The organism is Gordonia sp. X0973 (assembly GCF_013348785.1).
Taxonomy (GTDB): Bacteria; Actinomycetota; Actinomycetes; order Mycobacteriales; family Mycobacteriaceae; genus Gordonia.
On record NZ_CP054691.1, the window covers coordinates 3468345 to 3526015 of the forward strand.

General features: G+C 66.4%; 52 protein-coding genes, 3 pseudogenes and 2 other annotated features (2 of these 57 cut by a window edge). Of the genes and pseudogenes, 29 read left to right on the top strand and 26 right to left on the bottom strand.

What is annotated here, in order from left to right:
• Positions 1-1771, top strand: partial view of an RND family transporter gene (locus HUN08_RS17025; RefSeq protein WP_006896682.1) — the 3' portion only. 1271 nt of this gene lie to the left of the window's left edge; the window shows 1771 of its 3042 coding nt (coding positions 1272-3042); its start codon lies beyond the left edge, outside the window; the stop codon is at positions 1769-1771.
• A 40-nt stretch (positions 1772-1811) separates the two neighbouring features.
• Here the strand turns inward: HUN08_RS17025 and HUN08_RS17030 are convergent.
• Both HUN08_RS17030 and HUN08_RS18460 read right to left on the bottom strand, forming a co-directional pair.
• A protein-coding gene (locus HUN08_RS17030) for an IS3 family transposase (protein WP_165353480.1) occupies positions 1812-2977 on the bottom strand; the annotation gives its coding sequence in 2 pieces (ribosomal slippage) (positions 1812-2702 and positions 2705-2977; 1164 coding nt in all).
• 69 nt (positions 2978-3046) lie between these two features.
• Positions 3047-3313 (bottom strand): annotated as a pseudogene (locus HUN08_RS18460) (transposase); the annotation flags it as partial.
• On the opposite strand from HUN08_RS18460, the pseudogene HUN08_RS17040 reads away from it, so the two are divergent.
• A pseudogene (locus tag HUN08_RS17040) lies at positions 3312-3803 on the top strand (transposase); the annotation flags it as partial. The pseudogenes HUN08_RS18460 and HUN08_RS17040 sit on opposite strands and share 2 nt — an antisense overlap.
• A 63-nt stretch (positions 3804-3866) precedes the next feature.
• Here the strand turns inward: HUN08_RS17040 and istB are convergent.
• Both istB and istA read right to left on the bottom strand, forming a co-directional pair.
• The gene (gene istB, locus HUN08_RS17045) at positions 3867-4661 is read right to left on the bottom strand and encodes an IS21-like element helper ATPase IstB (protein ID WP_298446595.1); all 795 of its coding nucleotides are present in this window, start codon (positions 4659-4661) and stop codon (positions 3867-3869) included.
• 2 nt (positions 4662-4663) lie between these two features.
• Entirely contained in the window at positions 4664-5941 is a 1278-nt protein-coding gene (istA, locus tag HUN08_RS17050) for an IS21 family transposase (RefSeq protein WP_124249144.1), read from the bottom strand.
• Between istA and HUN08_RS17055 the strand changes: the two genes are divergently transcribed.
• The 5 genes and pseudogenes from HUN08_RS17055 to HUN08_RS17075 all read left to right on the top strand — a co-directional run bounded on the left by HUN08_RS17055 (position 5932) and on the right by HUN08_RS17075 (position 9445).
• Positions 5932-6681 (top strand): IS256 family transposase, encoded by a 750-nt coding sequence (locus HUN08_RS17055; RefSeq protein ID WP_301547013.1) that lies wholly within the window; start codon positions 5932-5934, stop codon positions 6679-6681. The genes istA and HUN08_RS17055 overlap by 10 nt on opposite strands.
• A protein-coding gene (locus HUN08_RS17060; RefSeq protein ID WP_301546785.1) for an IS3 family transposase occupies positions 6650-7872 on the top strand; the annotation gives its coding sequence in 2 pieces (ribosomal slippage) (positions 6650-6929 and positions 6929-7872; 1224 coding nt in all). Before HUN08_RS17055 ends, HUN08_RS17060 begins: the two co-directional genes overlap by 32 nt.
• Positions 6919-7052 (top strand) — a sequence feature (AL1L pseudoknot). It overlaps the preceding gene by 134 nt.
• 38 nt (positions 7873-7910) lie before the next feature.
• Positions 7911-8294 (top strand): annotated as a pseudogene (locus HUN08_RS17065) (ATP-binding protein); the annotation flags it as partial.
• A 60-nt stretch (positions 8295-8354) separates the two neighbouring features.
• Positions 8355-8693: a hypothetical protein gene (locus HUN08_RS17070; RefSeq protein WP_008382042.1), complete on the top strand. Its 339-nt coding sequence runs from the start codon at positions 8355-8357 to the stop codon at positions 8691-8693.
• On the top strand, positions 8690-9445 hold the full coding sequence (locus tag HUN08_RS17075) for an ATP-binding protein (protein ID WP_124249135.1): 756 nt from the start codon (positions 8690-8692) through the stop codon (positions 9443-9445). The genes HUN08_RS17070 and HUN08_RS17075 overlap by 4 nt, the downstream gene beginning before the upstream one ends.
• Positions 9446-9571: 126 nt before the next feature.
• On the opposite strand, the gene HUN08_RS17080 is transcribed toward HUN08_RS17075, so the two are convergent.
• Positions 9572-10573: an AraC family transcriptional regulator gene (locus HUN08_RS17080; RefSeq protein ID WP_008382041.1), complete on the bottom strand. Its 1002-nt coding sequence runs from the start codon at positions 10571-10573 to the stop codon at positions 9572-9574.
• Positions 10574-10693: 120 nt separating this feature from the next.
• On the opposite strand from HUN08_RS17080, the gene HUN08_RS17085 reads away from it, so the two are divergent.
• The 10 genes from HUN08_RS17085 (at position 10694) to HUN08_RS17130 (ending at position 22153) form a co-directional block, all read left to right on the top strand.
• A complete protein-coding gene (locus tag HUN08_RS17085; RefSeq protein ID WP_003937313.1) occupies positions 10694-11014 on the top strand; it encodes a 2Fe-2S iron-sulfur cluster-binding protein in 321 nt (106 codons plus the stop codon).
• A gap of 23 nt (positions 11015-11037) precedes the next feature.
• Entirely contained in the window at positions 11038-12426 is a 1389-nt protein-coding gene (locus HUN08_RS17090) for a cytochrome P450 (RefSeq protein ID WP_003937314.1), read from the top strand.
• Positions 12423-13625 (top strand): NAD(P)/FAD-dependent oxidoreductase, encoded by a 1203-nt coding sequence (locus HUN08_RS17095; RefSeq protein WP_003937315.1) that lies wholly within the window; start codon positions 12423-12425, stop codon positions 13623-13625. Before HUN08_RS17090 ends, HUN08_RS17095 begins: the two co-directional genes overlap by 4 nt.
• 71 nt (positions 13626-13696) lie before the next feature.
• A complete protein-coding gene (locus HUN08_RS17100) occupies positions 13697-15157 on the top strand; it encodes a cytochrome P450 (protein WP_003937316.1) in 1461 nt (486 codons plus the stop codon).
• Complete coding sequence (locus tag HUN08_RS17105; RefSeq protein ID WP_003937317.1) at positions 15154-15879, top strand: transglutaminase family protein; 726 nt, start codon at positions 15154-15156, stop codon at positions 15877-15879. The genes HUN08_RS17100 and HUN08_RS17105 overlap by 4 nt, the downstream gene beginning before the upstream one ends.
• Entirely contained in the window at positions 15876-17405 is a 1530-nt protein-coding gene (locus HUN08_RS17110; protein ID WP_003937318.1) for an aldehyde dehydrogenase family protein, read from the top strand. Before HUN08_RS17105 ends, HUN08_RS17110 begins: the two co-directional genes overlap by 4 nt.
• Positions 17402-18238: an SDR family oxidoreductase gene (locus tag HUN08_RS17115; RefSeq protein WP_003937319.1), complete on the top strand. Its 837-nt coding sequence runs from the start codon at positions 17402-17404 to the stop codon at positions 18236-18238. Before HUN08_RS17110 ends, HUN08_RS17115 begins: the two co-directional genes overlap by 4 nt.
• 49 nt (positions 18239-18287) lie before the next feature.
• Positions 18288-19355: a BtrH N-terminal domain-containing protein gene (locus HUN08_RS17120; RefSeq protein WP_003937320.1), complete on the top strand. Its 1068-nt coding sequence runs from the start codon at positions 18288-18290 to the stop codon at positions 19353-19355.
• A gap of 74 nt (positions 19356-19429) precedes the next feature.
• Positions 19430-21061 (top strand): long-chain fatty acid--CoA ligase, encoded by a 1632-nt coding sequence (locus HUN08_RS17125; RefSeq protein WP_003937321.1) that lies wholly within the window; start codon positions 19430-19432, stop codon positions 21059-21061.
• A gap of 585 nt (positions 21062-21646) precedes the next feature.
• Positions 21647-22153 carry an integrase core domain-containing protein gene (locus HUN08_RS17130; protein WP_228791322.1) on the top strand — a complete coding sequence of 169 codons (507 nt, stop codon included), beginning with the start codon at positions 21647-21649 and terminating at the stop codon, positions 22151-22153.
• A 47-nt stretch (positions 22154-22200) separates the two neighbouring features.
• On the opposite strand, the gene HUN08_RS17135 is transcribed toward HUN08_RS17130, so the two are convergent.
• On the bottom strand, positions 22201-22887 hold the full coding sequence (locus tag HUN08_RS17135; RefSeq protein WP_008382024.1) for a TetR/AcrR family transcriptional regulator: 687 nt from the start codon (positions 22885-22887) through the stop codon (positions 22201-22203).
• A gap of 187 nt (positions 22888-23074) precedes the next feature.
• Between HUN08_RS17135 and HUN08_RS17140 the strand changes: the two genes are divergently transcribed.
• The gene (locus HUN08_RS17140; RefSeq protein ID WP_050792883.1) at positions 23075-24556 is read left to right on the top strand and encodes an MFS transporter; all 1482 of its coding nucleotides are present in this window, start codon (positions 23075-23077) and stop codon (positions 24554-24556) included.
• A 24-nt stretch (positions 24557-24580) separates the two neighbouring features.
• Here HUN08_RS17140 and HUN08_RS17145 read toward each other — a convergent pair.
• Positions 24581-25803, bottom strand: a protein-coding gene (locus tag HUN08_RS17145; RefSeq protein WP_301546786.1) for an IS3 family transposase whose coding sequence is annotated in 2 segments (ribosomal slippage) — positions 24581-25524 and positions 25524-25803 — 1224 coding nt in all. Because the reading frame shifts where the segments join, the coding sequence is not laid out codon by codon here.
• Positions 25401-25534, bottom strand: a sequence feature (AL1L pseudoknot). (Overlaps the previous gene by 134 nt.)
• A gap of 264 nt (positions 25804-26067) precedes the next feature.
• On the opposite strand from HUN08_RS17145, the gene HUN08_RS18465 reads away from it, so the two are divergent.
• Entirely contained in the window at positions 26068-26409 is a 342-nt protein-coding gene (locus HUN08_RS18465) for a Pycsar system effector family protein (protein WP_223291356.1), read from the top strand.
• 1760 nt (positions 26410-28169) lie between these two features.
• Here the strand turns inward: HUN08_RS18465 and HUN08_RS18475 are convergent.
• Positions 28170-28484 carry a Uma2 family endonuclease gene (locus HUN08_RS18475; protein ID WP_367649924.1) on the bottom strand — a complete coding sequence of 105 codons (315 nt, stop codon included), beginning with the start codon at positions 28482-28484 and terminating at the stop codon, positions 28170-28172.
• Positions 28485-28755: 271 nt separating this feature from the next.
• On the opposite strand from HUN08_RS18475, the gene HUN08_RS17155 reads away from it, so the two are divergent.
• Both HUN08_RS17155 and HUN08_RS17160 read left to right on the top strand, forming a co-directional pair.
• Complete coding sequence (locus tag HUN08_RS17155; protein ID WP_124247659.1) at positions 28756-31326, top strand: hypothetical protein; 2571 nt, start codon at positions 28756-28758, stop codon at positions 31324-31326.
• A 3-nt stretch (positions 31327-31329) separates the two neighbouring features.
• Positions 31330-32202 (top strand): hypothetical protein, encoded by an 873-nt coding sequence (locus HUN08_RS17160; RefSeq protein WP_124247658.1) that lies wholly within the window; start codon positions 31330-31332, stop codon positions 32200-32202.
• Here the strand turns inward: HUN08_RS17160 and HUN08_RS17165 are convergent.
• Positions 32199-32795 (bottom strand): dihydrofolate reductase family protein, encoded by a 597-nt coding sequence (locus HUN08_RS17165; RefSeq protein WP_124247657.1) that lies wholly within the window; start codon positions 32793-32795, stop codon positions 32199-32201. The genes HUN08_RS17160 and HUN08_RS17165 overlap by 4 nt on opposite strands.
• Positions 32792-33013 (bottom strand): hypothetical protein, encoded by a 222-nt coding sequence (locus HUN08_RS17170; RefSeq protein ID WP_124247656.1) that lies wholly within the window; start codon positions 33011-33013, stop codon positions 32792-32794. The genes HUN08_RS17165 and HUN08_RS17170 overlap by 4 nt, the downstream gene beginning before the upstream one ends.
• A gap of 75 nt (positions 33014-33088) precedes the next feature.
• Between HUN08_RS17170 and HUN08_RS17175 the strand changes: the two genes are divergently transcribed.
• Complete coding sequence (locus tag HUN08_RS17175; protein WP_124247655.1) at positions 33089-33703, top strand: TetR/AcrR family transcriptional regulator C-terminal domain-containing protein; 615 nt, start codon at positions 33089-33091, stop codon at positions 33701-33703.
• 127 nt (positions 33704-33830) lie between these two features.
• On the opposite strand, the gene HUN08_RS17180 is transcribed toward HUN08_RS17175, so the two are convergent.
• Entirely contained in the window at positions 33831-34196 is a 366-nt protein-coding gene (locus HUN08_RS17180; protein WP_124247654.1) for a helix-turn-helix domain-containing protein, read from the bottom strand.
• Between the two features lie 173 nt (positions 34197-34369).
• On the opposite strand from HUN08_RS17180, the gene HUN08_RS17185 reads away from it, so the two are divergent.
• On the top strand, positions 34370-35014 hold the full coding sequence (locus HUN08_RS17185) for an NAD(P)-dependent oxidoreductase (RefSeq protein WP_124247653.1): 645 nt from the start codon (positions 34370-34372) through the stop codon (positions 35012-35014).
• A 204-nt stretch (positions 35015-35218) separates the two neighbouring features.
• Complete coding sequence (locus HUN08_RS17190; RefSeq protein ID WP_124247652.1) at positions 35219-36427, top strand: hypothetical protein; 1209 nt, start codon at positions 35219-35221, stop codon at positions 36425-36427.
• Between the two features lie 195 nt (positions 36428-36622).
• On the opposite strand, the gene HUN08_RS17195 is transcribed toward HUN08_RS17190, so the two are convergent.
• Both HUN08_RS17195 and HUN08_RS17200 read right to left on the bottom strand, forming a co-directional pair.
• Positions 36623-37015, bottom strand: coding sequence for a PPOX class F420-dependent oxidoreductase (locus tag HUN08_RS17195; protein ID WP_124247651.1), 393 nt, complete (start codon positions 37013-37015; stop codon positions 36623-36625).
• A gap of 21 nt (positions 37016-37036) precedes the next feature.
• Positions 37037-37978, bottom strand: a complete 942-nt coding sequence (locus HUN08_RS17200) for a LysR family transcriptional regulator (RefSeq protein WP_124247650.1) — start codon at positions 37976-37978, stop codon at positions 37037-37039.
• A 118-nt stretch (positions 37979-38096) separates the two neighbouring features.
• On the opposite strand from HUN08_RS17200, the gene HUN08_RS17205 reads away from it, so the two are divergent.
• On the top strand, positions 38097-39638 hold the full coding sequence (locus HUN08_RS17205; RefSeq protein ID WP_124247649.1) for a CoA-acylating methylmalonate-semialdehyde dehydrogenase: 1542 nt from the start codon (positions 38097-38099) through the stop codon (positions 39636-39638).
• A 22-nt stretch (positions 39639-39660) separates the two neighbouring features.
• The gene (gene mmsB, locus HUN08_RS17210) at positions 39661-40530 is read left to right on the top strand and encodes a 3-hydroxyisobutyrate dehydrogenase (RefSeq protein WP_124247648.1); all 870 of its coding nucleotides are present in this window, start codon (positions 39661-39663) and stop codon (positions 40528-40530) included.
• A 36-nt stretch (positions 40531-40566) separates the two neighbouring features.
• Here the strand turns inward: mmsB and HUN08_RS17215 are convergent, their stop codons facing one another.
• Both HUN08_RS17215 and HUN08_RS17220 read right to left on the bottom strand, forming a co-directional pair.
• Complete coding sequence (locus tag HUN08_RS17215) at positions 40567-40782, bottom strand: hypothetical protein (RefSeq protein ID WP_124247647.1); 216 nt, start codon at positions 40780-40782, stop codon at positions 40567-40569.
• A 62-nt stretch (positions 40783-40844) separates the two neighbouring features.
• On the bottom strand, positions 40845-41285 hold the full coding sequence (locus HUN08_RS17220; RefSeq protein ID WP_124247646.1) for a nuclear transport factor 2 family protein: 441 nt from the start codon (positions 41283-41285) through the stop codon (positions 40845-40847).
• Between the two features lie 82 nt (positions 41286-41367).
• Here HUN08_RS17220 and HUN08_RS17225 point away from each other — a divergent pair, with 82 nt between their 5' ends.
• Positions 41368-42243: a hypothetical protein gene (locus HUN08_RS17225; protein ID WP_124247645.1), complete on the top strand. Its 876-nt coding sequence runs from the start codon at positions 41368-41370 to the stop codon at positions 42241-42243.
• A 6-nt stretch (positions 42244-42249) separates the two neighbouring features.
• On the opposite strand, the gene HUN08_RS17230 is transcribed toward HUN08_RS17225, so the two are convergent.
• The 6 genes from HUN08_RS17230 to HUN08_RS17255 all read right to left on the bottom strand — a co-directional run bounded on the left by HUN08_RS17230 (position 42250) and on the right by HUN08_RS17255 (position 50856).
• On the bottom strand, positions 42250-42810 hold the full coding sequence (locus tag HUN08_RS17230) for a Uma2 family endonuclease (RefSeq protein ID WP_129624315.1): 561 nt from the start codon (positions 42808-42810) through the stop codon (positions 42250-42252).
• 119 nt (positions 42811-42929) lie between these two features.
• The gene (locus tag HUN08_RS17235; RefSeq protein WP_124247643.1) at positions 42930-43490 is read right to left on the bottom strand and encodes a Uma2 family endonuclease; all 561 of its coding nucleotides are present in this window, start codon (positions 43488-43490) and stop codon (positions 42930-42932) included.
• A gap of 146 nt (positions 43491-43636) precedes the next feature.
• On the bottom strand, positions 43637-47143 hold the full coding sequence (locus tag HUN08_RS17240) for a DEAD/DEAH box helicase (RefSeq protein ID WP_124247642.1): 3507 nt from the start codon (positions 47141-47143) through the stop codon (positions 43637-43639).
• 517 nt (positions 47144-47660) lie between these two features.
• Positions 47661-49298 (bottom strand): acyl-CoA synthetase, encoded by a 1638-nt coding sequence (locus tag HUN08_RS17245; protein WP_124247641.1) that lies wholly within the window; start codon positions 49296-49298, stop codon positions 47661-47663.
• Between the two features lie 89 nt (positions 49299-49387).
• Positions 49388-50116: a class I SAM-dependent methyltransferase gene (locus tag HUN08_RS17250; protein ID WP_124247666.1), complete on the bottom strand. Its 729-nt coding sequence runs from the start codon at positions 50114-50116 to the stop codon at positions 49388-49390.
• 5 nt (positions 50117-50121) lie between these two features.
• Positions 50122-50856 carry a TetR/AcrR family transcriptional regulator gene (locus HUN08_RS17255; RefSeq protein WP_124247640.1) on the bottom strand — a complete coding sequence of 245 codons (735 nt, stop codon included), beginning with the start codon at positions 50854-50856 and terminating at the stop codon, positions 50122-50124.
• A gap of 44 nt (positions 50857-50900) precedes the next feature.
• On the opposite strand from HUN08_RS17255, the gene HUN08_RS17260 reads away from it, so the two are divergent.
• Positions 50901-52064: a glycosyltransferase family 4 protein gene (locus tag HUN08_RS17260; protein WP_124247639.1), complete on the top strand. Its 1164-nt coding sequence runs from the start codon at positions 50901-50903 to the stop codon at positions 52062-52064.
• Here HUN08_RS17260 and HUN08_RS17265 read toward each other — a convergent pair.
• Together HUN08_RS17265 and HUN08_RS17270 are read right to left on the bottom strand one after the other, a co-directional pair.
• Positions 52042-53889: a hypothetical protein gene (locus HUN08_RS17265; RefSeq protein WP_124247638.1), complete on the bottom strand. Its 1848-nt coding sequence runs from the start codon at positions 53887-53889 to the stop codon at positions 52042-52044. The two genes, HUN08_RS17260 and HUN08_RS17265, sit on opposite strands and share 23 nt — an antisense overlap.
• A gap of 9 nt (positions 53890-53898) precedes the next feature.
• Positions 53899-54819: a CoA ester lyase gene (locus tag HUN08_RS17270; protein WP_124247637.1), complete on the bottom strand. Its 921-nt coding sequence runs from the start codon at positions 54817-54819 to the stop codon at positions 53899-53901.
• 68 nt (positions 54820-54887) lie between these two features.
• Here HUN08_RS17270 and HUN08_RS17275 point away from each other — a divergent pair, with 68 nt between their 5' ends.
• The gene (locus HUN08_RS17275; RefSeq protein ID WP_124247636.1) at positions 54888-56174 is read left to right on the top strand and encodes a polysaccharide biosynthesis protein; all 1287 of its coding nucleotides are present in this window, start codon (positions 54888-54890) and stop codon (positions 56172-56174) included.
• On the opposite strand, the gene HUN08_RS17280 is transcribed toward HUN08_RS17275, so the two are convergent.
• From HUN08_RS17280 to HUN08_RS17290, 3 genes are all read right to left on the bottom strand, one after another.
• Positions 56059-56859 (bottom strand): polysaccharide deacetylase family protein, encoded by an 801-nt coding sequence (locus tag HUN08_RS17280; protein WP_124247635.1) that lies wholly within the window; start codon positions 56857-56859, stop codon positions 56059-56061. The two genes, HUN08_RS17275 and HUN08_RS17280, sit on opposite strands and share 116 nt — an antisense overlap.
• A gap of 98 nt (positions 56860-56957) precedes the next feature.
• Positions 56958-57137 carry a hypothetical protein gene (locus tag HUN08_RS17285; RefSeq protein WP_124247634.1) on the bottom strand — a complete coding sequence of 60 codons (180 nt, stop codon included), beginning with the start codon at positions 57135-57137 and terminating at the stop codon, positions 56958-56960.
• A 191-nt stretch (positions 57138-57328) separates the two neighbouring features.
• Positions 57329-57671 carry the 3' portion of a slipin family protein gene (locus tag HUN08_RS17290; protein ID WP_124247633.1) on the bottom strand. The gene runs 332 nt beyond the window's last position, so 343 of the gene's 675 nt are visible here — the last part of the coding sequence; the start codon falls outside the window, past its right edge — the gene reads right to left on this strand; its stop codon occupies positions 57329-57331.

A 57671-nucleotide genomic window follows, 5' to 3' on the forward strand; every position in this document is an offset into this window, starting at 1 on the left:
TTACGCACTGCTCAACCGGCACTTCCCGCAAGACATCACCATCGCGGAATTTGTCGTCGTGGATTCGCCCACCGATCTGAGAACAACCAACGGACTTGCCGACCTTGATCAGATGGCAGCTCGGATTGCGCAGATCCCCGGCGTCACCCGTGTGGTCGGTGTCACTCGCCCGACCGGAGCCAAACTCGAACAAGCCCAACTCTCCTGGCAGAACGGGCAGATCGGCGATCGGGTGGCCGGCTCAGTGGGTGAGGGCCAAGCCCGCAAAGGTGACCTCGAACAATTGCGTTCTGGTGCAGACCAACTCGCCGACGGCCTCGAACAACTCGACATACAGATCCGCACCAATCTCACCCCACTGGCTGGCATTCTTAACCAAGTCACCACCATCGGGGCCGAAATAGGTCAATACCAACCACTTCTACAAACACTGACCGCCGCCGCACCCCAACTCGACCAAGCCGCGCAGAACGCCCCTCAGCTAGCAGCCCTGGCCGAACAGTCATCAGCCGCCATAGCCACAATCACCTCAGTGCTCCCGTTACTGGATAACTCAGCGCTGTGCACTCAACTACCCCAATGCAGCACCCTGCGCCAACAAGCCCGCGATCTCGCCGCACTCCGCGACAGCGGGTTCTTCACCCAGATCACGACACTGTCCACCCAGCTCGCGCAGATGGACACCCCCCTCACCGCGGTCACCAACCAACTCAACGCCACCGTCGCCACCCTCGAGACCACGCTGGGAACCATCGGGGCCCAAGACCTGCCAACCAAACTCGCCCAACTGCAGACCGGGGTCTCCCAACTCGCCGCCGGCTCGCGAACACTCGCCGAAGGCGTATCTGCACTCGTCGACAGCAACCTTCAACAACTCGCCGGCATGGCCACGCTCGCCGCCCAACTACAGACCACCGCGCGCGAAACCCGCGGCTCGGACTCGGCCACCGGCTTCTACTTACCCAAAGATGCTTTCGCTGACCAGCAATTCGCCGACGTTGCGCGCCAATTCATCTCCCCGGACGGACACACCGTGCGCTACGCCGTCCAGACAAGCTTCGACCCCTACAGCGCGGACGCCATGCGCCTGGCCAGCACCATCGCCACCGTCGCCAACGACGCAAAACCCAACACCACCCTGACCGACTCCACCGTCTCCGTCGCCGGCTTCCCCGCTATCAACGCCGACCTGCAACGACTGCTCACCAACGACTTCCGCCTCCTGGCCCTGGCCACCCTGGCCATCGTCGGCATCATCCTGATCATCCTGCTGCGCTCACTGGTCGCACCCATCTACCTACTCGGCACCGTCGTACTCAACTACACCGCAGCATTGGGCATAGGCGTCCTGATCTTTCAGCACATACTCCACACCGACATCGCTTGGCCTGTGCCCCTATTAGCGTTCATCGTCCTGGTAGCCGTCGGCGCCGACTACAACATGCTGCTGGTCTCACGATTGCGCGAAGAATCACATCACAACGTCCGAGTCGGAGTGCTCCGCACCGTCACCAACACCGGCTCAGTTATCACCTCAGCAGGCCTCATCTTCGCCGCCAGCATGTTCGGCCTCATCGCCGGTTCCATCGGCATCATGACCCAAGTCGGACTCATCATCGGCGTAGGCCTTCTCATCGACACCTTCATCGTCCGCACCATCGTGGTACCAGCCATCGCCACACTCCTCGGCAACGCAAGCTGGTGGCCCCAAAAGCCAACGACCCCTCCCACCCAACGCCGCCACCGACCCCACCCCGCAAAGCAAACATAAAGCCGGGGGACTGCTGCACGACCAGGTGACAGTTTCGGTGTCATGCCGCTGAGGCGGCTGTGTTGATGATCGTCTCGTATTCGATCGGGGTCAACCGGCCGAGGCGGGCCTGACGACGGCGTCGGTGGTAGGTCCGTTCGATCCAGGTGACGATCGCGATCCGCAACTGCTCGCGGGTGCTCCAGCGGTGCCGGTCCAGGACGTCCTTCTGGAGGAGCGCGAAGAACGATTCCATCGCTGCGTTGTCGCCGGCGGCACCGACTCTGCCCATGGACCCAACCAGGCCGTGTCGGTTGAGCGCGGACACGAACTTCCGCGACCGGAATTGAGAGCCCCTGTCCGAATGGACAATACAACCCGAAACATCGTCCTCTCGGCGGGCAACAGCGTTGTCCAGAGCGGTCACGGCGAGACGGGACTTCATCCTGGAGTCGATGCTGTAGCCGACGATCCGCCCCGAGCAGGCGTCTTTGATCGCGCAGAGGTAGAGCTTGCCCTCGTCGGTCCAATGCTCGGTGATATCAGTGAGCCACACTTGGTCCGGTGTGTCGGCGGTGAAGTCGCGTTCGACCAGGTCGTCGTGCACAGGCGGGCCCGGCTTCTTACCGTTCTTCCCACGTTTCTTGCCGAAGCTCGACCACCACTGGTTGGCCGAGCAGATCCGCCATGCCGTCCGCCCGCTCATCGGCTGACCAGCAGCTTCGGCTTCATCGGCGAGGAAGCGGTACCCGAATTCCGGGTCATCACGATGCGCGTCGAACAGGGCGTTCGCCCGCTCCGCTTCGACCCAGTCTGCCGCGGTGACCGCGTCCCTGAGCCACCGGTAGTAGGGCTGTCTGGAGAGCTTGAGTACCCGGCACGTCACCGTGACGGGGATTCCGTCGGCGGCGAGCTCTTTCACGAGCGGGTAGAGCCTTTTCCCGGAAGGTTCGCCTGCGACAGATATGCCGCAGCCCGTCGCAGGACCTCGTTCTCCTGCTCCAACAACCGATTCCGCTTCCGAAGCTCTCTCAGTTCGGCAGATTCGGTCGACGTTGTTCCAGGCTTGTGTCCGTCGTCGATGGCGACGCGGCGCATCCACTTGGCCAGGGTCATCTCATGGATCCCGAAGTCTTTCGCGACCTGCGCGAGTGTCACGCCAGGTTCACGGTCTCGGGCTACCCGGACCACATCGTCGCGGAACTCCTGCGGATAAGGCTTAGGCACGATAGTCATCCTTCCAGGCCCACCCTCGGGCAAGCCAGATCAGATGTCACCTATACGTGCAGCAGTCCCGTTAGCCCGCTTCAATTCAGTGTTCTCGCGTCTGAGTCGCTTGAGTTCGGCCGATTCCTCAGTCGTTGTTCCCGGCCGCTGGCCAGCATCGACCTCGGCCCGACGACACCACTTGCGGACCGTTTCTGGCGTACCTATCCCGAGTAGCTCAGCGACCTTGCCCATCGCTGCCCACTCCGAGTCATCCTCAGCCCGAATCTCAGCGACCATCCGGATCGCCCGCTCACGCATCTCGGCCGGGTACCTCTTCGTCCCACTTCCTGACATGACTCCATCCTTCCCAACGAACAGAGTCTCCGGACACGCCGGGGCGATTCACGATGAGGATGGGCGCCGGCTGGTGGTGCGTAACGGCTACCACAACCCGCGGGAGGTGATGACCGCCGCCGGTGCGGTTCCGGTGCGGGCACCAAGGGTCAACGACAAACGGGTCGACCCTGAAACTGGTGAACGCCAACGGTTCTCGTCGGGGATCATCCCGGCCTGGGCACGTAAAAGCCCCGAGGTCAGCGCGGTGTTGCCGCTGCTGTACCTGCACGGGTTGTCGTCGGGAGATTTTGGGCCGGCGCTGGAGCAGTTTCTTGGCTCGGGTGCGGGGTTATCGGCGGCCACGATCACTCGACTGGCCAGCCAGTGGCAGAAGGAAGCGGCCGCCTTCGACGACCGCGACATCACCAGCGATTATGTCTACCTCTGGGTCGACGGCATCCACCTCAAAGTCCGGCTCGAGCAGGAGAAGCTGTGTCTGCTGGTGATGTCAACGGCGGGTGAAATCTGACCCCCTATCGACGTCTGAAACCTGACCCCCTTTGATGGTTGGTTACTGCTGTTCGCCCGGTTCGGGCGAAGTTGTGAGGAGCTCCCGTCGGGAGCGGGTCCGGTACGAGTCACCGCTGAGGGTGAGGACTTCGGCGTGGTGCACGAGCCGGTCGATCATCGCTGCGGCGACGATGTCGTCGCCGAACACTTCGCCCCACCGGCCGAACGGCATGTTCGAGGTCACCAGGATCGAGCCCTGCTCGTAACGGTGCGCGATCAACTGAAAGAACAGGTTCGCCTGATCGGCGTCGAACGGTAGGTAGCCGACCTCGTCGATGATCAACAACTTGTAGCGGCGCAGCCGCTTCAACTCGTGCTCGAGGCGGCCGTCGGTGTGCGCGGCCTGCAGGCGAGCGGCCCACCCGGTCGCGGTGTCGAACGCGACCGGATATCCGGCATGGCACGCCTTGATGCCCAGCCCGATCCCCAGATGCGTCTTGCCGACTCCGGGCGGCCCGAGGAGCACGACGTTCTCGGCCTTGGCCACGAACGACATCGTCGTCAGATGCGCCAACACGTCTCGTCGCAGCGATGGCTGGTGATCGAGGTTGAAGTCCTCCAACGACTTGACCGCCGGGAAATGGGCGCCGGCGATCCGCAACCTGGTGCCGGAGGCTTCACGGTCTGCGACCTGCCGTTGCAGGACCGCGGCCAGGTACTCCTCGTGCGACCAGCCCTCCTCGCGGGCTGTGTCGGCCAGTTGTTCCCACACCCGGCCGATCGTCGGGGTCTTGAGGACCCGAGCCAGATACGCCAACGTCGAGGCCGTCGACGAACCGGCCGCAGATGCCGTCATGGTCATGATGCGATCACCTCGCGATGACCGGTCGTCGGGTTCGGGTCGAAGTCCACCCCGAACAGTTCGTCGTAGGAGGCGGTATCGCGCACCAGCGCGGGCTCGACCGGCACCAGCTTTCCCCGACGAGCCGCCTGGTACCTGGCCTTCTGGGCTTGCGCATAGTCATGACGCAGGACCTTCGCCGCGGCCACGTGCTCGTCGTCGGTGATCGTGCGCGCAGTGTCCCAACACCGCGAATGAGCACCGATGACCTGCCCCTGGCAGGAGATCACGACCTCGTCCATGCTCGCCGCGACGTCGACGAACCGGCCGATCGCTGACGGATGCGCCGAGTAATCGTTACCGTCGACCCGCACGTAGTAGTCACGACTCAAACGGACTCGCGAGGACAAGCCGACGTGCGGCGCCACCGGCGGCAACCCGGTCATCGCGGCCAGGTCCTCGTCGAGGAAGTCGATCGGTCGACCATGCAACGACCGCACCGTCCGCGCGTTCGCCTTCGGCAACCACAACCCAAGTTGGGAGTTGAAGTCCGCGGGTGAGGCGAATTCCCGACCCGGCAGGAACGAGGTCTCGAAATAGCCGTTGTTGCGTTCGGTCATCCCCTTGAACTCCGGGTCTCGGGGCGGCGCGAGCACGATCCTGGTGCCCAGAGTTCCGGCGAACATCTGCGCCGGCTCGGTGACTTTCCCGGTGCCGCCGATCGCTGATTCGCGGTCCCACACCAGCGTTTTCGAGACCTTCCCGATCGCCGATATCAACGCCCACATCCCGGCCAGGATGTCTCCGGCCTGCCGTGACGGGATCATCATCGCCGACAGAACCTTCGAAAACGTCAACGTCATCACCAGCACCGGGAGGATCTCGGCGTTGCCGAACCCGGTCGGGATCCGCGTCTCGGGGAACCACAAGTCCATCTGCGCCGACTCGCCGGGCTTGTGGACGATCCGATCGGCCGGGTCGATCCCGACGTACTCCGGGCGGATCTGCCGGATCCGGTCCTTCAAGATCGTCAACGAGTTCGTCCACTCGATCCGTTCGGCGATCACCGTTGCCGGCATCTTCGGATCCAATGTGAGTTGCTGACGGATCTGTGGCTCGACGGCGTCGACCAACGAGCCCTTCGACGGCCGCGTGTACTTCGGCGCCGCGTCCGACCGCAGCGCCGCGCGCACCGTGTTCCGCGAGTGCCCGGTCACCCGGACGATGGCCTTGATCGACAACCCCTCCGCCTTGTGCAGCCGACGGATCTCGGCCCAGTCTTCCACTGAAATCATCCCTCCAGAATGACGAGGGGGGTCAACTTTCACCCGTCGTCTGGGGGTCAGTATTCACGCGTCGTCGACAGGTGATGATCGGCGTGCGTGCCGACGGCCGTAAAGAGCTCGTCGCCCTGGCCGATGGGTACCGCGAATCCACCGAATCATGGGCCGATCTATTGCGGTCGTGCCGACGCCGCGGCATGGCGGCCCCGAACCTGGCCGTCGGGGACGGGGCGCTGGGGTTCTGGGCTGCGCTGCGCGAGGTGTTCCCGGACACCCGAGAGCAGCGGTGCTGGTTTCATAAACAGGGCAATGTGCTTGCCGCACTGCCCAAGTCGGCCCATCCGAATGCGATCAAAGCGATGCAGGAGATCTACAACGCCGAGGACATCGGCTACGCCCGTAAGGCCATCGCCGCCTTCGAGAAGACCTACGGGGCGAAGTATCCCAAAGCGGTCGCCAAGATCGTCGACGACGCTGATGTGCTGCTGGAGTTCTACCACTACCCGGCCGAGCACTGGACCCACCTGCGCACGACCAACCCGATCGAGTTGACCTTCGCCACCGTGCGGTTACGGACCAAGGTGACCAAGGGACCCGGCTCCCGAGCCGCGGGACTGGCGATGGCCTACAAGCTCATCGAAGCCGCACAAGTGAAATGGCGAGCCGTCAACGTGAAGCGCCCTGGGTTCCGTTCCGAGTCTCAGCAAGGAGAATCGGAGTATGCCCAAGAAGTTCAGTCCAGAGCTGCGTGAGCGTGCCGTGCGCATGGTCTACGACCGCCAAGCCCGCGAGGGCGGCCCTCGCGCAGCATCGATCCGTGCCGTCGCGCCGCAGCTCGGTGTCGGCACAGAGACGCTGCGGATCTGGTGCAATCGCTACGGCGCCACCGAGCCGGTCGGACCGGGAGAGCCGCTCGAGGAGGAGAATCGCCGTCTCCGGCGGGAGCTCGCCGAGGCGCGACGTGCGAACGAGATCCTGAAGGCCGCCTCAGCGTTTTTCGCAGCGGAACTCGACCGCCCCACGACGAAATGATCGCGTTCGTCGACATGCATCGCGAGAAGTTCGGGGTCGAGGCCATCTGCCGCATCCTCAGTGCGACAGAATGTGGGTTCATCACCTCCCGCGGATACCGCGCTGCCAAGAACAGGCCGGCCTCCGCTCGCAGCGTTCGGGACGAGATGCTGGCGGAGGAGGTGCAGCGGATTCATCAGGCGAACTACAGCGTCTATGGGGTCCGGAAGATGTGGCACGCAATGCGCCACGCAGGATGGAACGTCGGTCGCGACCAGATCGCGAGGCTGATGAAGATCGCCGGCCTGCAGGGCGTTCGCCGAGGTCGAAAGCCCGTCACCACCTGCTCCGCAGACGGAGATGACCAGCGCCCGGACCTCGTTGAACGGCGGTTCGTCGCGGATCGACCGCAGCAGCTTTGGGTCGCCGACATCACCTACGTCCGGATGCTCTCCGGGTTCTGCTACGTCGCATTCGTTACCGATGTCTTCAGTCGCAGAATTGTCGGCTGGGCGGTCGCGCCCACGCTCCACACGGAGTCTCTGCCATTGCTCGCACTGGAGCATGCACTGCAGTCCACCGGGGTGAGCAGGAACGAAAGCGGATTGATCCACCATTCCGACAGGGGTAGTCAATACGTTTCGCTCGCCTATTCGGACGCTCTGCTCGCCGCGGGAGTTACGGCTTCAGTAGGTACCGTCGGCGATAGCTACGATAACGCGCTGGCCGAGACAGTGAACGGCCTATACAAGGCGGAGTTGATCTACTCCAAGCGGATCTGGGAGTCAGTCAGCGAGGTTGAGCTCGCCACGATGGGCTGGGTCCACTGGTGGAACACCTCCCGGCTCCACGAAGCTCTCGGCTACCGCACCCCGGCGAACGTCGAAGCGACCTACACTCACACCACGACGACCGCGCCCGCGACCGTGTAACCACGGAACGAAACCCAGGGCGCTTCAGGCTGGGGATCGCCGCAGTGCACGCCGGGCACAAAGTGCGGTACTTCACCGCCGCCGACCTCGTGGAGACCCTGTATCGCGGACTGGCTGACAACACCGTCGGCAAAACCATCGACACCCTGCTACGCCAAGACCTGCTCATCCTCGACGAGATCGGATTCGCCCCGCTCGACGACACCGGCACCCAACTGCTGTTCCGGCTCGTCGCCGGCGCCTACGAACGCCGCTCCCTCGCGATCGCCAGTCACTGGCCCTTCGAACAATGGGGACGATTCCTGCCCGAACACACCACCGCCGCCAGCATCCTCGACCGGCTCCTACACCACGCCACCATCGTCATCACCGACGGCGATTCCTACCGCATGACACACCGAACGGAGGTACCACCCACCTAGAACATCCCGCACAGGGTGGGGACTTTTACCTGGCCACCAGCGGGGACATCAAACTGGCCGTTGACAGAGGCCCAGGGCTACCGCTCGTGCCAGAACATCCTCGCCCTGGGGAAGAGCGACAAACAACTCCTCGAGCGGGCTTGCGGGCAACTTGTCTCCGAACAGACCCGACGGGCGATCTCCTACACCGCGGTCAAGCAACGCCTGGCGGCGCTGCGGGCCCAGGCCGCCGCACGACCGACCACCGCGGCGGAACCAGCGACTGCTGCGTCGGTAGCGCCACCGGCGGGACAGCGCGACACCACCGGGGCGCATCTGGCCGGGCCCGAGCAGTTCAGCCTTTCTGCCTTGACCGGAGCCACCGGAGCCGACTTGACGGATGAGGGAGGGGCCAAGTGATCGATCGTCACCTCACCGACGCGGACATGCCGTTGTTCACGCAGCTGCGTATGACCGCGTTCGGGCAGACCGTCATCGAGCTGGCCAACGATCCCGCCTGCGACGAGTGGACCTTCTCCCAGAAGATCTCCCACGCGCTGGATAAGGAGATCACGGCCAGACAGGAACGTCGGACCCAGAAACTACTCAAGGCCTCCAGAACGCCAAACCCTGATGCCTGCGTAGAAGAGATCCGTTATCTGGCTGACCGCAACCTCAATCGGGAGCTAATCGCACGGCTTTCCAGCTGTCAATGGATCGAGTCGACCCGCAATCTTGTCGTGCTCGGTCAGTCCAGCGTGGGCAAGACCTATGTGGCTCTGGCACTGCTCAATGCCGCGTGCCGAAAGTACTACAGCGCGAGGTTCTTCCGGCTCGACGATCTGGCCAACCGGCTCGCCGTGTTGGAACCGACCTCGCAGCGGCGGTTGGATTTCCTGACGGATCTGCACAACTGTGACCTGCTGGTCCTGGATGACTTCCTGACGACGCCGGTGGCTGCGCACACCGCGGCCGAGTTGCTCAACATCCTGGCCGCTCGTGAAGGTCGAGGTTCGACTCTGGTGACCTCGCAGTTCGATCCGCCGGACTGGTACAAGTCGCTCCAGGACGCGGTCATCGCCGAATCGATCCTCAACCGGATCGTCGCCGGCGCCGAGATCATCGCCCTGGACGGGCCGAACATGCGCCGACATCTGGCGGACAGCCGATAGTTGGGCGCCGCGGTCGGGCAAGCTAGTATTCTCAATATGACTCGCTGATCACTGTGCATGTTCGAGGCTGATCCGAAGTCCACCACTTCGCGCAGCCTTTTTTATACCAGCGGCGGGACGGGTAGGTTATTCGTGCCGAAATTCGCGTGGAGAGCGACCAGTCCACCGCTTGAAGGCGTGAGAGAAGTTGGCGAGGTCGCTGTATCCGAGATCCGCAGCGATCTCACTCACCGACATCGATCGGTCGAGCAGCCGCAGCATCGCACGATCACGCAGGAATGATTCGCGCAACTCGCGAAAGGTGGTCCCCTCCTCGGACAGGCGCCGCTTGAGTGTGCTACGGGATATCGAGAGCTCGTGTGCGACCCAGTCGTTACTTCGTTTGCCGGGATCCTCCTCCAGGAGCCGTCGCACCTTCTCCGAGAAAGACGTGGTTCTGCTTCGCTGTTCGAGGGTTTGCTGCAGATCAACGATGGCGAGGCGATAGGCGACGGGATCGGAGAACCTACATACCTCGTTGAGGGTATCCGCGGGGACACGAAGGAATGACGTCGGAGCGTCGAAGTACAGGCGCCCAGCTAGGGCGTCCTCATGATTGGCCAGAAAGTTCGGCGCCGACCAGCTCAGATGGAGGGTGACGGTCGGCACATCGCCAGCGAGCATGTCAAGCAGGCGCAGGAGCGCCGACCCGCTGTACGCGACGACCAGGCAGTTCAGGGCCGGATCGCCTGTATGTGCGCTGAGCCCCACAGTAAGCCCCTCGTCTCTTGGGTGGAACTGTGGGCTGAGGGCCGTCGAGATCAAAGGCAGATAGGTGAGCAGCTCGACGATCTCGGCTACCGAACCTGCACTGACCAGAGGAAAGCTCAACGGGCCAAAGGACGTCAACTGAGCCTGCTCGGCGAACGCGAAGCCGAGCGTAGTTGCCTGGTCGACATCGAGTGCGGGGTACACCTCGCGAAACCACCGTATCGGGGCCTGGATGTTCCGCTGGATCAACGTCGTCTCGTCGATTCCTTCGCGAGCCATGATGTTGCGAAGCCGCGCGACAGCGTCTGAGTCGAGTGCTTGGCTCTCGAGCAATTGCGCGAACATGAGTGGAGGCACACCCTCCTCGTTGAGGTTCACCCTGGTCCCCTTTGAGCCGAATTCACAAGTTTCTGACTCTGCCGAACATAGCCGCCGCGCTCGTCTTCGACAACACTTTGACCAAGTTCACATTGAAGACGACGTATCCAGGAGTTGGCTATGGCAGTTGTCACCTTTGTCTCCCACGATGGCCAGAAGCACGAGGCGCCCATCGAGGAAGGGCAGTCGCTGATGCAGGTCGCGACCAACAACGCGGTGCCCGGCATCGACGGCGACTGCGGAGGCGAAGCCGCGTGCGGTACCTGTCATGTGATCGTCGATCCGCAATGGTCCGAGCAGGTCGGCCTCTCGGGTCCCGAGGAGGAGGAGATGCTCGCGATGAACCCCGAGCGCCAGCCGACCTCCCGGCTGTCCTGCCAGATGGCGGCGTCGGCGGCGTGGGACGGCTTGATCGTCGAACTACCCGAATTCCAGATGTGACGGCGAGAAACGGTTAAGACCTGATGAAGATTCCTGAAGCAATCACCGCCAAGGTTCAGTCGACCATCCCGATGGATCTGCAGATCCAGGGCGCGCATCTGTATGACAAGACCCGGCGATGGGTGACCGGGACGAACGGAGAGAAGCTCTTCGTCGAGAGTCCTATCCCGCCGGTCGAGGACGTCGAGCTCGCCGACATCGACCTCAGCAACCCTTTTCTCTATCGCCAGGGGCGCTGGCAGTCCTACTTCGAGCGCTTGCGCAACGAGGCGCCGGTCCACTACCAGCCCAACAGTGCGTTCGGTCCGTTCTGGTCTGTCACGCGGCATGCCGACATCGTGGCCGTGGACAAGAACCACGAGCTCTTCTCCGCCGAGCCGTTCATTGTCATCGGGGCCCCGCCTCGTTTCCTTGATATCGCGATGTTCATCGCGATGGATCCGCCACGCCACGACGCGCAGCGGGCCGCTGTCCAAGGCGTTGTTGCGCCGAAGAACCTGCGTGAGATGGAGGGGCTGATTCGATCGCGTGTGCAGGAGGTGCTGGACGACCTGCCCGTGGATCAGCCGTTCGACTGGGTGCAGAACGTCTCGATCGAGTTGACCGCTCGGATGCTTGCCACCCTTCTGGACTTCCCGTACGAGCAGCGTCGCAAGCTCGTCTACTGGTCAGATCTCGCGACGTCGCTGGAGCAAGCCAACGGCGGGCCCTCGGACAACGACGAGGTGTTCCCCGGCATGCGCGACATGGCGCGAGGTCTCAGCGCTCTCTGGCACGACAAGGCAGCGCGGATGGCTGCCGGGGAGGAACCCGGCTTCGATCTGATCACCATGTTGCAGAGCAACGAGAACACCAAGGACCTGATCGACCGCCCGATGGAATTCTTGGGCAACCTCGTGCTGCTGATCGTCGGAGGCAACGACACGACCCGCAACTCGATGAGCGGCGGTGTTCTTGCGCTGAACCGCTTCCCCGATCAGTTCGAGAAGCTGAAGGCAAACCCCGACCTGATCCCCAACATGGGCTCGGAGATCATCCGGTGGCAAACCCCGCTGGCTTATATGCGCCGGGTCGCCAAGGCCGACACCATTCTGAACGGGCAGTTCATCCGCAAGGGCGACAAAGTAGTGATGTGGTACGCCTCGGGCAACCGCGACGAGCGCGTGTTCGAACGGCCCGATGAGTTCATCATCGACCGGGCCAACGCCCGCAACCACATCTCCTTCGGCTTCGGCGTCCATCGTTGTATGGGCAACCGGCTGGCCGAGCTCCAGCTGCGGATCCTGTGGGAGGAGTTGCTTCCCCGTTTCGACAATATCGAGGTCGTCGGCGAGCCAGAGTACGTGCAGTCCAATTTCGTGAGGGGCATCAGCAAGATGATGGTCCGCCTCACCCCGAAATCCAGCGCATGACCTCGCAGCGGGCCCTCATCGTCGGGGCCGGCCATGCCGGGGCCCAACTCGCGGCCAGTCTGCGCCAGGAAGGGTGGACCGGTGAGATCGTCCTCATCGGCGAGGAGTCGGCGCTGCCCTATCAACGCCCGCCGCTGTCGAAGGGTTACCTGGCGGGGAAGAGCACGCTCGACGAACTCGCGATCCGCAGCGCCAAATTCTACACCGAGCAGGGGATCCAACTCCTGAATGCGAAGGTGGAGGCGATCGACCGCTCGGCTGGTCATCTCGTGTTGAGCACCGGCGACGCGCTGCCCTACGACAAGCTCGCGCTGTGCACTGGGGCCCGCCCTCGACGGCTTTCCATCCCGGGGGCCGACCTGGTCGGCGTCTACTACCTACGCACCGCTGCGGACGTCGAGATGATCCGAGAGGCCACCAGCCCCGGGTGTCGGGCTGTGATCATCGGCGGCGGCTACATCGGACTGGAGACGGCCGCCTCATTGCGTGCGCTCGGTCTGGAGGTCACTGTACTCGAGGCGACCGAGCGCGTCCTCGAACGGGTCACCGCCCCCGCTGTATCGGCGTTCTTCGACCGGATCCACCGGGAGGAGGGCGTGAACATCCGGACGGGCGCGCTGGTCGAAGCTCTATCAGGTGACGGCAGGGTCCGCGAGGTGTTCCTGTCCAGTGGCGAATCAATTCCCACCGACCTCGTCATTGTCGGTATCGGCGTTGAGCCGAACACCGAGCTCGCCGCCGCCGCGGGTCTGGTCGTCGACAACGGCGTCGTGATCGACGACCAGACCCGGACCAGCGACCCCGACATCGTGGCGGCTGGGGACTGCGCCAGCCATGACATGGCCCGTTACGGCCGTCGCATACGCCTGGAGTCCGTGCCGAGTGCGGGTGAGCAGGCCAAGGTGGCGGCCGCGACCGTCTGCGGCAAGTCCAAGATGATCGCGGCGCTTCCATGGTTCTGGTCGGATCAATACGATCTCAAGCTCCAGATCGCCGGTCTCAACACCGGGTACGACGAAGTCGTCCTCAGCGGCGACCCGACCCGGGACCGCGACTTCACCTGCTTCTACCTGCGTGCGGGCGAGCTCATCGCCGCCGACTGCATCAACCGGCCCCGTCACTTCATGTTCAGCAAGCGGGTCATCACGCAGCGACTCCCCATTGGCCGGACCGAACTGGTGCTCGCAGGCTCTGTCTGAGGTGATCGGTCCCTTGGCGGCGATGGTACGACAACAGCGAGTACGGGCCCACATTTCGGAAAGGAACGTCAGTGACGAACATCATCCAGCTCCCGCTGGCGAAGGGTCGTGAGCGGCTCTCGTCGGTATTCCTGGCACCATTGCCGAGTCGGGCCGACGCGACCCTGCTAGGGGTCAGCGACCAGTGGCCTGTTCGTGAGCTCGCCCCGCCCCCGGCGGGGTCGGGGCTCGAGCCCGTCCGAGGGACCGCGGGCATGCCTCTGCTCGGTCACACCCTGGACTACATCAGGTTCGGCTCCAACTTCACCCGGGCCAGGTACCAACGCTTCGGACCGGTCTGGTGGATGGGCGCCTTCGGCACGAGAATCGTGATGGTGGCGGGCGCGGATGCCACACAGGAGGCGCTGACGACCAAGGCGAAGTCGTTCTCCCAGGACGGGTGGACCTATCTCATCGATGCTTTCTTTCACCGGGGCCTGATGCTGATGAGCTTCGACGAGCACAGGATGCATCGGCGGATCATGCAGGAGGCGTTCACCCGCGACCGGCTCGCCGGCTACGTCGACCAGCTCGGCCCGACGCTGGAGACCAGCATCCGCAGGTGGACAGCGGGCCGGTCCACGCGCATCTACCCACTGTTGAAGGCCCTGACTCTCGACGTCGCAACGGAGGTCTTCATGGCAGGTCGGGGAGGGAGCGAGGACACTGACGCCATCAACGACGCCTTCGTGGCCACCGTGCGCGCAGCCAGCTCGATCATCCGTTTCCCGCTGCCGGGGACTCGGTGGCGCGCCGGAGTCCATGGGCGCACGCTCCTGGAGGACTACTTCACCCGGCATCTGCCGACGGCTCGAAGTGCCCAGGGAGACGACCTCTTTGCGGGGCTGTGCCATGCGCGCACGGCCGACGGTGAGGCGTTCACTGATGAGGACGTCGTCAACCACATGATCTTCTTGATGATGGCGGCCCACGATACCTCGACCATCACCACCACCGCTGCCGCCTACTTCCTCGCCAAGCACCCAGCCTGGCAGGAACGGGCTCGGGCCGAGTCCGACCGACTCGGTGAACGCCGCCCCGACATCGACGACCTGGACTCGATGGCGACTCTCGACCTGGTGATCAAGGAGACGCTGCGCCTCGTGGCGCCCGTGCCGATCGTGATGCGCAAGACGATCGAGAACGTGGAGATTGCCGGACGCCACATCCCGGCGGACACCCTGGTGGCCGTGGCTCCTGCGGTGAACCACTTCGACGAGTCGTGCTGGACCGAGCCCGACACCTTCGACCCCGACCGTTTCAGCGAGCCGCGCCATGAGGACCAGAATCACCGTTTCGGGTGGATCCCCTTCGGCGGAGGAGTGCACAAGTGCATTGGTCTGCACTTCGGCACCCTCGAGGTCAAGGCGATCCTGCACCACATGCTGCGCACTTACACCTGGTCGGTCCCCGACCAGTATGAAGTGAGATGGGACAACACCTCGCTCCCCATTCCTGTCGACGGGTTGCCGATCACCCTGGAGCGCAGATGAATCCGGCACCGGTGGCGTTCTTGGGGGCGACCGACTTCCTCGACATCGAGCACGAGTCCGTCCGGGCATTCACCGCCGCCGCGGTTGGGGATGCGAGCACCGACCGGGACAAGGCCAATCGCCTCTTCACCGCCGTCCGTGACCAGATCTGGTACGACCCCTACACGGTGTCGGACAATCCCGCCCACTATCGAGCCAGCTTCGTCCTCGAGTCCGGGCGCGCCTATTGCGTCCCGAAGGCGGTGCTCTTGACCGCGGTGTGCCGAGCGGCAGGGATTCCGGCGCTGCTGGGTTTCGCTGACGTCCGCAATCACCTGCAGACCGAAGCGCTGCGAGCGCTCATGGGCGGCACAGACCTGTTCGTCTATCACGGCTACAGCCGTCTCTACATCGACGGCCGGTGGTTGAAGGCGACGCCTGCGTTCAACACCGAGTTGTGTGCGCGTTTCGGTGTGCCGCCGGTGGATTTCGACGGTGATCGCGACGCACTCCTGCACGCCTTCACCGCCGACGGAGCCCAGCATATGGAGTACGTCCGCGAGCGCGGCATCTTCGACGATCTGCCTTTGAACGCGATCCTGACCGAGCTTCGGCATACCTATGGACCGTTGATGTTCAAGCGCGCTGACGTGATCGCTGACGCTTTCACCGACACACCCACCAGCCGCACCCAGCCCGACGGGATCTCCGGTGGGTTCCACTCACCCCTGGAGGACCGATGAGCACGGCGACCGCAGCGGACGCCTTGGACGTGTGCAACCCAGCCGATGGCCGGCTGATCGCAACCGTCCCTGTGGATGATCGCGAGACCGTGAACGGTGTCGCGGCTGACCTCCGCTGCGCCCAGGTCGGGTGGGTCGAGGCTGGCCCGCGGCAACGCGCCAGATGGTTGCATCGCTGGCGGGACTGGATCCTGGCTCACACCGACGAGCTCACCGATCTGCTGCAAGCCGAAACGGGCAAGGTGCGCCCAGATGCCCTCGTGGAGACGACCGCGTCGTGCGAATTCATCACCTACTACGCTGACAACGCCGAGAGGTTTCTCGCTGGCGAGCAGGTCAGGTCCTCGAGTCTGTTGAGTCTGCCGAAGCGGCTGTCCAAGACCTACCACCCATATCCGGTTGTCGGGCTCATCACGCCCTGGAACTTCCCGATCACCCTCTTCCTCATGGATGCAGCGCCCGCGTTGGCTGCCGGATGCGCGGTCCTGGCGAAGTCCTCGGAGGAGACGCCACTGACGTGTGCGCGGGTCGTCGAGGGCTGGCACGAGATCGGCGCCCCTCCGGTCTTGGCCCATGTTGTGGGTGCCGGCGAAGCGGGTGCGTCGGTGGTGGACGCCGCTGACTTCGTGCAGTTCACCGGCTCGACAGCCACCGGGCGTGCGGTCGCGATCCGCTGCGCCGAGCACCTGAAGCCGGTGAGCCTGGAGCTGGGCGGTAAGGATCCGGCGATAGTGCTGGAGGACGCCGACCTTGCTCGTGCGGTGGAGGGGATCGCGTGGGGCGGTCTGTTCAACGCAGGGCAGGTCTGCATCTCCGTCGAGCGGGTATACGTGGTAGCTGAGATCTACGACGAGTTCGTGGCCCGGCTGACGCAGAGGGTGCGCTCCCTGGCCCAGGGTGCGGCGACAGGTGACGACGTGGGTGCGATGGTCACTGCGAGGCAGGTCGAGATCGCCGATCGCCACGTCAGCCAGGCGGTGGCGGCGGGTGCGCGGGTCCTGGCCGGCGGAACCCGGAGTGCGGTCGGGAACTACTACGCTCCGACCGTCCTGGTCGGTGTCGACCACACGATGGCTTGCATGACCGAGGAGACCTTCGGCCCCACGATCCCGGTGATGCTGGTCGCGGATGAAGACGAGGCCATCCGTCTGGCCAACGACTCGGCGTACGGCCTGTCTGCGACGGTGTGGACCCGCGACCACGCTCGGGCACAGCGCATTGCGAAACGCCTGGACGCGGGTGCGGTCAACATCAACGACGTCTTCAGCAACCTCTTCGCCACCACACTGCCGCACAGTGGATGGAAGGCATCGGGTATCGGTGCGCGGCTCGGCGGTGCCTACGGGCTGCACAAGTACTGCCGGGTCCAGGCGGTGACCGAGCCGCGGATTCCTGTCCCGGCACGAGAACTCACGTGGTACCCGTACACCTCCCGGCGTGCGGCCATCGCCGAAAGAGTATTGCGCGCGGCAGCCGGCCGCGGCCTGTGGCAACGCCTCGGCCTGAACAAGGAGAACAGCAAGTGACGACGCACATCCCCCACACTGCCGCCAAGACTGTGGCGATCACCGGCGGAGCCCGCGGCATCGGCTACCAGACCGCGAAGGAGCTGATCCGACGAGGCCACCGCGTCGCCATCGGCGACGTCGACGAGGCACGTGCCAAAGAGGCCGCCGTCGAGCTCGGGGTGAAGGTCGTCACCCGCCTCGATGTCACCGATCCCGACTCGTTCCGCGAATTTCTCGACCTGGTCGAGGGGGGCCTCGGCCCCCTCGACGTGCTGATCAACAACGCGGGCATCATGCCCACCGGGCACGCCCACGAGGAAGCCGACGCGGTGACCCGGCGGCAGGTCGAGATCAACGTCCTGGGAGTCATCTTCGGGACCAAACTCGCCCTCCAACGGATGCTGCCGCGGCGTGCCGGGCACATCATCAACACCGCATCACTGGCCGGTGAGCTCGCCGTACCCGGTCTGGCGACCTATTGCGGCACCAAGTTCGCGGTCATCGGGTTCACTGAGGCAGCACGACAGGAATACCGCAAGTCCGGGGTCCAGCTGTCCACGGTCCGGCCTACGTTCACCAACACCGAGCTCGTCGCTGGGACGGCTGGGGCCAAGGGACTGCGCAACGCCGAGCCCGAGGAGATCGCTCGAGCGACAGCCGATCTGATCGAGAATCCGCGTTCTTTCGTGCGTGTCACCCGCCTCGCCGGCGGCATGGTCGCCGCGATGAAGTTCGTCCCCGGTCGGTTGGCTACCTGGCTCGGATCGGCCCTGGGCACGGACTCGGTGTTCCTCGACGACGTCGACATGAGGATACGCCAGGCCTACCTGGACAGAATCCGGAGCAACTGATCCAGTCTTCGAACCCCGTCGTGCGCCGATCCACCGAAGAGGAACTCCTATGCCCCGCAGAACCCTGATCAAGGACTACCCGCATCGGATGGCGGGGCATTGCGGCTCTGGCGCGATGCGCGATCTTCTGCACTGGCATGGTCTGGGGTGGGATGGACCGCCCGACGAAGGTCTGGTGTTCGCGCTCGGTGGCGCGGTGGGGCTATCCTACCTCCGGTCGAGCGACCTCGTCCCACCGCTGTACCTGGTGGGACGAGGTGCCGACTTCGAAGTCGATCTACCCCGCCGACTCGGCGGACAGGTCCACGTTCTCACGACCGACGATCCTCGCGAGGGATGGTCATGGGTTCTCGACGAGATCGAAGCAGGCAGACCCAGTCTGGTGTGGGGCGACATCGGTGAGTTGCCGTACCTGCGGGTCCAGTTGCGGATGAGTCGCCACGATATCGTCGTGATCGGTCACGACGAGGCCGAGGGGATCGCTTTTGTCGTGGACAATGACCGCGCCGAGGTGCAGGAGGTCCCGCTCGATGCGCTGGCTCGGGCGCGGTCCTCGAAGTCTTTCCCGGAACCGACGCGCCACTGCACCTACCGCATCATCTGGCCGGACGCGCTGCCAGACGTGGCGGAAGTAGCGGCAGAGGCATTTCGCCAGTCCGCGGCCAGTATGCGCCGCCCGTCGCAGCCCGGGATCGTCGATCTCACGACAGCGGCGGCCGGGGCCGAGGGCCTAGCTGCGGTCGTACAGCTGGCGGCCGACGTTCGGACCTGGGCCGATCTTCCGATAGACGACCTCGAGATCCTCCTGTTCAGCCTGAGCGCTTTTATCGAGAAGGCAGGTACCGGCGGCGGGCTGTTCCGCCGATTGCTCGCCGATGGCTGCGCGGATGTCGCACGCCTGACCGGCGACTTCGCCACCGCTCAACTCGCCGTCTCCGCCAGCCGTTGTGCGCAGGCATGGACCGAGACTGCACGTGCCGGTATCCGGCGCGACGTTGATGTGCGAGCGCGCGCGGCCGGGATGTCTTTGGCGGCTAGCCGGCTGCCAGAGCTGGAGTTGGACCTGGTCGAGTCCCTGGAGTCTGCTTCAAGCTCGCTTATGGCTGCAGATCGCTGACAGCCCCACTTTTCCCCGGACGCTCGGTCTCCGGATCGCTGTGTTCGAAGGCAACTCTCTCAACAAGGAATGCTATGCAGAGCACGATGATGAACGTCCCGTTGACAACTGCGGCGATTCTGCGCCACGGCTCGAGTGTGCATGGCTCGGCAACCGTGCGGACCTTGCAGCCCGACGGGAGCGTGAAGGTCGCCTCGTTCGCCGAGATCGGACGGCGGTCCGCCCAGTTGGCCAACGCGTTGCGCGGTTGCGGGATCACAGGCGATGAGCGCGTCGCAACCTTTATGTGGAACAACCAGGAACATGTGGAAGCCTACTGTGCGGTGCCCTCGATGGGCGCGGTACTGCACACTCTCAATCTACGCCTCGCCTCAGATCAACTCGTCTACATAGGCAACCACGCCGAGGACCGGGTCGTGATTCTCGACGGAAGCCTGGTCCCGCTGCTGGCCCCCGTGCTGCCGCACATCACCAGTGTGCACACCGTCGTCGTGACCGGGGGGGTGGACCTCACCCCGCTGCACCGTGACGGGCTCACAGTCGTGGGTTACGAGGAGTTCATCTCCGCTCAGCCCGAGACGTTCGACTGGCCTGACCTCGATGAGCAGTCAGCAGCCGCCATGTGTTACACCTCCGGTACCACCGGGACCCCCAAAGGCGTCGCCTACAGCCACCGGTCGACCTACCTGCATTCGATGGCGGCCTGCGCCGCCGACGGACTGCGAGTCGGCTGCGATGACCGGATCCTCGCTATTGTGCCGATGTTCCATGCCAACGCCTGGGGACTGGTCTATGCCGCCCTCATGGCAGGTGCCGACCTTCTCATGCCTGACCGGTTCCTGCAGGCCGAGCCGCTGGTACGGCTCATCGATGCCCAGAAGCCAACCGTCGCAGGCGCGGTCCCGACGATCTGGAACGACGTGCTGAACTTCGTGGAGGCCAACCCCAGCTACGACATCTCCTCTCTCGGCCTGGTTGCCTGCGGTGGCTCCGCCGTGCCCGTTCACCTGATGGAGATCTTCGAGGAGAAGTACGGCGTACAGGTTGTCCAGGCGTGGGGAATGACCGAGACCTCGCCGCTGGCCACCGTCGCGCGTCCGCCGGCATCGCTCGACACGCAGGAGCGGTGGCGCCTGCGAGCCACTCAAGGCCGTCCGGTTCCAGGTGTGGAATTGAGGATCGTCGGCGACGCGGGCAATGAGCTCCCGCACGACGGCGAAGCCGTCGGCGAGCTGCAGGTGCGCGGACCTTGGATCACCGGCTCGTACATCGGCGAAGAGGATGACGGGGAGAAGTTTCAGGACGGTTGGTTGCGCACCGGCGACGTCGGTCGGATCGATGAACGCAGTTTCGTCACGCTGACCGACCGCACAAAGGACGTGATCAAGTCTGGCGGGGAGTGGATCTCCTCGGTCGAGCTCGAACTGCTGCTCGCCGGACACCCCGATGTGCTCGAGGCATCTGTGATCGGGGTGCCGGACGAGAAGTGGCAGGAACGTCCCCTCGCGGTGATCGTCGTACGTGACGGGCGCGAGCCCACACCTGCCCATCTGCGTGACTTCCTCGTTGGCAAGGTCGCCAAATGGTGGCTGCCCGAGCGTTGGTGCTTCGTCTCCGAGGTGCCCAAGACCTCGGTCGGCAAGTTCGACAAGAAGCGCCTGCGCTCCCTGCATGCCGAAGGAGAGCTTGCCGTCGTCGAAATCTAGGAATCCTCTCTAGATCATCGAGCACGGGTCCCTGCTCACATCGTGGGGTTAGGATCCGCGGCGGACAGTCCGACTTCGAGTACCTTGCCCGGCCTTAGTGGTCACGCCTCTCTTCAGTCACGCCGCGAACGCAGACCGGGTGGTGCGACATACCCCACGCTGAGTCAGCCGAGAACCTCGCAGGCCAAACCTCGACTGCCGCGCGATCGCGGCCACTTGGCGGCCCTGGATACTTCCTGCTGGTACCTGCGAAAATTCCCACCTGCAGTGCTGGCGGCGGTCCGGTTCGACCATCGCAAGGTGTGGGCGATGTGCCGTTGCGACGGGCACCCGGTGTCGCAGGCGACCGTGCTGCGGTGCCTGCGAGACGAGGGTCTGCTGCCGCCAGCCGCAAGGCTGCGTTCGCCGCCGAGCCCACCGGCCCGAATCAGGTGTAGCGTTTGGACTTCAGTGAGTTCGAGACCACCGCTGGCGGGACGTGGCGTATCGCGGATTGCCGGGACTACTGGAGCAAATACGAGCATCCCTGGCATGTGTCGCCGACGGCGAACCAGCACGAACGCGATCACCGCGATCGAGCGCGCTTTGGCCGACTACGAGCAGTCGTACGACCACCCGCTGGCCGAAACGTGCCCACGCGAGCCCGGCCGTGGTCTCGAGCCCGCGGCGACGATCGTGACCTACAACGGCGGCCCGTTCCGGTCGTTCCGCTTCGAGGCGTTCGTCACCGCACACCCCGAACTGCGCCACGTCGGTACCCGAGTCAGGTCGCCGGGCCAGAACGGCTCGCGCGAACGCGGTTTCGGGTCGCTGAAGTACGAGCGACTGTTCCTCGAGGAGATCGATGACGTCTTGGCCGTGGTGAAGCACGCTGACGCCTACCGGGTCGAGCACAACACCGTCCGGCCGCACGAAGCCATCGCTTGGAACCGGCCGATCCAGATCCACCCTGGCCTGGTCGGCCCTCGGATCCCCAACTTTCCCCGAGACCGAAAACCTGCCAACTACTTGACACGGGACACGACGACGCAGCAGCGGCCTCGTCCAGGAGTGTTCGATCAACGGCTCTGGTATCCCTCACACCCGAATTGAGCCAGAGCCGTTGACCCGACCTCCGTACGTGCGGGCTTTTGTCGGTTTTACTTGCGGGTGTTGTGGTTGTGGTGGGCGGTGAGGAAATCGTCGACCAGGCGTGCGCAGTCGTGGTGGTCGATGCTGTGCAGCCCGGTGAGGCGAGCGAAGACGATCGGGCCCAGCAGCTGGATGATGACGAAGGTGGTGTCGAGGTCGCCGAGGTGGGCGCGGGCCTCAGGGCTGGTGAGGATGTGGTCGAACGGTTCGCGGTAGCGGCGGATGACCTGGGCGCGCAGGGAGGTGACCGCGCCCGAGTCAGGGGGTGCGCCGGGGTCGGGGGTAATGGATCCCATGGCCAGCCAGGACAGGGTGGTCAGCTGGAGGGGAGCGTTCTCGATCAGGTCGGCTTGGGCGGTGAGCAACGCGATCAACTGCTCGCGCACGGGCCCGTCGTCGGGTGGGGTGTCCACGCGTGGGAGTAGGCGTTCGAAGGTGGCCGCGAGCAGGTGGGTGCTGCTGCCGAAGTGCCGGTAGAGGGTGGTGCGCGCGACTTTCGAGGTGCGGGTGACCGCGTCGATGGTGACCGCGTCGATACCGCCGGTGGCCAGCAGATGGGTGGCCGCGTCGAGCAACCGTGCCCGCGAGCGCGCCAACCGCGGATCGGCCTGATCGAGATCCGCGTCCTGCTCGCCGGTGGCGGAGTGGGGCGCGGCGGGTCCGGTGCGGGTGTCGGCCTGGTCGCGGGTGGTCATGGTCGGGAAGACCTCCAAGGAAACGGGCGGCGGTGAATGTGTCCGATTTCGACTCTATCGCAACCACTCTCGCCTGTGATACTCATGGTAGCGAAGCGATACCGATGGTTTCGTCGGGTGGGAGGTGCCGGTGAACGCACCGGAAACGACTGACGGTCACAGTGTGCTGGCGCGGGCCGAATGGTGGATGCTGACGGTGTCGTGCCTGGCGGTGGCGCTGGTCGTCGCGGCGATGGCTGCACTGTATTCGGCGTTGCCGCTGATCGCGGTCGCGACCGGGGCGACCCAATCGCAGCTGACCTGGATCGTCGACGGCTACACCCTGATCCTGGCGTGCCTGGTCCTGCCCGCCGGCGCGGTGGGTGACCGCTACGGGCGCCGCGTCGTGCTGATCGCGGGCCTGGCGGTGTTCTCCGTGGCCTCGGCGCTGCCGCTGCTCATGTCGGGGCCGGTGTGGCTGATCGCGGCCCGCGCGGCGGCGGGCGCGGGCGCGGCACTGGTGATGCCCTCGACCCTGTCGATCCTGACCGCGGGGCTGCCCGAAGCGCATCGCGGGCGCGCGGTCGGGGTGTGGGCTGGGGTCGCCGGGTCCGGTGCGGTGCTCGGGATCCTCGGCTCGGGACTGCTGCTGGCGCGGTGGTCGTGGGAATCGGTGTTCGTGGGACTGACCGTGGCCGGGGTGGTGCTGGCCGCGCTGGCGTGCACCATCGCCGAATCCCGCGAGCGGGAACACCCGCCGGTGGACTGGGTGGGCGCGGTGGCGGTGGCGATCGCGATCGCGGCGATCGTGTTCGCCTGCGTCGAGATCCCCGCGCGCGGCTGGCTCGACCCGCTCGTGACCCCCACCCTCGCGCTCGGTGTCGCCGCGGCGGTGGTGTTCGTGATCATGGAGTTGCGGGTCGCCGCGCCGCTGCTGGATGTGCGGTTGTTCGCCCGGCGGGGGTTCGGGGCCGGGTCACTGTCGGTGACCATCCAGTTCCTGGTCACCTTCGGGGTGTTCCTGCTGCTGGTGCAATACCTGCAATTGATCCTCGGGTACGGGCCGCTCGGTTCGGCGCTGGGCCTGGTGCCGATGGCGGTGCCGCTGGTGGCGATCTCGGTGATCGCGCCGTGGCTGTCGAGCCGGGTCGGGCTGCGGGCGATGACCGTCACCGGGCTGCTCGCCATCGCGACCGGACTCTTCCTGGTGAGCCGGTTGACCCTGGCCGCCGACTACCCAGACCTGTTGTGGCCGTTGCTGATCCTGAGCGCCGGGCTGGGATTGTGCACCGCCCCGGCCACCTACGCCATCGTCGCCGACACCCCCGTGGCCAAACACGGTGTCGCCGCCGCCGTCAACGACGCCGCCCGCGAGATCGGCGCGGCCATCGGAATCGCCGTATCCGGCAGCGTGCTCGCCGCCGGATACACCCACCACATCCAACCCGCCCTGCCCCAGCTGCCCGAACCCGCTCGCGGCCCGGTCGCCGACTCCCTCGCCGCCGCCCTGCAGGTCGCCGACCGCGCCGGACCCGCCGCCCAGCCACTGGCCGAATTCGCCAAGACCGCGTTCGTACACGGCAGCACCCAGGCCGCGCTCGCGCTGGCGGCCATCACCGCGGCCGGAGCACTCGCGCTGGCCATCCTCGCCCCCGGACGCACACCCCGGCCCACCCCCACCACGACCTGAAGCGCCCTGGGTTTCGTTCCGTGGTTACACGGTCGCGGGCGCGGTCGTCGTGGTGTGAGTGTAGGTCGCTCCGACGTTCGCCGGGGTGCGGTAGCCGAGAGCTTCGTGGAGCCGGGAGGTGTTCCACCAGTGGACCCAGCCCATCGTGGCGAGCTCAACCTCGCTGACTGACTCCCAGATCCGCTTGGAGTAGATCAACTCCGCCTTGTATAGGCCGTTCACTGTCTCGGCCAGCGCGTTATCGTAGCTATCGCCGACGGTACCTACTGAAGCCGTAACTCCCGCGGCGAGCAGAGCGTCCGAATAGGCGAGCGAAACGTATTGACTACCCCTGTCGGAATGGTGGATCAATCCGCTTTCGTTCCTGCTCACCCCGGTGGACTGCAGTGCATGCTCCAGTGCGAGCAATGGCAGAGACTCCGTGTGGAGCGTGGGCGCGACCGCCCAGCCGACAATTCTGCGACTGAAGACATCGGTAACGAATGCGACGTAGCAGAACCCGGAGAGCATCCGGACGTAGGTGATGTCGGCGACCCAAAGCTGCTGCGGTCGATCCGCGACGAACCGCCGTTCAACGAGGTCCGGGCGCTGGTCATCTCCGTCTGCGGAGCAGGTGGTGACGGGCTTTCGACCTCGGCGAACGCCCTGCAGGCCGGCGATCTTCATCAGCCTCGCGATCTGGTCGCGACCGACGTTCCATCCTGCGTGGCGCATTGCGTGCCACATCTTCCGGACCCCATAGACGCTGTAGTTCGCCTGATGAATCCGCTGCACCTCCTCCGCCAGCATCTCGTCCCGAACGCTGCGAGCGGAGGCCGGCCTGTTCTTGGCAGCGCGGTATCCGCGGGAGGTGATGAACCCACATTCTGTCGCACTGAGGATGCGGCAGATGGCCTCGACCCCGAACTTCTCGCGATGCATGTCGACGAACGCGATCATTTCGTCGTGGGGCGGTCGAGTTCCGCTGCGAAAAACGCTGAGGCGGCCTTCAGGATCTCGTTCGCACGTCGCGCCTCGGCGAGCTCCCGCCGGAGACGGCGATTCTCCTCCTCGAGCGGCTCTCCCGGTCCGACCGGCTCGGTGGCGCCGTAGCGATTGCACCAGATCCGCAGCGTCTCTGTGCCGACACCGAGCTGCGGCGCGACGGCACGGATCGATGCTGCGCGAGGGCCGCCCTCGCGGGGTTGGCGGTCGTAGACCATGCGCACGGCACGCTCACGCAGCTCTGGACTGAACTTCTTGGGCATACTCCGATTCTCCTTGCTGAGACTCGGAACGGAACCCAGGGCGCTTCAACGCACCCCACGTCGTCGCCCTCGTCCGAGCCGGCAAGACCTTCGAGAAAGGCAAACTCGTCGAATCCGACACCCCATCAACATCGCAAGAGGAGGCCGCCTGAAACAACCTCATCCACAGGTCTTGACAATATCTCCGATACGAAGGCGCCATTTGCACTGACAATTGAGACCGCGCTCCTCGTGGGAGTTATCACGCTGTCGGGCGAGGGGCGGGTGCTCCATGACCTTGGGGGCTGGGCCGTAGTCTGGTACGTCGTTGGCATCCTCCTCTTAGTAGCTAGCGTCCTATGTGCGGCCTGGGTTGTGCGTCCCCGGCTACGGGCCTCCAACCTCGAGGTTGAGGCGCCGGACAACTTTGTCTATTTCGGACACCTGCGGCACCTGACGCCCGAAGCCGTTCAGGATCGGCTCGAGGGCCCGACTCTTCTTCCGGTACTGTCGAAACAGCTCGTGGAGATGAGCAAGATAGCGTGGACAAAGCACCGGCTTGTGCAGTTGTCTATGAGTCTTTCTCCGATTGGCGTTATGGCACTTGGCATATGTGCGACATGCTGACTTGTGTGAGGCGATGCTCGGTCGTCAGAGCAGAGGGGTTGCCGCTGCATGGGCGCCGCAAGAGATCGATCTACGCCAAATGTTCGCCGAAAGTGACTTGGATGGCCGACCACATGGAGAATCAAAATTGACACGACTCATCGAGGCACGCATGTTCTGTCAGACTTCCGGGGGTAGCGCTGCTAATCTCCGCTGCATCTCGACACCCCTACCATGCCCCCAATTACGAGGAGCACATGAATCAGGCAATAGATGTCGTTCTGCGCGCAGGCCTGGCTCTTATATCCGTGACTGCTTTCTACTCCGCGGCTGCCACAAGATGGCCCACCAGCTACTACGTCCTCGACGATGCCATTGGGTCTACGGTGTCAGCAACATGGTGGAAGTACGGCGCATTCAGGTTTCTACCGCTATTCTTCGCATCAATTTGCGCTATGGCATATCTGCCCGAATGGTTGCATCGCGCAATAGTAGGACTTCTCATTGCCATAGGTAGCGCGCTTATCTCACTATGGCGCATCAACCCCATCACCAACCCAGACCCAAAACACACCCCATCCTGGTATGTGGCACAAGGTGTGATAATAACAGTATCCACCGTGTTAGTTGCTGTTAGCACGCTAGTCGCACCACTTCTCGGCAACGCACTACCGAAATGGCATGACCTAACGACTGCCCTTATCACTGCGGTGATGGTGGTCTCCGTTGCTAGCATGGTCATAAGTTCAACATCGAAGCAGAGAATCCTCAGTAAGGATCGAGTGCAAACGGCAGCCGCACCTCACCAAGAGATGGTCGAATCCATCGCGCTGGAACACGGCATCTATCGGCCGCTAGCGCTTGCACTCGTAACCACGGAAGAGCTCCAAAGACCGGCTTGGTTTCGAGCCTTTGAATATCCGCTTGCTAAGTTTGGAGTATCAAAAACGGTAGGCCTTGGACAATCGTCCGGACGATGGGGTGTAACCAATAGGGCCACAGTTTCCGAGTTGGTCAGGAACCTAACACCCCCACTGGATAACGAAGGCCGAATCAATCGGAACAAAGTTGCAGCAATCGCCGAGTCTGTCAACGAAGGGGATGGGTACGTTGAGTTCGTGTTGACAGTTTTTGATCAGCTTACTAAGGGGTGCCACGAGTCAGCGGACATAGACACCGACGGAAATCCATTCATAGTCGCAGACACACCCACCCTAATGCGTGGACAGTGGGATCTATCAGGTGATATCGGCCCGTCGGTTCAAACTCTTTGGGCCAAGAATCGCGCGGCTGACATAACCGTCGAAATGACGATTGAGGATACCCAAGCGCCCTCGACACGTAGGGCCTGGAGTGGCCGAATTCCTGTCGAGTGGACAGCTGTTGAACTAACGCGAGATAGCCCCAATGAATCCGGAATAGTCTTGTACCCAAGCGTACAACTGCCTTCTTAATGGGATTCATGGGCGCCTTCGGCTCCCCGCCGACGCCGTAGGTGCCGGCGTCGACATAAGAGCATCCCCCGGTGCCCACGCTGTTCACGCCATCGACTGGGCCGATTCGGAGGCGACGGAGGTTCCCCCGCGTCGGGCGACTAACCCACGGTGCAGACGGCACGAGCATGACCTCGAAGGGCTCGGAGAGTTCCAGCTCCTGGTCGCTCTGAGCGGTTCCCGCGACCTGATACTCCCCGTCGCGAGGCACCCATGCCGTAACCGAGGACTCATCCGGGTCGACAACCCAATAGTGCGCACACCCCGCCCGTTACAGGCGTTCCTTCTTCAGCAGGAGATCAACACTCCGCGTCGACAGCGACAACACTTCGACGGCAAGGATCGGCGCACCCCCAAAGGCTTCGTCGTCGAACGGCTCTCTCGCGACAACACCAGCAGGTCCGGTTGGATGACGGTGTCGTCGGCGAGGACGACACCAAAGGGTGCGAACAAGACCTCGACCCACGGAGGACGCGCCGCGTCAAGCGTGAGGTGCAACCGCGCAACGACCCGTTGGTGAATCCTGCGTGGCGACGGACTCACGACGAGTGCCCCGTCGAGCAACTCGTACCGGTGCCCGTCACAATCCGTCCCGCACCGCACGTCAGCACCGGTGGCGCACCATCCCTGTGGACCGCACCGATCTGTGGGAAAAGTCCGCCGACGTCGACTTCGGCTATCGATACCTTGGCTAGCAACCTCGGCTAGCAATCTCAGCGAGAGGCCCTTCCTGAAACCCGTTGCCTGTGACCGTCCACTACGTCTTCACCCGCCGGATCTCCCTCCACAGATTCGAGTAGTCCACTACGCACGACCTTCTCCGCGTCGAAGCCCACTCTGATGGCAGAGCACTTCCCCAGCAGAGGAGATCGCGATGCCAGGCAAGAAGCGGCCCGTCAAGGCCACCAAGTCCGTCACGGCCACCCGAGCCAAGCGCGTCATCGCGAAGCCCGTCGCGGCACCAGAACCCGTGCAACCCTTCGACGACCGCCAGATCCGTCGCCTGGAACTTCGCGTCGGGGAACGCATCGGGACCGAGGACCTGACCCCCGCCGCACAGACATCGCTGGCCACCGGGCTGGCCCCGCTGAACTGGCTCAACGACCTCATGCCCGACGCGCGGAGCACCCTCGCCGGCGACGCCGATGCCGCCGCCCGACTGCGCGTCACCCTGACCCGTCTCGGCGAGACAGCGCATGACGCGGCTCGCGACGCACGGACCGGACGAGCCGACTCACCGTCGAAGCAGGACCAAAGCCCGCAATGGACCGCGCTCCCCCAACGTCGGCTCCAAACGAACTCGCAGGCCGTCGCCCAACTCGCGTCGGCAGCAATATGGGCGAGCGACGACGAGGCGCAGGCCCAGCTGATGCTCGACGGCCTCGCGGCCGCCCTCGCCGCGTCGCACTGGGCCCACGAACTACTCAAGGCCGTGGACTCCGCACCATCGCAGGGCGCCTCGATCCGCTCCCTGGCGATGGCACTCGACGGCTTCGGCGGCTTCGACCCACGCGGCTTCGACGACGGCGGATTGGATCCCCTGGGACCGAAGGACCCGAAGCTGCCCAAGGATCCCAAGGGCGGTCTGGTCATCGTCATCCCGGGCAAGGGCATCGGGGACTTGATTCCCGGCAAATGGTGGCAACACATCGTCCATGACCCGGAGACCCCCGGGGGCCTTAGGCTCGACGTGCCGATCTACGTCGAACCCTGCATCCTGCGAGCAATCGCCGCGATGTCCAGGATGCGGGCCGACGCCACACACTGGTCGATCACCGGCATCGACAACCCGCACGCCTGCCCCGGATCGGTGATCACGCTGACGGGCACCGGATTCGGCATCAGCAAGGGCACGGTCACGTTCGCCGCCGCGAACCACGAGCGCACGAACGGCACCGTGAACTCTTGGTCGGACACGAAGATCACCGTCCGCATCCCGTCCGACGCGATCCCCGGCGACATCATGATCGAGGCACTGGCCGGCACCGTGCGGATGTGCGGCGGCGAGTTCCCGGTGATGCGTTCGGGCACCTCTCTCGTCGAGTTCCGCGGCGGCGTCGCCGAGATCTCCTACTTCGACCTGCGCAACGGCGCCACCCACCGCGTCGACTTCAACACCGTCACCCGAATCGACCTAGTCACCACTGCCGGCCCAGACATCCGCTGCGGCATCGAGGTGTGGCACGGACCGACGCTCCTCACGAAGCTCGACAACCTGCCCGGCGGCGCCCACACCCTCACCTTCACCACCCCCAACGGACCGGTCCCCAGGACCCTCCGCTGCGCCGCCAAAGCCGCCAACGGTTGCGGCACAACGCATCGCGAGTTCTTCCTCATCGTCGGCCCCAAGCCCGTCCCGAAGATCGACACCATCACCTTTGTCCAAGGCATCCAATACCCGGCGCTACCGATTTCTGGAAAACACACCCCCGTGAAGGTCGTCGAGAAGCGAGCCACTCTGGCCCGCGTCTACGTCCGTTCACCCTTCGACTTCGGCCTCGACTTCGGCGCCAATCCGGGCGAGATCTCGGTGACGGGCAGCCTGCGCCTCACCTCGAGCGTCGGCACGGTCGTTCTGACACCGATCAACGCGCCCTTCGCCGCACAGCCCGTCCCGTCCATCGCCGCAGCGCTAGATTTCGAGCTCCCGCCCGACCTCCTCGTCGGGACCGTCACCGCGGACGCGACCGTGTGGCCGACGTCCACCCCCGCAGGCACCGGATACTGGCCGGCGTCCTCGTCGGCGACGACCACATTCACCCCTTCGGGCCAACTGACGTTCGTGCAGCTGCTCGTCCGTGACGACCTCGCGCCACATGCGGCCGCGGCCCCGTCGGCGGCCGATTGGAGCGCCGGTGTGCTGAGCATCGCCGAGCGCTTCCCGCTTTCCCCTGGCCGGATCTACCAGATCCCCAGCGTCGCGCAGCCGTCAATGGGGACCGGCAAACACGACCTCATGACCAAAGACGGCTGGCACGAAGTCCTGGCCGACATCTGTGACATCGCCGACGACCACAAGTGGGCGAAGGGCTCCGACGTGATCTGGCTCGCGATGACGCCAACCAACACGTCCTACGGCCTGAACGGCACGTCCAACGCCGGCGGCATCCGGCGAGCGGTGGTCCAGGGGACGCTGCGCGGTTCGATCGCCCACGAGACCACGCACACGCTGGGCGTGCTGCACGCTCCCGCCGCCGACTCCCCCGCGGGCATGCCGACCGACATCGACAAACGCCTCCCGACCGACGGCCAGATCGAACCAGGCACCGTCGGCTGGCGGCCCTCTGATGACCTGATCTTCACCCATCCCTGGCCGGAACTGATGTCGTATCAGACACCCGATGCGGCCGGTTACCCAGCGCCGGCACCGCCCCCCGGGCAGCGTTATCAAGACCGTTGGCCCTCGGCAACGCTGTGGGACATCCTGATCGAGCAGATTGGATAAGCCATGGCACCCCGCACCGCCGCCCTGCCGGAGTTCACCCGGATCACCGGACGCATCGCCGACGGCAGCCTCATCCTCCGGCCCGCGCTGGCGTCCTACCGCGAACCCGACGTCGAGCCCGGCTCCTCGTCGCTGTCGGTCGACGTGCTGGATGCCGACGGCCGCATCATCAGCCGCGGATTCCTCGCCACCGAACCCTATTCCGACGGCGACGCGCTGTCGGTCCGCGGCAGCATCCTCCTTCCCGACGACGCGATGCGCGTCCGCATCAGCGGCGAGGACGTTGCGACGACCGAACACGTCATCCCGCCGTCGACGCCGAGCGTCCGATTCATCCGCACCCCCGAGGCTCGATCCACCGTCGACGGTCAGGTGCGCCTGGTGTGGGAGGCCTCCGACACGCTCGAGTCGTGGCTGCGCTACAGCTGGGATCGCGGTGAATCGTGGATGCCGCTCGGGACACGCCTAAACGAATCGTCGGCGACGATCAACGTCGACGATCTACCCGGTGGATCGTCGTGCTGCTTCGGTGTCTCAGTGACCAACGGATGGCGGACTGCGACGGCGATCTCGCCGCTGTTCACCGTCGCCCGCAAGTCGTGTCGGGCGCTGATCACGTCGCCACTCGACGGCGCCTCCATCGACGGTCGCGTCGAGCTGATCGGCAACGGGTGGTGGCTGGAAGCCGCGGAGATCGAGACCGAGGCGCTGACGTGGAGCTCCGACCGCGACGGCGAACTCGGCCGCGGCACCTACGTCGTCGCCGCACTCTCCCCGGGCCGGCACGTCATCACCCTCCGAGCCGGCACGCGCGGACGGGAAGGCACCGCATCGGTACGAGTGACGGTCCGGCCCACAGATCGCGCCCCCGACTAGGCGTATTCCGGGCGGCCGCCGACGCGATAGGTGAGGGCGACGATGCCCGTGTCAAACACCTGGGAGTCGATCAGCTTGAGCGCGAAATCGGTGCCCTGAGCCGGGAACAGGCGTTCCCCCTCACCGACGATCACGGGGAACTGCACCAGATTCAATTCGTCGACCAGCTCGTTTTCCAGCAACCATCGCGCGAGGCTGGTGCTGCCCACCACGAGCAACTCGCCGCCGGCCTGTGCTTTGAGTTCGCGCACCCGCGCCGCGACATCGTCGGCGATGACGGTCGTGGGCTCCCACGACGGACTGGCCACGGTGGTGGAGACCAGGTACTTGGGCTTGGAGCTGATCGCTTCACCGAAACTCCCGTCGCCGTCGCGGGGACCCCAAAAGGTCTCGAACAGCGAGTAGGTCTTCCGGCCGAGTAGGAAGGCGTCCGGTCGACGCCAGGTGTCGAGGATGTATTGCACGGCATCGGCGTCGTTGTGCGGAAGCGCCCAACCGCCGCGGGTGAAGCCGGGGTCCATCTCCTCGTTGTTGCCTCCGTTCGCCTGGGCGACGCCGTCGAGAGTGACCTGGAGGCTGACGGTGAGTTTCATGATTCTTTGCTTTCGTCGACCCGGCGAACATCATGCCCAGGTTCCTTGACGAGACGATCGCCGACTTTCACCTGCCGCCAGAGATCCCTTCCGACCCGGATCTTCTGGGTCGTACCGGCGTCGGTCCGGACGACGACCCGCCGATACATATTCGAGCCGTCGAGCAAGCCGCGCGACATCTTGACCACTGTCCCGCTCCACACGGTTCCGTCTGCCATTCCGGTCCCCTCCGATCGAATTCTCGAAGATTATCACTGATAGTCTTGGGTGCCAACGGACGCTATTCTGAGGCGATGCCGTACCCCTCGCGCACTGATCAGGCCTCGATCGTGTCCGCTGCTCTCGAGGTCCTGGACGAGCGCGGTCTGGACGACGTCACCCTGCGCGCGATCGCCGACCGCCTCGGAATCCGCCAGCCGGCGCTGTATCACCACTTCGCCAACAAGGGCGCGCTGCTCGACGCCGTCGCCGACGAGATCCTCACCCGACGTCATACCGACCGACTCCCCGACGACGGCGAGCAGTGGGATGCCTTCGTCGCCCGCAACGCGCGCAGCATGCGCCGGGCGATGCTCAGCATCCGCGACGGCGCCCGGCTGATCGCGTCGGCCGGTTCACGAAGCCCGCAGCCCGACACCGCGATCGCACAGGTCTCACTCTTGGAGAGGGCCGGCTTCACGGCCACCGACGCCATCACCGCACTCATCGCAGTCTCGCGTTACGCCATCGGCTCCGCGATCGAGCAGCAGACGGCTCGCGACGGCGGTGACATCGTCATCGAGATAGATCGAGACGACGACGGTGCTCGGCGCTTCGTCGAGAGTGCTCGCCAGGTCGTCGCACTCGGCCAAGACCACGAATTCGAGACCGGACTGAACGCCCTCATTCGAGGGCTCGCCCCGGGGTGACCTCCCCGACTAAGGACCCGTCGGACCGCAAACCCTGCACTTCCGGACATACCCGATGGGCGGAACCCGCTGGGTATGTCGCAAAGTGCGGGGTTTGCCGGGCTGAGCTGAGCCACGGCCGCGCGGATCAACCCCGACGGTCGTATGCCTCCTGCGACGCCTGCACGACGGTCATATTGGCGGTGGCCCATTCGGTCAGCGCGCGCAGCGGCTCCAGGAGGCTGCGGCCCGTCGTCGTCAGTTCGTATTCGACGCGGGGCGGCACCTCGGGGAACACCGTGCGCGTGACGAGTCCGTCGCGCTCGAGGGCGCGCAGGGTCTGGGTGAGCATCTTCTGCGACACCCCGTCGACGACGGCCTGAATCTCGGAGAAGCGCCGCGGCCCGCCGTCGAGGACGCCGATGACGAGCACCGTCCACCGATCGCCGATCCGGTCGAGCAATCTGCGCGACGGGCAATCGCGCACGTACGGATCCCACAGCACGTCGCTCATCCTGGGACCCCCTTATAGGTCTCTACCGCACACTGGGTAACCCCAGGATACCCATGCAGTTCATAGGCACCGCATAGTAACCGGGTCACTGCAAAGCGCCTTCTTCCCAACCCTCCATTAGTCACCTATGGTGACTTACAGAACCTTCAGAGAGCCAAGCAGAGGAGAAACACATGGCACGCATCACCGTCATCGGCGGAACCGGCTACGCCGGGAGCAATCTGGTGGAGCAGGCGGCGGCCGCCGGACACCAGGTCCGATCGTTCAGCCGCACCCTCCCGGAACACCGCGTCGACGGTGTCGACTACGTCGAAGGCAGCATCCTCGACGCCGACGTCCAAGGGCAGGCCGTCACCGACACCGACGTCGTCGTTTCCGCCATCTCGCCGCGCGGTGAAATGGCCGGCCGCACCCGCGGGGCCATCGGCGAACTCGCACAGCGCGCCGAGTCGGCGGGCGTCCGGCTCGGGGTCGTCGGCGGCGCGGGCTCACTGCTCGTCGCACCGGGTGGCCCCACCCTCGCGTCGACACCCGAATTCCCCGCCGAGGTCAAAGCCGAGGCGACGGAGATGGGCGAGGTCCTCGACGACCTGCGCGCCTCCGACGACAACCTCGACTGGTTCCTGGTCAGCCCAGCTGCCGGATTCGGCGCGTGGGCTCCCGGCGAGGCGACCGGCAAGTTCCGCATCGGCGACGACATCCTCCTCGTCGACGAGAACGGCGACTCGGCAATCTCCGGCCCCGACCTCGCCAAGGCGATCGTCGACGAGATCGACAACCCGCAGCACCGTCGACGCCGGTTCACCGTCGCGTACTGATCCGGGCCGCCGCCGGCCGAGTAGTGCCGGCGGCTGGAAAGCAGTGACGCCCCACACAGGTAGATAGCGCACAATGTACAATTTGGTTAACCGGCGAGACCCCGTCGGTCGTGCGCCATGCACGCCGCCCGGACCAGGGCCGTCGCTCGATCTGCCGTAAACGCGGGTCGACGACGTGAGCAGACATGGAAGGCAAGCCTCGTCGTGGGCCGACACAATTTCGACGAAGCAGCAGCTCGGTCGAGCCGTCCACTGATCACCGTCGCCGCAGCGGCAATCCTCGTGGCCGCCGCCGTATTCGCGTGGTTCGGACTCCACAAAGACTCCGGCAGCTCCACCGCGACGCATGAATCACCGACGACCGGGAACACTGCTTCCGGCTCGTGTACGGCCGGCGACGCACACGTCGACATCGTCGCCGACGCCCGTGTCGCGACGGCATTGGGCGAAATCGCGAAGAACTACAACGCGACCCGGCCGGTCGTCGGCGATCACTGCATTCAGGTGGGCGTTCGACCGATCGATTCGCGGGCGGCCCTCGCCGGGCTGACCGCGGACAAGTGGGACACGGCCACGTCCGGGAGTCGGCCGGCCGCCTGGATCCCGGGATCGTCGGTGTGGGCGGGGGCCCTGGCCGAACGCAAATTGAGCGCGATCTCCGGGCAGTCCGGATCGCTCGTCACCTCCCCGGTGTTGATCGCGGCCCGGACAGAGCTGATCGCGCCATCCGGCGACGGCGGCCACTGGTTCCAAGCTCCATACCTGACCTACGCGAACGCCTTCGCCGCATACGGCGAGCACAAGATCACCGGGTCGGCGCGCCTGGCGATGCCGATGGTTCCCGGCTCCGACGCCACCGCGCTGGCCGCGCAGGCCTATGCCTACAACTTCTCCGTCGAGACGAAGAAGGACACTCGCCCGCTGTCGGCGGTGAGAGTCGCCGGCGCCAAGATCCAGACCGGACTCAGGCAACTGGTCCGCAACCCGCCGCACTTCGGCGACGGCAGCGCCGAGGCGGCCGTCCACGCGATCGCCGACGCCCCGAACGTTCAAGTGGCCGCGGTCCGGACAGTCCCGATCAGCGAGCAGCAGCTCTACCTCGAAACCCGCGACTGGAAGCCGGGGCGAGTCGGGATTCTGCGCCCCAACGGCGCCACCCCGGTCCTCGACTATCCGGTCATCCAACTGAGCGGTGTTCCCTCGTTCACCTCCGACGCCGTCGGGCAGTTCATCGCCTACGCGAAGACACCCGACCAGATCGTCCGGCTGACCGATCTGGGGTTCCGCGGCCCGAGTGCGCTGCCCAGGGCAACCGCGACGGTGAACTTCCCGCCCATCGTCAACGTGATGCCGACTGCCCAACCGGGCGGCGCCGTCGCCGTGAGCCGTGTCGTACTTCCCGCCGCGGTGTGAGTGCCTGCGCTACGGGTCGTCTTGCGGGGTCTCGATACACCGTTCTCGGCTAGCGCCTCGCCCGGCACTCGACCACCGTAGGTCGGCTGGCGTCTCACCTGGTCTCGATACACCGTTCTCGGCTAGCACCTCGACCGGCACTCGACCACCGTAGGTCGGCACTGCACCTCGACCGGCACTCGACCACCGTAGGAGTCAGACGTCACGCGCGTCGACGGTCAGGCTGTGGGCGTCGCGATCCTCGTCGAGCCCGAAGCTGATGACCCGTGTTGGATGGATCCGGATCTTCGCGCCGGCATCGGCCGTCGGGGGTACGGCCTCGCCCCTGCCGCGGATCTCGACGCATCGGACCCGCCACGGATTGACCGAGGCGACATCGTCGACGACGAGCGCGACCCGTCCGTTGTCGACGATGTTGCGGTACTTCCGACTGTCGCTCATCTGGTAGCCGACCACGTCGATCGTCCCGTCGGCATTGACCTTGAACCCGACCGGGCTGTTCTGCAACGTCCCGTTCGGCTTCTGGGTGGCCATGCGGCCGAGCCGTTGACTCGCCAGATAGGCCAATTCTGATTCGGTGAATGCCATCACGACCTCCTGCCCTCCACGCTAGTCCGCACCGGGCGGCAGCAGCTCGCCGATTCGCTGCGCGACCTCGGCGTGGACGACGGTACGGATCGCCTGGACCGCCGGCTGGACCAACCGGTCCCGCCGTGCGGACAGCACGAAGCCGAGACGCACGTCCACGTCATCGCTCAGGATGCGGCGCAGGTCGGGATGCCGGTCGGCGACGAAGGCGGGGAGCAACCCGATGCCGCCAGCCGCGCGCGTCGCCTCCACCTGGGCGAAGACGCTGGTCGACATGATCCGCGGCGAGATGCCCGGCAGGTGCTTCTCCAGGTCGAGTTCTCCCACCTGCAGCAACGAGTCGACGTACCAGATCAGCGAGTGCCGTCCGAGTTCGTCGATCGACGACGGCCGGCCCGCCTCGGCGAGATACGCCTCGCTCGCGTAGAGCCCCAGCGCGTAGTCGCTGAGCGGTTCGCCGACCACCTGACCGCTCGTCGGGGCGCCGACGGTGATCGCCGCATCGAACCCCGACTGGTGCAGGTTGGGCTCACGCGTCGCCGTCAGCAGTTCGACGGTCAGATCCGGGTGTTGCCGGTGCAACCGAACGAGCGCCGGCGCGACGAAATAGGCGCCGAACGCATCCGGCGCGGTGACCCGGATGTTGCCTCGCAGCGCCCGATCCGATTGGCCCGCGATCGCCCCGACGACGCGCTCGACGGCCGTCTCGATCGGTCCGGCCGTCTCGGCGACCATCCGTCCGGCCTCGGTCAACTCCCATCCCGAGGAGTTCTGCCGTACGAGATCGGTGCCGAGAGCGCGCTCCAATGCGCGGATTCGACGGGACACGGTGCTCGTGTCGACGCCGAGCGCGGCGGCGGCCGACCGCCGATTCCGCGTGCGCGCAACCGCCAGGAGATAGCGCAGGTCGTCGGCGCGGATGCCGCGCGGATCCACCGCAGACGCATCCCGGAAGCCGACCATGCACTCGATTGTAGGCAGGAGCGCTCGCACCCAGAGGCCGACCGAGGGCAGAACTGCACCACCCGGAGGTGCGCCATTGCCGGTTGACCGGTGTGACCCACGCCACGACGATGGGAGGATGTCCACGACGCAGCAGATCCCCCACTACATCAACGGCGCGCGCACCGGCACCGTCGGCGACGCCGCGCCGTCCGGCCGCACCGCCGACGTCTTCAACCCGAGCACCGGGGCGGTGCAGGCGAAAGTCCCGCTCGCGTCCACCGACGAGGTCGCGGCAGCGGTCGCCATCGCGTCAACGGCTCAGAAGGGATGGGCCGCGACCAATCCGCAGGCCCGCGCGCGTGTGCTGATGCGCTTCATCGACCTGGTCAACGAGAACATGGACGAGTTGGCCACCAAGCTCTCGCTGGAGCACGGCAAGACCTTCGCCGACGCGAAGGGCGACGTGCAGCGCGGCATCGAGGTCATCGAGTTCGCCGTCGGCATCCCGCACCTGCTCAAGGGCGAGTTCACCGAGGGCGCGGGCGCCGGGATCGACGTCCACTCCATGCGCCAACCGCTCGGCGTCGTCGCCGGCATCACCCCGTTCAACTTCCCCGCGATGATCCCGTTGTGGAAGATCGGCCCGGCCATCGCCTGCGGCAACGCGTTCATCCTGAAGCCGTCCGAGCGCGACCCGTCGGTCCCGGTGATGCTTGCCGAACTCTTCACCAAGGCCGGGCTCCCCGACGGCGTGCTGCAGGTCGTCCACGGCGACAAGGAAGCCGTCGACTCCCTGCTCACCCACCCCGACGTGAAGGCCCTCGGCTTCGTCGGCAGCTCCGACATCGCGCAGTACATCTACGCCACGGCCGCCGCCAACGGCAAGCGCTCCCAATGCTTCGGCGGCGCGAAGAACCACATGATCATCCTTCCCGACGCCGACCTCGACCAGGCCGTCGACGCCCTGGTCGGCGCCGGATACGGCAGCGCAGGCGAGCGCTGCATGGCGATCAGCGTCGCCGTCCCGGTGGGCGAGGAGACCGCCGACGCGCTGCGCGAGAAGCTGACCGAACGCGTCCGCGCCCTGCGCGTCGGGCACTCCCTCGACCCCAGGGCCGACTACGGCCCGCTGGTCACCGCGGCGGCCCGCGACCGCGTGGTCGACTACATCGAGCAGGGGGTGCAGGCCGGGGCCGAACTCGTCGTCGACGGCCGCACGCGCACCACCGACGAGGCCTCCTACGACGACAACGACCTCTCGGGCGGCTTCTACCTCGGCCCGAGCCTGTTCGACCACGTCACCTCCGACATGTCGATCTACACCGACGAGATCTTCGGCCCGGTGGTCTGCATCGTCCGCGCCAAGGACTACGAGGAGGCGCTGGCCCTCCCGTCGGAGCACGAATACGGCAACGGCGTCGCCATCTTCACCCGCGACGGCGATGCCGCCCGCGACTTCACCTCGCGGGTCGACGTCGGCATGGTCGGCGTCAACGTGCCCATCCCGGTGCCGGTCGCCTACCACACCTTCGGCGGCTGGAAACGCTCCGGATTCGGCGACCTCAACCAGCACGGCCCGGCGTCGATCATGTTCTACACCAAGACCAAGACGGTGACCTCGCGCTGGCCGTCGGGGATCAAAGACGGGGCCGAGTTCAGCATCCCGACGATGAGCTGACGAGACGACGAGGAGCATGCCAATGACAACCATCGCCTTCCTGGGCCTCGGCAACATGGGCGGCCCGATGGCCGCGAACCTGCTCGCAGCGGGGCACACGGTGCGCGGCTTCGACCCGGTACCCGCCGCCGCCGAGACCGCGCGCGCCGCCGGCGTCGAGGTGTGTGCGACGGCTGCCGAGGCCGTGACGAATGCCGACGCGGTGATCACGATGCTGCCCAACGGGGCGATCGTCGGCGCCGCCTACGACGACGTGCTGCCCGCAGCAAAACCGGGGGCCCTGCTCATCGACAGCTCGACGATCTCCGTCGACGACGCCCGCGCGGTACACAAGCGGGCGGTCGACGCGGGCTTCGTCCAGATCGACGCCCCCGTCTCCGGCGGCGTCAAAGGTGCGACGGCGGGCACGCTGGCCTTCATGGTCGGTGGCGAGGCCGAGGCGGTGGAGAAGGCACGGCCGATTCTGGAACCGATGGCCGGCAAGGTGATCCACTGCGGCGCATCCGGCGCCGGGCAGGCCGCCAAGGTGTGCAACAACATGCTGTTGGCCGTGCAGCAGATCGCGGTCGGCGAGGCGTTCGTCCTCGCCGAGAAGCTGGGCCTGTCCGCACAGTCGCTCTACGACGTCGTCACCGGGGCCACCGGCAACTGCTGGGCCGTCGAAGTGAACTGCCCGGTCCCCGGGCCGGCACCCGCGTCACCGGCGAACAACGACTTCAAGCCCGGCTTCGCCACCGCCCTGATGAACAAGGATCTCGGCTTGGCGATGGATGCGGTGACCTCGACCGGCGCCCGCGCACCGATGGGTGAGCATGCCGCGCAGCTCTACGCCGCCTTCGCGGCCGAGCACGCGGGCGACGACTTCTCCGCGATCATTACGACGCTGCGTTAAGCCCGATCCCCGGATACCCGGTGAGCGCTTGCGGCGCTACGCGGCGAGCCAGGTCGGGTAACCGACCGAGGGATTCATGTCGCACACGACCGGGGCGCCTTCGAAGTCCTGGGCGGTATCGCCGACGGACTGGCAGGCCGCGCCCATCTGGGCGATGTTCACCGACTGCTCGCTCGGCTCGGCGGCCGCGGTGCCCGCCGATGCCACGCCGAGGGCTACCGCAATCGCTCCGACAACCATCGATTTCCTCATGCCGACCACGATAGGCGCCGACATCGGAGCCGACAACCAGCCACAGGAACCTGCCAGCAACCTCAGACGAACGGGTTGTTGTCGAACCAGACGTTGTCCTCGACCAGTCGCTCGCTGCGCCAACCGTCCGCTGTCCGGACCAGGCTGTGGTTGTAATAGCCGCCGCAGAATGACACCCGCTCCACACCGGGGATCTGCAGCGGGTTGTAGAACTGCGCGCGGACGATCGCGGTGTCGCCGTCGATCCGCGCATCGACGTTGAGGACGTAGTGCATCGTCATCGGCAGGAGCGTGAGGTTCTCCGACAGCCACGCCACGGTTTCGTCGAGCGTCCCGGCCTGCCCGTGCGGGGTCGAGGTGTAGTCGATGAAGGCGTCCGGCGTGAACACCGTGCGGTACAGGTCCCAATCCCGGTCGTCGACCGCGGTGCAGTAGGTGGTCAGCAGTCGGCGGATCTCGGCCTCGTCGAGGAGGCGCTGCAGGGCGGGCTCATGCACGGTCATGTGCCCATCCTGACCGATCGGGTCGCGTCGCGGACACGGTTCCGTACGGTGGGGGAAGATCCCTTCGACGACGAGGAGACCGATGAGCAACACGTCCCGCAAGGCGTACGAAACCCTCGAACCGTTCCACATCCTCGCGTATTTCAACCCGGGGATCGGTGCCGCACAGGAGGACACCGGACTCGACGGGCACGCCTTCTACGTCGGCGCGCGCGGTGGCCCACTCGGGCCGTGTCACTCGTCGGTCGTCGTCTCCGCCTTCTACAACTTCTCACCCGCGCTGATCGACGCCGCGTGGACGCGGGCGTGTGCCGCCGATCTCGATGCGCTGGCCGCCCGGCGCGACGCGATGCTCGACGAGCAGTTCCACACCATCCTCGGCGACGTCGCGACCGCGCCGGTCATCGCCGAACTCGCGGACCGGTACGGCGAACTCGCCGCGTCGGCGCCGATGAAGGGGCGCCCCCTCGCCGCCGGATGGGCCGGAGCGCCGGTACCGGAGAAGCCGATTCTGCGCCTCTGGCACAACATCGGGATCCTGCGCGAATGGCGCGGCGACAACCACATCGCCGCCCTGGTCGTCCACGGCCTCGACGGGTTGGACGCCTACACCTTCCACGAGTCGCATCTGCTCGACCCGACGATCCGACGCCGCACGATGGGCAAGCGGATCGGACAGGTCACGCGCGGCTGGTCCGACCAGGAGTGGGATGCGTCCGTGGCCCGCCTCGTCGAGCGCGGCCTCGTCGAAGCCGACGAACCCGACCGCTCCGGTGTCGCCCATCGCTATACCGAGGAAGGGGCTCGCCTCTACGGCTCGATCGAGACGATGACCGACCAATTGGGTGATGTGGTGTGGTCGGCGCCCGGTACCGGCGCCCTGCTCGACGCCACCCGCCCGCTCGTCAAGACGGTCATCGACGCCGAGGTGCTGCCCGGGACGAAGAAACGGAAGTAGTCGCGCTCAGTCGACGAGCGACGACGGGACCAACGAGACCTCGAACGGCTCGGTGAGGCTCAGCTCCTCGTCACCGCTGGCCGTACCCGCGACCTGATACTCGCCGTCACGCAGGACCCAGGCGGTGATCGACGGCCCGTCGGGATCGACCACCCAATAGTGCTGGCACTCCGCCCGACGCAACCGATCCTTCTTCAACAACAGATCCACACTCCGCGTCGACGGCGACAGCACCTCCACCGCCAACACCGGCGGCCCGGGCAGATCCCGCTCCGTGAACGCATCCCGCGGCGCGATCAACAGGTCCGGCTGAAGCACGGTGTCCTGTGCCAGGACGACGTCCAGCGGCGCGAACAAGACTTTCAGATCGTCGGGGCAGGCCGCGTCCAGTTGCCGATACAGACTCGAGAGCGCCCATTGGTGCCTGATCTTCGGCGCCGGGCTCACGACGAGGATCCCGTCCAGCAACTCGTACCGGTGCCCGTCATCGGGCATCGAATCGAGATCGTCGCGCGTCAAAGCCCGGCCTCGCGGCAGCCCCAACACCTCGGTCGTCATAACCGTCATCGTATTCCTCCCCATCCCCCATAACGGCCAAACTAGGGCGTCAACAGCGGCCAAAACCGAGGTCGACAGCGGTTTCCGAACCAACCTGTGGACAACCGCGAACTGGGGATAACAGCTGGTCAGCGCACCAGCAAGGAGGGAACGATCGACACCTCGAACGGCTCGGTGAGGCTCAGCTCCTCGTCACCGCTGGCCGTACCCGCGACCTGATACCCGCCGTCGCGCAGGACCCAGGCGGTGATCGACGGCCCGTCGGGATCGACCACCCAATAGTGCCGGCACTCCGCGCGACACAGCCGATCCTTCTTCAACAACAGATCCACACTCCGCGTCGACGGCGACAGCACCTCCACCGCCAACACCGGCGGCCCGGGCAGATCCCGCTCCGTGAACGCATCCCACGGCGCGATCAACAGGTCCGGTTGAAGCACGGTGTCCTGCGACAACACCACGTCCAGCGGCGCGAAGAGGACGATCAGTGGCGACGGCAAGACCGGATCGATCGCGCGAAACAGTGCGGCAGCCACCCGCTGATGCACAATGCGCGGCGCGGGACTCACGATCAGAATCCCGTCGATGAGTTCGTACCGGTGCCCGTCATCGGGCATCGAATCGAGATCGTCGCGCGTCAAAGCCCGGCCTCGCGGCAGCCCCAACACCTCGGTCGTCATAACCGTCATCGTATTCCTCCCCATCCCCCATAACGGCCAAACTAGGGCGCCAACGGCAACCAAAACCGAGGTCGACAGCGGTTTCCGAACCAACCTGTGGACAACCGTGAACTGGGGATAAGAGCGGTCGGCCGCCGAGCGATCGAATGCGAGAATCAGGGGTTCGAGGGCAATGCGCCCTCGATGGCCAGATTCCCGGACGATTGCGGGAACTCCTCCCCGAGCAGCGCCCGGATGTCCCCCTCGGTGATGCCGGTGCCGAAGAGGTCGCCGTCGTCGACCACCGCGTTGAACAGCTCGCGCTTGCGGTCTTGCAACGCGATGACGTTCTCCTCGATGGTCCCCGCCGAGACAAGTCGGTAAACCGTGACCGGCCTGGTCTGGCCGATGCGGTGCGCGCGGTCGACGGCCTGCGCCTCCGCGGCGGGGTTCCACCACGGATCGCAGACGAAGCAGTAGTCGGCCTCGGTGAGATTCAAACCGAAGCCACCCGCCTTGAGGCTGATCAGGAAGACCTTCACCTCGCCGTCGGTGAACCGCGCCACCTCCGCCGCGCGCGCCTTCGCCGTCATCGTCCCGTCCAGATAGGCGTAGGCGATCCCGTCGGCGTCGAGCCGTTCCCGGACCAGCGCGAGGAAGCCGGTGAACTGGCTGAACACCAGGGCGGAATGCCCCTCGGCGATCAGTTCGGGCAGTTGTTCGGCCAGGTGGTCGATCTTCGCCGACGCGACGCCGGCATCCTTCTCGTCGACGAGTCCGGCGTGCAGCGCCAGCTGCCGCAGCATCGTCAGCGACCGGAAGATCTCGAACCGGTTCTTCTCCCAATCTCCCAGCAGCCCGAGGACCTTCTGCCGCTCCCGGTTCAAGCGCGTTTGGTAGATCCTCTCGTGGCGCGGATGCAGGTCGAGCGCGAGCACCTGCTCCTGCTTCGGCGGCAGATCCTTGACCACCTGATCCTTGGTGCGCCGCAACATGACCGGCTTGATGCGTCGGCGCAGCAGCGCCAGGCGGTCGCCCGCCTGACCCGATTCGATCGGTTTGCGGAAGAAGTCGGTGAACGCGCGCGGGGACGGGAACAATCCCGGCGCACCCACCGAGAGCAGCGCCCACAGTTCCATCAGGCTGTTCTCCATCGGGGTGCCGGTCATCGCGACCTTCATCCCCGCGTTGATCCGCCGCGCGCACTGGTGCGTCTTGCCGTTGTGGTTCTTGACGAACTGCGCCTCGTCGAAGAAGACCGCCGCCCACGGATAGCCGTCGAATACCTCGAATTGGAGTCGGAACAGCGTGTACGACGTCACGACGATCCGCGCGTCGCCGACCTGCTCGACGATCGGCCCGTCGGCACGCGGCGAACCGACGGCGACGGCAGGGGCCGACGGTAGGAACTTCTCCGCCTCGCGCACCCAGTTCCCGACGACGCTGGTCGGCGCGATCACCAGGAACCGGCTCTGCGGCTGTTCGTCGAGCGCGCTGGCGATCAGGGAGAGCGCCTGCACCGTCTTGCCCAACCCCATGTCGTCGGCGAGGATTCCGCCGATCTGGTTGTCCCACAGGAACTTCAACCAGTTGTAGCCGTCCAACTGATAGTCGCGCAGGTCGGCCCGCAGCGTCGCGGGCGGCTCGCCCGGCTCGGGCAGGTCGGCGGCGGCCAGTCTGCGCATCCGTTCGTGCCACAGCGCCAGATCCCCGTCGACGACGCCGAGGGAGAGCAACTCCTCCCACAGCGTCGCGTTGTAGGAATCGCGCCGCACCGCCGAGCCCTCGATCTCGCCGAGCGCCCGCGCCTCGCCGAGCAATTCGGCCAACCGCGCCAGCGCCGGGTGGTCGAGCGAGAAGTAGGTGCCGTCGTCGAGCAGCATGTGGGTGGAGCTGGTGTTGAGTTCGACGATGAGTCGATCCAGCGGCACGACGACGCCGTCGACCTCCACCCGCACATGCAGGTTGAACCAGTCGTTGGCGCCACCGTCGTCGGCGCTCAGGGTGATGTCAGGCTCACCCTGGGCGGCGCGGAACCGATCGGCGTCACCGTGCACCTCGACGCGGACCCCGTGCTCGCGCAGCACCGGGACCACCTCGTGGCACAGGACGGCGGCATCGATCGGCGAGTAGGAGTAGACGCGGCGCAGCAGGTCGACGTCGCCCAAGCGTGCGGCGTCGGGAACCGTTGGCGCCGAAGCTAATTCGTCGATGTACCGCACCACTTCGGCATGCGTGCCGACGGCGCCGCGGCGCATCTCCTGCTGCAGGTAGTGGATGGCCTGGTTGCGCCACCGGGCACAGACCGCGGCCACCGTCCGCATCGCGTCCTGCGCCCCGGCCAATGCCCGCCATTCCGCGTCGGCGTCGCGATACGCCAGCGCGGGAGTCTTCTCGTCGACGGTCTTGCACTTGCCGTTGACGTCGTAGGCGGTGCGCCACACGACGCGGGCACCCTGCTCGTTCAGGTCGACGACCAGCAGCGCGAACGGTCCGTCGATCGTCGGCTTGACCAGCGCGTCGTCGTCGACCAAGACGGGCAGCGACGCCGGGAGGCTGGGCACCACCTCGGTGGCGAAGTCGGCGACCTCGTCGTCGGGGATGAACATCGCCGGCGCCGACAACAACCGCGTCAATCCCTGGTCGTTGCCCGGCGACTCGAACCGCCCGATCAGCATGACGCTCCCGGCGCCCGCACCCGATTGGGCCCGCTCGCTGTCGCTCCCGGCGCCCGCACCCGAGAACGAGAACATGCCGTGCGGATGCGGCGCGCCGATCAGCCCGACCTCCCCACCCGAATACGGTTGCCCGTTGACGTGGACGAACGTCTTCACCTCGACGCCCCCGGCGGCCTTCGACACCGCGAGCCCCACCCCAGAGGATTCGATCAGCTCCACCCGCTCCACACCGAGCGTGGGACCGGCCACCAATACGACACCGGTGGCATGGGCCTGTGCGAGCAGGTCCCACACGTCGCGCGGAGCAACGCTCAGGGCGATCGAATTGCCGCTCATCGCCTGATAGTTCGACGCGAATGCGCGTGCCACCGCCCGGACCCCGCGCAGCTGATCGGCGTCGTAACGCTCCATCTCGAATCCCGCGCGCGACGGGGTGAACAAGCTGGCCGCCATCCGGTCGACGTTGGTCACCGCGGTCCAGCTGATCCCGGTCTTGACCCATCGCCCCGACTTCCCCACCGTGACCAGCGCGATGACGGGCGCGGGGTGCTGGACGTAGCGCGTGCCCGGCGGCAGGTCGAACTGGATGCCGATGGGCTCGGCCACTCCGGCCAGAGCCATCTCCGACGACGGCGCGTCGGAGGTCAGCGCACCGAGCACCGACCGCCACGGCGGAGCGGGTGGGGCGCCGTCGACCCCGTCCGACGGCTCGGCCGACTCGACGAGCAGCAGCGCGACGGCATGTTTGCAGTAGTACCCGACCGGACAGCTGCAGAAGGCGCCGACGAGGTCGCGGCCCCGGTGATCGGGCTGGAAGTCGACGTCGACGTCGTAGACCTGGCCCGTCCCGACGCACTTGCCGCGCAACCGCAGCCCGTCGTCGGACCACCGCCGGTTCATGATGCGGCCCTTGGCCGCGTAGTCGCGCCCACGCTGAATGCTCCCGGCGTCGAAGTCGCGACGCAGCTGGCCGAGATTGACGGCCAGGGGTGGGTACGACGACATGTGACCAGCCTAGGCAGGTCGGGGCGGTGGGGTCGGGCCGCCGGTACCGCACCTGTGGACAGAGGCCGAACTGTGGAGTGCTGCGGAGCGAATCCCCGCGCGCTGCCGGATCGTTATCGGCGCTTGACACAATTGCCAGCTACTGCCCAGTCTTTCTCCAGCCATTGAGAGGAACGGCCCGGTAGGTTCTATCCCAGGTTGATATTCAACCCCGACGAGATTCACCCCAACGAAAGGACAAGGACATGCCTCCTTACCACGGTGGTCCTCACGGCGGACCCGGATACGGTCCCGGCCGTCCCGGTCGTCCCGGCCGACCCGGCGGACACGGACACTGGGGCCCGCCGCCCCGTCGCCGTCGTCGCCGCTACTGGAACCCGCGGTTCCGTCGCTGGGACTGGGGCTGGTACTGAGCCGACGCGCTCAGCACTAACGCAAAGAACCCGACTGCTTCAGGCAGTCGGGTTCTTGCTTTGTACCGGCCATTCGTATCGGGCCGGCCGGTACGGCGGATTTATTAGTCCAGCGGACCGGTCGGCAGCTCGCGCCGGACCAGCTTGCCGGTGGGGTTGCGGGGCAGTTCGTCGACGAAGATCACGTCGCGCGGCACCTTGTAACGGGCCAGATGGGCTTTCACGTGACCGCGGATGTCGTCGGCGGTCGGGTTGGCCCCCTTCTCCGGCACGATGAATGCCCGCAACCGGGTACCGAACTCCTCGTCGTCGACGCCGATGACCGCGATGTCGGCCACGCCGTCATGGGCGGCGAGCAGGTTCTCGACCTCCTGCGGGTAGACGTTCTCCCCGCCCGAGACGATCATGTCGTCGTCGCGACCGGCGATATGCCACAGGCCGTCGCCGTCGACGAAGGCCATGTCGCCGGTGGACATGTACCCGTCGAGGATCTGCTTGTTGCGCCCGTCGGTGTATCCCTCGAAGGGTGCGCCGTTGCGGACGAACAGTCGCCCGGGGGTGTTCTTGGCGCTGATCGGCTTGTCATTGTCGTCGTAGAGCTTGAGGTAGCTCGAGACCGGCGGCTTGCCGATCGATCCCGGTGATTTGCGCAGGTCCTGCGGCTGGGCCACGGCGGCGATCGCCACCTCGGTCGACCCGTACAGGTTGTAGAGCGTGTCGCCGAAAGTGTTCTGCCACCGCTCGCACAGTGCGGGCGGGAGCGCCGAGCCGGCCACCACGACCGTCTTGAGCGACGACGTGTCGTATTTGCCGATGACGTCGTCGCCGAGTGCCAGGATCCGGTAGAGCATCGTGGGGATCGCGACGAGCATCTCGGCCTTGTTCTCGGCGATCGCGGCCAGCGTCTTCTCCGGGTCGAACCGGCGGAGCACCACGGCGGCGTTGGCCAGCGCGGTCGAGACGCCCCACAGCGCCCAGCCGGTGGCGTGGAAGATCGGGGAGACGATCACCACCGCGCTGCGCTGCGGAACGGGGATGCGGTCGAAGATCAGGGCGCTGGCGAACGGGGAGATCTTGGTGCGCTTGGCGCCCTTGGGCAAGCCGGTGGTGCCGCTGGTGAGGATCACGAATCCGGCGAACTCCTTGGGCAACGCTGGCGCCGTCGTGTTGCCCGCCACCACCAGGTCTTCGAGGACCCGCACCCCCGCGGGCGGCTTGTGCTTGGAATCGACCCAGGTCAGGTAGCGCTTCTCGGCGGGGAAATCGCTGACGAGGTCGCTGAACTCCTCGTCGTAGAAGATCGCCTTGAGACTCTCGCGCTTGGCGACCTCGTTGAACTGGGTCTTGCCGAAGCCGGTGTTCATCATGGCCAGCCGCACCCCGGCGCGACCGGTGCCGGCGATCATGGTGAGCAGCCCGCGGTGATCGCGCGCGATGATGCCGACGACCGAGCCCTCGGTGATGCCGTCGGCGTGCAGCTGGTTCGCGATCGCGTTGGCACGCGCGTCGAAGTCGGCGTAGGTGAGCGTCCCGGCCTCGTCGACGATCGCCGGCTGATCCGGGTAGGCCGCCGCGTTCTGCCCGACGACGGTCGCGATCGGGCCGACCAGCTTGCCGAGCTTCACCGATTCGACGACGTGGCGGGGCTTGCGGAAGTCGATGGCCCCCGAGTTGGACAGGACTCGCACGGCTCCGACGAGGTCGGATACCTGGTCGAACGCGGTGCGCAATGCAGGCAGCATGAACGTTTCCCTTTTCTGACTACGTGTGTTGTCTAACTTGGCCTACAGCCTAGACATACCGGTGTGATGGCCGCCACGCTACCCCGTCGTCAGTCCTTCACCAGCACCATGACGAGATTGGTGGCGGCCACTTCGCGCAACCCCGGCACCCGGAGGACCCACCACGCCCACCACGGCAGGTAGCGCGGGAAGGCGGCCGCCAACCGCGCCCCGCGAGCGGATCGCGCCCACGCCAAACCGCGCGACGCCGTCACCTTGAACAGCGACTGGCCGTACAGGTTCTTCGGCGGGTGTCCGTGTCGGCGCGTGTACCGCGCGGCCGCACGGTGCCCACCGAGGTAATGCGTGAGGCCCATCTCGTGACCGCCGAACGGCCCCCACCACAGTGTGTAGCTGATGATGATCGTCCCGCCCGGCCGCGTCACGCGGATCATCTCGTCGGCCATCTCCCACGGCAGCGGGGTATGCTCCACCACGTTCGACGACAGACACACGTCCACCGAGCCGTCGGCGAACGGCAGTGCCTCCCCGGCCGCTCGAACGGTCCTTCGCCGCGTCAGCCCGGCGGCGCGCAACTCGCCCGCATCCGGGTCGACGGCGAGATAGCTCGCCCCGCGCGCGGCGAAAGCGTCGGCGAAGTAGCCCGGACCGCCGCCGACGTCGAGTACGACCTTGCCGTCGATCCCGCGGGCCACCGCCTCGGTCATCGCCGCGGTGTCGCGCGCCAGGGCTCCGTAGAACCGGGCCGGGTCGGACTGCTCGTACCGGAAATCGGCGAGCAGCCCGCGCGCCCGACCCCACGTGGCCAACCGCCGCATCCGCATCAGCCGCGCACCTTCGCCACCACACCGGCCACCACCAGCTCCAGCGTGTACTCGAATTCGACGTCGATCGCGCGCGGGAAGTCGGCGACGCGGGTCAGCGCGGGGAAATGCGCCGGATCGAGCGACGCGTAGTAGTCGCGCAACTGCGCCACGTCATCCGCGTCGTCCTCGCCGCCCTGCACCGCTGCGCCGACGACGAGGCGGCCCAACGTCGTATAGGTGTCGGCGGCGTCGGCGGGGCTCAGCCCGTCGCGGATCATCTGCCGCATTCCGAGTTCCTGGCGGAACAGCGCCACCGGGCCGGCCGGGCGCTGCAGCAGGAACAACCGGGCCGCTGCCGGGTGTCGCCGGAGCACGCGGTAGCTGGTGCGCGCACCGAGGCGGATCCGGTCGGCCAGGTGCTCGGGCCCGGGCGCGCGGGACAGACCCTCGACCTCGACGACGAGCTCGCGCATCATCTCGCCCATCAGCCGGTCGACGACCAGCGCCTCCAACTCCTCCTTACCGCCGGGGAGTTGGCGGTACAGCGTCGCCGTCGACGACCGCAGCCGCTTGGCGAGCGACCGCATCGACAGCGCATCGGCACCGCCCTCGTCGAGCAGGGCCAGCGCCGCGTCACAGATCTCGTCCAAGGCGCGCGCCGGCCTCCCCCTCCGACCGGGGTCCGGCTCGGGTTCCGCAGCGCGCCGGGCCCACCACTGCGGCGATCCTGGTACGGGGGGCTCGACGGTCACGGGAAGAACAGTAGTCCCCCTGACTGCGTATCCTGGTCGGCGTTATGGCCACCACCCGGACCCCCGTCGCCACCCTGCTGTGCTGGCGCGATCTCGCCCACCCGCAAGGCGGGGGCAGCGAGCGCTACCTGCAACGCGTGGGTGCCGAACTCGTGCGGCGGGGCCTGCGAGTCACGCTGGTCAGCGCCGCTTTCGACGGGTGTCTCGACGAGGAGACGGTCGACGGGGTGCGCATCCTGCGGCGCGGCGGTCGGCTGTCCGTGTACCCGCGGGCACTGCTGCTGTTGGCCGGGGCGCGCGTGGGACTGGGACCGCTGCGCGGCACCCGTCCCGACGTCGTCGTCGACACCCAGAACGGCGTCCCGTTCTTCGCCTCGCTGCTCACCCGACGCACCGTCGTCCTGGTGCACCACTGCCACCGCGAGCAGTGGCCCGTCGCCGGACCGCTCCTGTCCCGACTCGGATGGTGGATCGAATCGACACTGTCGCCGTGGGCGCACCGTCGACGGCGCTATGTCACGGTGTCGGAGCCGTCGCGCGCGGAACTGGTCGCCCTGGGCGTCGACGCGGAACGCATCGAGGTGGTGCGCGCGGGCATCGACCCGCCCGTCGCCGGCGACCGCGCCCCCGCCGGCAGACGGCTCGTCGTCTTGTCCCGACTGGTGCCGCATAAGCAGATCGAACACTCCCTCGACGCGCTGGCGGCGCTGCGCGCCGAGCAACCGGATCTGCGCATGGACGTCGTGGGCGGCGGCTGGTGGGAGCAGCGGCTGCGCGACCACGCGCGGGACCTCGGCGTCTGCGACCGCGTCGTCTTCCACGGGCACGTGTCCGAACGGCGCAAGCACGAATTGCTCGCCTCCGCCGCCGTCCACCTGATGCCCTCCCGCAAAGAGGGCTGGGGTATCGCCGTCGTCGAAGCGGCCCAGCACGGCGTCCCGACCGTCGGATACCGCTCGTCTGCGGGTCTCACCGACTCGATCGACGACGGTGTGACCGGGCTGCTCGTCGACGGCCGCGATGAACTGATCGCCGCCACCCGCAAGCTGCTGGAGAACCCCGGTCTCGCGCGCGAGCTGGGCGAGGCCGCGCGTGACGCCGCCGCCGGTTACTCCTGGTCGGCGACCGCCGACGGTTTCGTCGACGTCTTCGCCACGGTCAACCCGGAGGTCGACTGGGCGTCCTTCACCCCCTCCGCTGTCGAGTGAGACGAGGAGCGCGGCGGGACGCAACGCATCGAGAGACGACCAGCCCCACGGCACCAACGAGCGCGATGAGCCACACGAGATGTGCGACGAGGACGATGGCACGACGCGCCGACGAGGCGCCCGCCTCGATCACCGGATTCGGCACACGGTAGAGGGTCAGGTAGTCACCGGCGAAAACCGGTGTGGCAGAGACAAACCCGGTGGGAGTCCGGTTGCGCGACGGCTCCTCGACGAGGAGCCAGCCGACCCCCTCGGCGGCCAGGTCGGCGGGGCCGGCGCCCTGTTCCAGAGCGCGCTGCACCTGAGCGGCCCGCGTCGTCGGTGCCGCGTCGACGCGTTGTCCGTCGACGACCAACTCCCCCGTCTCGAGGACCGGTGCGCGCAGTAGCCGCCGCGCCGGGTCGAGACTCTGCGTCGGGGCGAAGGAATAGTCGCGCATCATGCCGCCCGGCCACAGTGCGACCGCCCCCTCGTCGGCGGGGACCAGGCGCGCAACGGTGTGCCAATCCGACGGCAGGCCGACCGGGTGCAGGCGCAGCGCTGCATCGGGCAACGGTGCGACGATCAGCATCGCGACCGCGGCGAAGGCGAAACCGCGGGGCAGGATGCGCTGGACCGCGCGCACGGCCCCCGCCACACCGATCGCGACCGCGGGCATCAGCAAGGCCAGGAACTTCTGGGTGTCGCGCAGCAGCCCGGCGCCCGGGACGTGCTCGATGAGCCAGGTCATCGTCGCCAGCCCGGGGGCGGTCGAAGCGAAGACCACGAGAACGACGGTTGCGACCGCGAGTGCCGCTGCGACGACGGCACGGCGGTCGAGTCCGCCGTCCCTACGGTGGTCGAGTGCGTCGCCCATACGCTGGTCGGGGGCACCATCCATACGGTGGTCTGGGGCACCGTCCACCCGGCGGTCGAGTCCGCCGTCCCTACGGTGGTCGAGTGCCCGACGAGCTTGCGAGTCGGGTGTATCGAGACCTCGCAAGACGAATCGCCAACCCACCACGACAACGGCGAGGAGCACGGCCGTCGCGATCCCCGCCCACCACGTCGTGCGGCTCGCGGGCACGGCGTCGGCATTCCAGATCCCGCCCATCCCGAGCGCGGTGAACATGCGCCCCAATCCCGGCTCGGCCCGCAGGGCGAATACCCGGGTCGCCGCGGGGTCGCTCGTCGTCGACACCGGGTTGAGCGCGGTGGCGACGACCCACGGCAGCGCCCCGACGAACAGGGGGGAAATGGCGGCCAACGCCCGTCGCACCTCCCCGCGCCACAACGACGGCACGACCAGCGCGGCACCGGCCGCGAAGACCGCCAGGATCGAGCCCGACGGGGTGAGACCGGCGCCGACGACCGCGGCCCACAGCAACGGCCAGCCGCCGCGCTCGGCATCCCGAATACGTTGGGCGGCAAGGAGAATCCACGGGATTGCCGCATAGCCCGCCATCAGGCTCCACTGCCCCTGCATGATCCGCTCTGCGACGTACGGATTCCACACCGCCACCAGACCGGCCGCGCACTGCGGAGCCCAACCGCCGCCGACGATCCGGCCGGCCAACAATCCCGCACCGATCCCCGCCAGCGCCAACGCGATCCAGGTGATCACGACGACCACGACACTGCCGGGGAGGACCGTCGACGCCACGGCGAGCAGGCCGTCCTGCGGCACCGCCCGCGCCGGGGTCTCACCGAGCCCCAGCGCGGCGTCGGTCAGAAAGGACCGCGGCGTCGACACCGCGTCGCGCATCAACAGCGGGCCGCCGGACAGCCCCGCGCCGAGGACCGCGGCGGCGCTGCACGCGCTGATCGCGATCAGGGCGCGCGGCATCGGAGTCTTCTACCGGTGGTAGGTGTCCGACGGGGCGGTGGAGTGCCCGGACTCGTCGGTGAAGTAGGTCGACGACGTGATCCCGTACGCGCGGGCCAGGTCGAGGATCTTCGTGGCACGGGCGATGCGCGGCAGGTCGGAGCCGTTGCGGATCTCCCCGCCGTCGCGGTCGAACTCGGCGAAGAACTCGCGCGCCCAGTCGATGTCGTCGCGCGACGGGGACAACCCCTCGTTCACCGGGGCGCACTGCTCGGGAGTGAGGCAGATCTTGCCGGTCATCCCGAATTCGACGCTGACCGAGGTCGCCTCGGACAGCTTGAGAACGCTGGACCCGACGGTCGGGCCGTCGATCGCGCTGGGCAGATGGGCGGCCTTCGCGGCAATGGTGAACCGCGACCGCGCATAGGCCAGGGTCAGCGGATTCTCGCCGAATCCGGTGTCGCGTCGGAAATCGCCGATGCCGAACGCGAGGCGGAAAGTGCCCTTCGCGGTCGCGATCTCACTGATCCGCTCCAGCCCGCGCGCCGTCTCGACGAGCGCGACGATCGGCACGTTCGGGATGCGGTTCGCGGTCTCGGTGATGTGATCCACCGACTCCACCATCGCGAGCATGATCCCGCCGATCGAGGTCTGCGCCAGCGCATCGAGGTCGTCGGCCCACCACGGGGTGCCGAAGCCGTTGACCCGAACCCAGTCGTCGTGGCCCTCGTTCAGCCAGCGGACGGCGTTGTCGCGCGCGGCGACCTTGTCCTTCGGTGCGACCGCATCCTCGATGTCGAGGACGACGATGTCCGCACGCGACCGGGCCGCCGGCTCGAAGCGCTCGTACTGCGCCCCGTTGACGAGCAGCCAGCTCCGCGCGAGCACCGGATCGATACGCGACCCGACTTCCTCCGAGTCGGCGGGGGCCACGAATTCTTGGTCGTACACGCCCTCTATCGTCGCCTATCGGTTGTGGCGATGACAAAGCGGTATGCGCAAAGCGGCAGACTGGACGGGTGAATTCTGTGAGCGGTGCCGTGCGCTCGCTCGGTGCGGTCACCGTCGGGGCGACGGTCGCCAACGTCGCCGCCTACCTGGTCGCCATTCCCGCCAGCCGCTCGCTGGGGGCCGTCGACTACGGGGTCTTCGGCATCGTCATGGCGGCGATGGTGGTCGTGGCGGCGCCGTCCATGGCCGTGCAGGCGGTGATCGCCCGCGAGGTGGTCCACGGTCGGACCGACGTGAAGCCGCTGGCGGTACGCACCGCCGTGCTGGTGGCGACATTCGCCGTGGTGGCCGGAATGATCCTGGTCCCGATCCTTCGCATTCCCGTCGCGGCGGCCACCGCCGGGTTGGTGATGGCACCGCTGATCGTCCTCACCGCCGCGGGACAGGGGATCCTGCAGGGGCATGGCGAATTCGGGCGACTCGGGTGGCTGTTGGCCCTGGTCGGTGTCTTGCGGGCCGGGCCGATGATCGTCGCGGTCCTGCTCGACGCCTCGGCGGTCGGCGCGTTGTGGGCCGGTGCGGCCGGCACGCTCGCGGCGGCACTGCTCTCCTGGCGGTGGGCCAACCTCCCACAATCGTCCGAATCCGTGGGGTCCGAGGGCGTATTGCCCTCAGCACCCGCCGTTTCGGAAGATTTCGGTACCCGCGCCGGGGTGCTCGACGTACTCGGGGCATCCCAGGTGCAACTCGCCCTGCTCGTGGCGGTCTCGCTCGACCTGCTGCTGGCCCGGGTCGTGTTGTCGGAGACCGACGCCGGGCTCTACGCGTTGGGTGCAGTGGTGACGAAGGCGGCCTTCTGGTTGCCGCAGGCGGTCGGGACCGTGGTGTACCCGCGCCTGGCCGCCCCCGGGTCCACCCCGGGCTCGTTGCGCAAGGCCTTCGGCGTGGTCACCGGGATCGGTGCCGTGGTGGTCGGCGCCACCTGGGTGGGCGCTCCGCTCGTCCCGCACGTCGTCGGGGCGGAATACCGTCCGATCGTCGGCATCCTGTGGGTATTCGCCGCGGCCGGGGCGGTCTTCGCGGTCCTCGCGCTGTTGCTGCTCGCGGTCATCGCGGTGCGGCGCACCGTCATCGGCATCGCGGTCTGGGTGTTGGTCGCGGGCCAAGCCGCGGCGATTCTGGCGTGGGCGCATTCGGTCGCGACGCTGGTCGGCATCGCCGCGGTGTCGGCCACGATCATCACCACCGTTTGCGTTGCGGCGTTGGCGCTGGGTTCGCGAAGTAGTCGTCGAGCGTCACCATCTGCAGGTGCCGGTCGCGAATCGCATTCACAAAGTGCTGGTAGACGTGGGTGACCGGGTCATGGTTGGCGTGCCCGATCACGATGGCCTGCGGTAGGAAATAGTGCCGGATGGCGCTGATCAAGAACTGTTCGGTGACGACGCCCGAGTCGGAGAGCGAGCCGTACCAGAGGGTGGGCACGGTGTAGCCGAGGTCGGCGGCGACGCGGTCGACCTCGTCGTTGTGAAAGCCGTAGGGCGGGCGGTAGAACGGTGTCCCGTCGACGCCGAAGGTGTTGCGCAGGAACTCCTTGTTGCGCTGCAACTCCTGCGCGACCTCCTGCGGTGCCAACGAGGTCAGGTCCGGATGGGTCCACGTGTGATTGCCGAGTTGGATCTGGCCGGATTCGACGAGCGGCGCCAAGACGTCGCGGTTGTCGCGCCAACTGTCGTACTTCCCGGTGACGAAGAAGGTGAACCTCGCACCGGTCTCCCGGGCGAATGCTGCGTAAGCGCGCACGACCTCCGAACTCGCACCGTCGTCGACGGTCAGCGCGAACGAGTTGCCCAGTCCCGGGAGCCGGGTGATCGTCTTGTCCGGCAGCGGCACCTTGTGCGGCAGCGGACCCGCCAGTGGTCCAGAAAGCGCCGGCCCGCTGCGCGCCGACGATGTCGGGGTGGGCGTGGACACGGTCGTGCACGCGCTCAGCACTCCGGCGCCCGCGACGGCCAGCCCGGCAAGGAATTCTCGTCTGTCCACACCGCAACGGTACGTCACAGCAGAGGCAATACATGGGACCTGACCTGCGGAGATACCCGAATTGTCCGCGATGGGAGCTTGCTTCGGAAGGCCGGCGACTAGGCCGGGAGTCGCCCCTCGGCCACGTCGAGCACCCACTGTTCGGGCTCCTCGCCGCGTATCCGGGCCGCATTCACGAGAATCCTGGCGGCGCTGCGACGCGTGCTCGGATTGGAACCCCGCAACTGGAAGTCCGCCCGCTCACGGGCCGCCGCGCTCTCCTCAAGAGACATCGACATCGCCAACCTCCTGATGCGATTCCAAGTCACCATTATCCCCGAGAGCGCCCATGACAGCCAGGATCCCGTGCTCGCTTGGTGTGACGAGCGGCAAAGTCGCCAGCGCGTCGACGATCGCTAGCCCAAACTCCTTCCGACGAGAAACGGGCCCGCATCACAGGATGCGGGCCCGTCCTCCTCGGGTAGCGGAGCTATTCGGCGTCGGCGTCGGCACCGCCGACGGCGAGCACGACCTTGGCGCCGTACGGCACGGCCTGGACCAGGCGCAGCTGCGCCAGGGCCGGGTGCTGGTCGAGCAGGCGGCCGGCGTTGGCCAGGCTGCGCAGCGCGGCCGTCTCGGCCCGCGCCTCCTCCAGCTTGGCCCGGCCGCGCACCTGTGCGGTGACCAGTTCCATCGTCGCCGTCCGCAGCTCGTGCGGGGCGATCACGTCACGGATCGTCACGGCGGCGACGGCGATACCGACGGGGTCGCCGGCGGCCGCCGCGGCAGCCGTGAGGGCCTGGGCGTCGAATGCCTCGGTCCGACCGATCAGG

Coding starts and splice junctions, on each gene's coding strand:
- istB (WP_298446595.1), bottom strand. CDS start 4,661: ATGACGGCATCTGCGGCCGGTTCGTCGACGGCCTCGACGTTGGCGTAT.
- istA (WP_124249144.1), bottom strand. CDS start 5,941: ATGATTTCAGTGGAAGACTGGGCCGAGATCCGTCGGCTGCACAAGGCG.
- HUN08_RS17085 (WP_003937313.1), top strand. CDS start 10,694: ATGGCAGTTGTCACCTTTGTCTCCCACGATGGCCAGAAGCACGAGGCG.
- HUN08_RS17090 (WP_003937314.1), top strand. CDS start 11,038: ATGAAGATTCCTGAAGCAATCACCGCCAAGGTTCAGTCGACCATCCCG.
- HUN08_RS17095 (WP_003937315.1), top strand. CDS start 12,423: ATGACCTCGCAGCGGGCCCTCATCGTCGGGGCCGGCCATGCCGGGGCC.
- HUN08_RS17105 (WP_003937317.1), top strand. CDS start 15,154: ATGAATCCGGCACCGGTGGCGTTCTTGGGGGCGACCGACTTCCTCGAC.
- HUN08_RS17110 (WP_003937318.1), top strand. CDS start 15,876: ATGAGCACGGCGACCGCAGCGGACGCCTTGGACGTGTGCAACCCAGCC.
- HUN08_RS17120 (WP_003937320.1), top strand. CDS start 18,288: ATGCCCCGCAGAACCCTGATCAAGGACTACCCGCATCGGATGGCGGGG.
- HUN08_RS17125 (WP_003937321.1), top strand. CDS start 19,430: ATGCAGAGCACGATGATGAACGTCCCGTTGACAACTGCGGCGATTCTG.
- HUN08_RS17135 (WP_008382024.1), bottom strand. CDS start 22,887: ATGACCACCCGCGACCAGGCCGACACCCGCACCGGACCCGCCGCGCCC.
- HUN08_RS17140 (WP_050792883.1), top strand. CDS start 23,075: ATGCTGACGGTGTCGTGCCTGGCGGTGGCGCTGGTCGTCGCGGCGATG.
- HUN08_RS17155 (WP_124247659.1), top strand. CDS start 28,756: ATGCCAGGCAAGAAGCGGCCCGTCAAGGCCACCAAGTCCGTCACGGCC.
- HUN08_RS17160 (WP_124247658.1), top strand. CDS start 31,330: ATGGCACCCCGCACCGCCGCCCTGCCGGAGTTCACCCGGATCACCGGA.
- HUN08_RS17165 (WP_124247657.1), bottom strand. CDS start 32,795: ATGAAACTCACCGTCAGCCTCCAGGTCACTCTCGACGGCGTCGCCCAG.
- HUN08_RS17170 (WP_124247656.1), bottom strand. CDS start 33,013: ATGGCAGACGGAACCGTGTGGAGCGGGACAGTGGTCAAGATGTCGCGC.
- HUN08_RS17175 (WP_124247655.1), top strand. CDS start 33,089: ATGCCGTACCCCTCGCGCACTGATCAGGCCTCGATCGTGTCCGCTGCT.
- HUN08_RS17180 (WP_124247654.1), bottom strand. CDS start 34,196: ATGAGCGACGTGCTGTGGGATCCGTACGTGCGCGATTGCCCGTCGCGC.
- HUN08_RS17185 (WP_124247653.1), top strand. CDS start 34,370: ATGGCACGCATCACCGTCATCGGCGGAACCGGCTACGCCGGGAGCAAT.
- HUN08_RS17195 (WP_124247651.1), bottom strand. CDS start 37,015: ATGGCATTCACCGAATCAGAATTGGCCTATCTGGCGAGTCAACGGCTC.
- HUN08_RS17200 (WP_124247650.1), bottom strand. CDS start 37,978: ATGGTCGGCTTCCGGGATGCGTCTGCGGTGGATCCGCGCGGCATCCGC.
- HUN08_RS17205 (WP_124247649.1), top strand. CDS start 38,097: ATGTCCACGACGCAGCAGATCCCCCACTACATCAACGGCGCGCGCACC.
- mmsB (WP_124247648.1), top strand. CDS start 39,661: ATGACAACCATCGCCTTCCTGGGCCTCGGCAACATGGGCGGCCCGATG.
- HUN08_RS17215 (WP_124247647.1), bottom strand. CDS start 40,782: ATGAGGAAATCGATGGTTGTCGGAGCGATTGCGGTAGCCCTCGGCGTG.
- HUN08_RS17220 (WP_124247646.1), bottom strand. CDS start 41,285: ATGACCGTGCATGAGCCCGCCCTGCAGCGCCTCCTCGACGAGGCCGAG.
- HUN08_RS17225 (WP_124247645.1), top strand. CDS start 41,368: ATGAGCAACACGTCCCGCAAGGCGTACGAAACCCTCGAACCGTTCCAC.
- HUN08_RS17230 (WP_129624315.1), bottom strand. CDS start 42,810: ATGACGGTTATGACGACCGAGGTGTTGGGGCTGCCGCGAGGCCGGGCT.
- HUN08_RS17235 (WP_124247643.1), bottom strand. CDS start 43,490: ATGACGGTTATGACGACCGAGGTGTTGGGGCTGCCGCGAGGCCGGGCT.
- HUN08_RS17240 (WP_124247642.1), bottom strand. CDS start 47,143: ATGTCGTCGTACCCACCCCTGGCCGTCAATCTCGGCCAGCTGCGTCGC.
- HUN08_RS17245 (WP_124247641.1), bottom strand. CDS start 49,298: ATGCTGCCTGCATTGCGCACCGCGTTCGACCAGGTATCCGACCTCGTC.
- HUN08_RS17250 (WP_124247666.1), bottom strand. CDS start 50,116: ATGCGGCGGTTGGCCACGTGGGGTCGGGCGCGCGGGCTGCTCGCCGAT.
- HUN08_RS17260 (WP_124247639.1), top strand. CDS start 50,901: ATGGCCACCACCCGGACCCCCGTCGCCACCCTGCTGTGCTGGCGCGAT.
- HUN08_RS17265 (WP_124247638.1), bottom strand. CDS start 53,889: ATGCCGCGCGCCCTGATCGCGATCAGCGCGTGCAGCGCCGCCGCGGTC.
- HUN08_RS17285 (WP_124247634.1), bottom strand. CDS start 57,137: ATGTCGATGTCTCTTGAGGAGAGCGCGGCGGCCCGTGAGCGGGCGGAC.